The following is a 57671-nucleotide window of genomic DNA, read 5'->3' as shown; positions in this document are numbered from 1 at the left end:
AACGTGGTCAGGACATGGGACTGTCCTTTGAGGATATTCTTACAACCGTAACGGACTATACCGCTCTGGTTCTTGCCTCGGCAGTGAAGCGGTTTGTTTCGTTTCAGCCGGATGAGATTTATGTCAGCGGAGGCGGGTATCAGAACCGGTACCTGCGGGATCGGCTGGAAAAGCGATTTTCCCATGCGGTTCTTTCCATGGAGGCATTGGGGGTTTCAGGAGACGCCAGGGAAGCGGTGGCTTTTGCGGTATTGGGGAATGAGATGCTGTCCGGAAATACAAATAATATTCCGGCTGCCACAGGGGCTTCCCGCCCCGTGGTGATGGGAAAGCTGGCCATGCCGTCCGGAACGTTTCCCTTACAGTAAGTGGGAAAAAGGAGATGGCATATGAAAAAGCTCCTGTGTCTGATTCGTCGATGCATGCCGGGATATAGACGGGAACGGTTACTTTTCGTTTTGCTCACAACGATCGTCGCCATAAGCGAGATGTTGACTCTCAGCATGACCGGGTCCATCAGTGAAGCAGCGAAATCCATCGATTTGCCGGCATCTGAGGGGGAAACATGGAAGAGAGCATCCTGATTCCAAAAATGTTATAAAATGTAGTTTTCCTTTTCCTGTCTCATGGAATGTGTTATATTATATAGTGTGACTGTTATATTGATATAGCACGGGACAAGGAGGGGGAACAAATGACGGACATTCAGGAATTGGGCAATGGCAATTATGAGGCGCAGGATGATTTGGGAATTCATGAGATACAGCAGCAGGATATGGAACGCAGCAAGCCGCATCCATACGAAGAAAAAGAGGAGAGTGATGCGAATCATCGGGATATCATAAAAGATCCTGCTGATCCAAATGAAGGAATAAATGAAGCCGAAAAGAATACAAACATATCCCACTACAGGGCTCCAACCAGAAATGTGGTTACGGGAATGGCTTATTTGCTTGGCGTAAAAGATGATATGATGAGTACGGTATATAAACCGGATTGCCCGGATCTGCTGGAATCCCTGCAAAGGAATGGGGAAGCCAAAACCATACGGCTGCTGAGTATGATCCGGACATCCATGCTGCGGAATTATAAGCAAATCGATATGAATCTCAGAATGAATCTGATCAATATTGAATCCATGCCGGAATATATCAATCCAGAGGATGTACAGTGGCTGCGGGCAAACGGGATTGAAATCTATCAGGCAAATTCTTCTGTCAATCAATATCTTCCTGTTTTGAATAAGCTGATATATGACCGGATCGATCATTGCAGAAATCTGTTTCCGGATTGGGTGGAGTGGAAGTTCCTGCGTGCGCTGTTTCTCATGCCAGGTTGTTATGCCAGTACATCCAGAGTGAAGACCAGTGAGCGGATTGCCCTGAAAACACCTCTGGATCGGGCAAAAATTAAATATTGGAACAACTCCATATTCTATCCGTTTCAGGTGTATATCGACTGGCCGGCGGGTCAGATGGAGGACAATGGAAACATCCTGTATAACGACCAGAAGTTTCTGACCTTATTATATGGCACACGAAATATTGAATTTTCGGAGCGGGGGTATGTACAGGATGCCGCTCCGGAAACAAAAAACAATATATATGGATTTATCGGCAACAGCCGGAAAGTTGTCCTGATTGTGGACTGTGAAAACTCGGATGTGTATAAACTATATGCCACACTTCACAACCTGAACGAAGAATATATCCGTAAAATTACAAAGATTATACTATATGATGATTCCCATACGACACCTGCCTGGAATATGCTTTCAAAATATGTTTCCGTACCGGTGGAGCATGTTTATGTCGCCCGCGTCGCGGAAAGAAAAAGTCTGGTGGATATCCGGATGACAGCCGGTTCCTGTCAGGAGTATTATGAAAATGGGGTGGATTCGTTTATTCTGGCGACTTCCGATTCGGATTGCTGGGGAATTGTGTCTTCCCTGCCCGACGCGGATTTCCTTGTTTTGATTGAATACAGCAAATGCGGACAGGCCATCCGGGATGCCATGTCGGAACGTCAGATTTACTACTGCGCTCTGGATGATTTCAGCAAGGGGAATATTGACCGGTTTAAGTCTGCTGTTTTTCAGTCCCGGCTTCAGGAGAGAATTGACCGGTTCAATTCCCAGGGTATCTGGAGAGATTTTGATCCGGATGCTCTGGTGGAAGATATTTTTGCAGAATGTCGTTTTTCGGGGACGGAAAAGCAAATTGCAAGGAATAAGGGGATTTATTACAACCGATATCTGAAAAACGGGCTGCGATTGGTGATCACGACAGATAAAAAGAAGAATCGGCGGTTTATCCTCGCACTGAACGAATCCTGATTCGGATATCGGGCGGGGAAAGGAAAGAAGGAAACCGGCGTCAGTGGAGCGGATCCCGGGCGCCGGCTTTTTATCTGTCTGCATCAAAAAAGCGCAGGAAGGCGGGCAATAATGCGTGAAATGTAAAGGAAAGCAACTCCCGGACAAAATAACAAATAGACAAAACCTTACGAAAGCCATATGATTTTTTTAGTAAGGTATCAATAGCCTGTCTGTTCATCCGTAAGGGAATAAAGTGGAAAGTGGTTCACGTTGGGGGATCCATGTCTGCTTTCCATACCATATGGTCAGGCTGTTTGGAAACGAAAAATGAGGAGGGCTTATTAAATGAAATGGTTGAAGCGGATTTTGTCCGTGACGTTGGCGATGGTGCTGACAGTCGGGATATTGGCTGGCTGCAGCGGGGAAAAGAAAGGGGCTGACAACGGAAAAAATGGGCAGGAGGTCGCGTCAGATGATGCATCCGGGAACAAGGGAAAGGATAAGGAAGGCAGCAAGAAAAAGTCCGTGCCGGATTATTTGAACAAATCCGGATTCCCCATTGCAAAGGAGCCGATTACTTTAACGGCAATGGTTTCCCAGCATGTTTCGCAGCCGGCTTGGAAAGAGATGCTGTGCTGGCAGGAATATGAGAAAATGACCGGGATCAAGATGGAATGGCAGGAAGTTTCCTCAGAGCTGACGGAAAAAAGGAATCTTGTACTGACATCCGGAAAATACCCGGATTTGTTTTATCGGGCCAGTGTACCGGATACTGAGCTCCTGAAATACGGGTCTCAGGGCGTTTTTATTTCATTGAATGACCTGATCGAACAATATGCTCCCAATTACAAGAAAATGATGGAGGATAATCCGGCTGCCGAAAAAGCAGCCTATGCGGTGGACGGAAACGCATACAGCTTTGTGCAGTATACGGACTCCGACCCGGTTCAGATCAACCCGAAACTGTTTCTGAACAAGGAATGGCTGGCAAAGGTCGGAAAAGAAATGCCGACGACCACAGAGGAACTGTATGACGTCCTGAAGGCATTCAAGGAAGGCGATCCCAACGGGAATGGCAAGGCAGATGAGATTCCATGGTCTGCAAACAGCCTGGATCTGATCCTGAATTCCCTGTATGGTGCTTTTGGATTGCGAAACCGGGGCACCGATCACGGATATGTAGATATGAATGAAGAAACCGGAGAATTGAGATTCATCCCGGTTCAGCCGGAATACAAGGAAATGCTTCAATATCTGAACAAGCTTTATAAAGAAGGCCTGATTGATCAGGAAATCTTCACTATGGATGTGCCGCAGCTGGTGGCAAAAGGAGATCAAAATCAGGTTGGCGCGTTTTCCTTTACCAATACGGAGCAGATCGGACATACCGGAGAAAAGAGTTTTGAAGGACTGCATGAAGCTCTGGAAGGACCACATGGAGACAAGCTGTGGGCAAAAAGAGGCAGCGTAGGGGCCAGAGGAGCTTTCGTCATCACGGATAAATGCAAGTATCCGGAGGCAGCGGTAAGATGGATCGATTATTTCTACAGCGAAGAGGGAGGAAAGCTGCCGTTTCTGGGAGTGGAAGGAAAATCCTATGAAAAAAAGCCGGATGGATCCTATGAATTTCTGGATGAGATTGTAAACGATATTCCGGAAGGATCTTCCTTTGATCAGGTGATTTCAAAATATGTTACCTATACCGGCGGCGGCATTCCTGCCCTGCAGAGAACAGAATACTTCAAAGGCGGGGAAACTCATCCGGTGGCGCTGAAAGCTGCTGAAGACATGGCTCCCTATACCCCCAAGGAAATGTGGAACAAATTCAACTATACCCTGGAGGAAATCGATCGAAAGGCAGCATTGGAAAGTGATATCAATGGATATATCAGCCAAATGTATCCGCAGTTTATCCAGGGAAAAGTATCCTTTAAGAAATGGGACAGCTATGTGGATCAGATCAAAAAAATGGGACTGGATGAATACATGGATATCTACACCAAAGGATATAAACGTTATTCCAGGTGAGTTTGGACAGAAGCGGAATACAGCCGGGCCATCATCGGCTGTATTCTCATCCTTCTGGTTTTACGATGCGGAAAAGAAACTGATAAATAATTACGGAGGGTGAGAGATGCTGCAGACGCCGATGAAGAAACAGAAAAAAAACAAGCTCGGAACGAAGAACCGTATCATTCCCGGAACGGTGTCAAAGAATTGGGATTTGTATTTATTGTCTCTTCCGGTAGTGATATACTTCCTTATTTTTCATTACTGGCCCATGTATGGGGTACAGATTGCTTTCAAGGACTTTTTTGCCACCAAAGGGATCTGGGGAAGTCCGTTTGTGGGCCTGAAACATTTTAACCGGTTTTTCAACAGTTATCATTTTGAATCTTTAATTAAGAATACCCTGGGCATCAGTATTTATTCCCTTTTGATAGGATTTCCCTTTCCGATTTTTTTGGCTCTGATGATGAACGAAGTGCAGAACAAGTCATTCAAGAAGACGGTACAAACCGTTACGTATGCCCCTCATTTTCTGTCTACGGTGGTACTGGTGGGGATGATGACCTCCATGCTGTCTCCCAAAACAGGGATTATAAACAAATTTTTGAATCAACTGGGCATTTCTTCTGTCTATTTTATGGGAGAGCCTTCCTGGTTTCGCAGTCTTTATGTCTGGTCCGGTGTATGGCAGAATGTGGGCTGGGACTCTGTTATTTATATGGCGGCATTGTCAGGAGTTGACCCAAGTTTATATGAAGCTGCAATTGTAGACGGCGCTTCAAAGTGGCAGCGGATCTGGCATATTACCATTCCCGGAATCCTTCCTACGGCAATTGTACTGCTGATTATGAATACCGGAAAAGTAATGAGTGTCGGATATGAAAAGGTGTTTCTGATGCAAAATGGATTGAACCTCACTGTTTCGGAAGTTATTTCCACTTATGTTTATAAAGCCGGGCTGATACAAGCGCAGTACAGTTTTTCCACAGCAGTGAACTTGTTCAATTCCATTATCAATTTAATCTTATTGGTTGCGGTCAACAGGATATCCAAGAAGACAACAGAAACCAGTTTGTGGTAAGGAGGGACAGAAATGAAAACCAGTGTGAGGGAAAGCAGGAGCGATATTATATTCAATGTTATCAATGGTTTGCTTCTAATGGTTATCCTGGTGATTGCCCTGTATCCTTTAGTTTATGTTGTAAGCGCATCGTTCAGTGATACCATGGCTGTCATGAAAGGGGAGGTTGTCCTGCTGCCGAAATCCCCTTCCCTGAGTGCGTACAAGGCAGTGTTTGCCAATGAGGATATTATGACGGGATATAAGAACACCATACTCTATACGGTGGTCGGTACCGTGATCAACCTGATCATGACCATTGCGGGGGCCTACCCCATTTCCAGGAAGGATTTCCGCGGGAGAAAGGCCCTGACTTTGTTTTATACCTTCACCATGTTTTTTGGCGGAGGATTGATACCAACCTATCTGGTAAACAGCCAGCTGGGCCTGGTCAATAATTTCTGGGTCATGATTTTACCGGGGGCAGTCAGCGTATGGAATATGTTTATTATGAGGACTTTTTTTCAGAACAGTATACCGGTGGAACTGCAGGAGGCTGCGTTTATTGACGGCTGTTCCAACATTGGCATTCTGCTCCGGATTGTGCTTCCCCTTTCCGCTCCGGTGATTGCGGTCATGGTGATGTATTACGGAGTCGGACATTGGAATGCCTATTTCAATGCGATGATTTATTTTCAGGACAGGGGAAAATTCCCCCTGCAGCTGATACTGAGGGAAATTCTGATTAAGAGCGATATGAATGACATGACGGGAGAAGGGGCATCTCTGGTGGATCAGCAAATGCTGTCCGAGGGAATCAAATACGCCGTAATCGTGGTGGCCAGTGTCCCTGTGCTGCTGTTGTATCCCTTTTTACAGAAGTATTTTGTAAAAGGCGTCATGGTGGGGGCCATAAAAGGATAAAAATCCCAAAAAGCTGGACGGGAGCCCTCCATTACGGTACACTATAGACAGTCCATATGGATTCGATAGGAGACGGCGATGGATTTTGGAGGCAGGGGTGGTCAGAATGGGGGATGTAAAAGGCAGCAAACATTCCAGGAGATACTTTTCTTATTTTTATAAGTATTTCCTGTCCTATGTTTTGTTCCTGATATTGGTTCTGTCCATTTTGGGCGCAGCAGTGCAGCGAAACTTCAAATTGACGATGCAAAGGGAAGTAAGGCGATCCAACCGTACTTCCGTGGTTCAGATCCGGGATCTGATGGATACCAGACTGCAGGAAATGGAACGCATTGCGCTGAATATCAGTTACAACGATAATCTCAGGCACTATAAAATCAGCGACGACAATTATGAGTCGAAGCAGGCAGTCAAAGAACTGAAGAAGTATAAATCCAGCAGCGGATTCATTTACGACATTGCCATGTATTACAATTATGGCACTTCGGAATCCTCTTCGGGAAATCGGATCTATACGTCTACGGCAAGCGCTGCTCCGGAGACGTTTTTCAATATCCTCTATCATTACGAGGACAGGGGCGTGGATGATTTTCTGGACATGGTGAAGTCCCTGGATACTCCGAAAATGTATTCCGCCCGTCCCGTCTGGATCAATCGCTCCTATAAAAATGAGCTGGCGGCTTATGTCTATCCTTTGCCGGTCAATGCCGTCCGGCCCTATCTGGACGTTGTCTTTTTCATTGAGAATAATACGCTCTCAGATATGCTCAAAAATGCTTTGGGAGAGTACAGCGGATATGTGTATGTCCTGGACCGGCAGGGAAATCCTGTTTTTTGCCATACAGAGGAACAGCCGGCACTGGACCGGAAGATCATTATGGAACAAATGAAGGATATTCTGGCCAAACAGAATGTAGATGATATGGAACTGGATGGAAGCAGCTATTCCGCAGCAGGAATTACTTCCGAATACAACGGCTGGTCCTATGTTGTGCTGCGAAAAACCGATCAGCTGATACATGATGTAAATGCCGGCAAAAGGGTATTCCAATATGTGACGGCTTTTGTTCTGCTGTCCGGCCTGATTATCGCTTATTTTCTGGCTCATGGGCAGTATAAACCGGTACGGAAATTAATGGATGTCATACCGAACCAGGAAAATAAATACGCGAAGCAGTCTTACTCCAACGAATTTGAATATATGACGAAAACCATTATGGGGGTCTCCACGGAAAACAGAAATCTTTCGACGCAGTTGAGGAGTAAAACGGCATTGATTCGGGATCAATTCATAATGAAGCTGTTGAACGGGAAAAGGACGGATTCCAGAGAACAGGACAGCATGCAGGAAATGTACGGGGTTTCCTTTGATTATCCCTATTTTCTGGTTCTGGAATTTCTGCCGGATGAGAACAGCCGGACAGGCGATGATAAGTTGGAAGAAGAAAATCACAGGGAGATCCGGGATCTGGCGAATTTCAACCTGAAAAACGTCGCAGAGGAATTGTCGGAGGAAATCGGCCGTGGGTTCGGCGTTGAAACGGTGGACGGCAGAGGTGTGATGCTGCTGCTGAATCTGAAAAATGGATATGCCATGGATCGGTATATCAGTGATCTTGCCTTTCGGGTCAAAGATTTTTTTCTGAAGTATTTTGGATTTACCCTGACAGTAGGGGTAGGAAATATTTATGACAGCATGGATCGGATTCATGAATCCTGTCTGGAAGCCAACCGGGCGGTTTATTATCGGTTGATCAAAGGATATGGGAATGTTATTTTTTATGAAAATATAAGGGAAAAGCAAAAGGAAAAGTATCAGTATCCCACCATACTGGAGCAAAAACTGGTGATTGCCATAAAAGGAGGGAAAAGCGGGGAAGCGAAAACGATTCTGCTGGAAATCCGGGAGCATATCCTGAATCATTCCTCCTCCATTGAAGCGGTTCAATGTATCTGTTTTGGAATCATCAATACGATTATGAAGGTAGTGGATGATTTGAACCTGGATGCCGTCCTGTTTTCTGCGAAGGAAGAAGAGGATATTTTTTACCGGCCGTTTGATACTGTGGATGGTCTGATGGATCGCATGATCGGCTTCTGCAGTACAATCTGCAGTTATATTCAGCAGCAAAAGGAAAGTAAAAACTTTGAGCTGCAGAAGCAGATCATGGATATGGTTACCAGAGAATATCGGGACAGTGCCCTGTCGCTGGATACCATTGCCTGCAGATTCCATATGTCTCCTTCCTATATCAGCCGGTATTTCAAGGATCAGACCGGGTATTCCCTGATGCATTATGTGGATCGGCTTCGGATGACGGAAGTGAAAAGATTGTTGAAGGAAACAAACGATCCGCTGGCGGATATCATCCGTCAGGTGGGATACGTAGACAAGTCCAGCTTCTACAGGAAGTTCAAAAAGAAGGAAGGCGTGACTCCCGCGCAATACCGCAGCATTATTCAAAAGGGACAAACCGGGGTAAATATCATATAGGTATCCGGAGGTACTCCAATATTCTCTTCCAACGGCGTTTTAAGGAAGGTGGAAGGGGGTATATTAAAGAAGGAAACAAAAGAAAGGGGAGTTGTTAAATTGCCAAGTTTTGCAAACCCGTTTACTGCAAATGTGGAACGAAAAATGTCAAAAGAAGAATTGATTCAGGCGGTTCGGTTGGATATCGGCGGCGAGCTGGAGGCAATCTATCTGTATGATGCGCATGTCCAGGCTACGGATGATCCTGCCGCAAAGGCAGTACTGAGCGATATCCGGGATGAAGAAAGAGCACATGTCGGAGAGCTGATGACTCTGATGCGTATCCTGGATCCCGGGGAAGCGGATCTTTTCCTGGATGGTCAGAAGGAAGTCCAGGAGATGATGGAAGAGCTCAATGGCGGAACCGCCGATCCGTCGGCCGGCAGCTCGGAAGCGGCTGACTCGGAGAAACCTTCGCTAACAGTGGGAAGTCTGAAGGATCAGAAATAGGAGGTGTAGTGATATGGATACGGATTTTTTACTGAGGGGTGATGCCCCGTTTGCCTCAGATCTATGGGAGAAAATCGACCAACAGGTTGTCGGGGTTGCCAGGGATCAGCTGGTCGGCAGAAGATTTCTTCCCATATACGGCCCGCTGGGTGCCGGCATCCAGGGGATTCATCTGGACAAGCTGGACTTTAACGAAGAGACCTGTGCCGATCTGCTCGGGGATCAGGAACCGGTCCTGGCAAAGGCTCAGGATCGGACTCTGGCTGCGATTCCCATGCTTTACAAGGATTTCCTGATATCCTGGAGGGATGTGGAAACCGAAAAACAGACCGGAGTACCTGTGGATTTGAGCGCAGCCGCCGCCGCGGCAAATGCACTGTCCAAAAAGGAAGATGACATGATTTTCAACGGCTGTCCGGAGTTTGGCTGCCCGGGGCTGCTGAATGCGGAGGAGCGGCAGATGGTTTCCAGGAGTAACTGGTCGGAAGGAGACAATCCGTTCCTGGATGTGGCAGCGGGAGTGGAGAAACTGACTTCCGAGGGCATCTTTGAGCCATATGCCCTGATCGCCGGAACGGATCTTTATCTGCAGATGCAGAGGCTCCAGCAAGGTACCGGCGTTCTGCTGATTGACCGGATCCGGGAACTGGTCGGCGGTAAAGTGTATCAATCTCCTGTGATCGGGAAAGGCAAGGCGGTGTTGGTTGCCTGCTCTCCTCATTATATGGATCTGGCCATCGGACAGGATATCATCACCGGCTATATCGGACCGGAGAAGATGAATCATACCTTCCGTGTTTTTGAGACGGCTCTGTTCCGTTTGAAAAGAGACAAGGCAGTGGTGACTTTTGAATAAGTCCGTCACAGGATCTCTTGAAAATCCCTTGAAATAAGATGGCCAAAAAATTCATAAAAGGCTCGCAGATACACCTGCAGCGGTTGTATCTGCGAGCCTTTTCTGTTTTGATTCCTTTTTAACAAATTCTTAGACTTTTTAAGATCATCTTATAACTTTTTCCAGCAGATTGATGATATAATTGTGGCAAGGAAAAGGATTACAAAATGACAGATGATTTGAATGATTTATCTGGACTGGATGGATTTCGGTCCATATCGCAGCTGTCCGGGGAGGCAGCAGCAGAATGGAGGAGAGAATTTGAGAAGGAAGGATGCTATGAAAGCGGCCTGGATCGCGGTCATCTTCTGGCTGATGATCGGATCCCTGTTTTTCCTGCCTGCTGTTTGCCTGGCAAAGGGCACGGATATGACGCCGAAAAAGGATACGGCAGCGGGGAATTCCGCAGGGAACGGGGGTCCGGTCATGAAGGCAGAGGTGGGATTTGATGGAACGTATCGGATAGGCTGCTGGACGCCGGTTCGGATTTTTCTGGAAAATTCAGGGGCCGATCTGGAAGGCACCCTGGAAGTGCCGATCACCGGGGAATCCGGCAAAAAAACAGCTTACGGGGTTCCCGTTCGCCTGCCCCATGCCTCTTCCCAGGAATATACGATTTATGTAAAGATGCAAAAATTGAACCGCTCCCTGGATATTCGCCTGATGGACGACAAGGAGAAAGTTGTGAAAGAGGGAAAGGCGGAGAAGCTGAACCCGGTATCCGCAGATCACTATTTTCTCGGGCTGGTGACCGGGGATGAGCCTTCCCTGGGATATTGGAAGGAAAGGTCGGAAGGGGATTTGCTGCTGGCCAATTATCAGCCGGTTTCCCTGACTGCGGAAAACTTTCCGGATCATCGGGAAGTTTTGGACAGCTTCTCCATCCTGATTCTGAATCAGGTGAATACCGGTTCCTTTCGGCCGGAGCAGATCCGTGCCCTGAATGCCTGGATTCAGAGCGGAGGAATTCTCATTATCGGGACGGGTGGAAACGGCAGCCGCACCCTGGCTGGTCTGACGGAGGAGATTGTTCCGGCGGCAGCCGGAGACGTGACGGAGCAGGATGCCGCGGCGGAACTGGAGAAGGTATCCGGTAAACCCATCCGCGGATCGTCTGCCCTGGATGTGATGGATGTACGGATCGAAGGCGGTACGGTGGCAGTAAGCCGGAATGCCGGATCTGACTCCGCCCCGGAGGATGCCGATCAGGCCGGAGGTCTGGTATGGATGCACCGGAAGGGCTCCGGGGTCATGTATACCGCAGCGTTTGATCTGGGGACCGAGCCTGTTCTCAGCTGGGCCGGGAATAAAATATTCTGGGAAAAACTTCTGGAACGCAGCCTTCCGGAGCAATCCATCCAATTGTTGCAGGATCCGAATCAAAGCATTGGGGAAGGAAGCGGAATGGAGGAGATCCTGGGGAATATCGAAGCAATGCATCTGCCCTCCGTCACTTCGGTTCTGCCAATATTTCTGTTGTATCTGGTCCTGATCGGGCCCGTCAACTATATGATTCTGAAAAGGGCAGACAGGCGGGAGTGGTCCTGGTTTACCATACCGGTACTGTCCGTGGTTTTTGCCCTGGCGATTTACGGGCTGGGGTACCGCTCCAAGGGCGGCGAGTTGATTCTGAACACCATTTCCGTCGTGGAATTGAATGACGATTCAGGAGGCGGGGATCGGACCGACTATATGGGAGTGTTCCTTCCCCGGCGGGGGGACTATCGGGTTGATGTGGACCGGGAAGTCTTTCTTTCCGCAAACGGGGGGGAAAATGACGATTCGTTTCCCCATGCCGGGAATGCAGCCCCGGATGTTCACATGATCCAGGGGAAACCATCCCGTATTTTGTTCCGTAACAGCAGCGTATGGAACATGAAGACCTTCCGGGCAGATCCCCGCCGGGTGGATTATGGTTCTCTTCATGCCGATCTCCGCTATGAAGCGGGAAAGATTGTCGGAACCGTGCAAAACAATACGCTTTATCCGCTGGAGGATTTTGTCCTGTACAACGCTTCGTTCCATGGAAAGGCAGGCAACATTGCTTCCGGAGAAACAAAAAAAGTGGAGATCATGCTTCCCACAAAAGGCGTGGCGGCAGCTCCCGGGGATTATCAGTCCATGCTGGACAGTCTTTATCCGGAATGGTCAGGAGGAAGAAGGGCCAGCCGGAGAGACAGGAATCGATACCGTATTCTGCAGAACCTTTTTGCCGATGATGGCATGCAAAAATCTTCCCCGAAGCAAACAGGGGATTCCTGCCGCTTGCAATGCTTTGCCTTTTACGGAAAGGATCCGGACGAAGCCATCAAAATCAATGGACGGAAACCGGATGTTATCATGGGGGAAGGCGTCCTGCTGGGATCTGTGGGCTTTGAAGCGGAGCAGGACGGCCATGTGAGCCTTCCTCCGGGGATGCTGAACGGAAGATTGGAGCAGGAACAGTCCAGGGGTGCCGGCATATATGGAAATCCAACCGCTGTGAGCATTGACGATCCCCATGGGTATGCTGTTTTTTCCATGGACCTGTCCCGATACCGGGACCGGAAAGATCTGGAGGGCAAAATCGGTTTGGGCGTTCTCTCCGGCAGGAGCAGGGTCATGATATTTGATTTGTCGAAGAAGGATTACGTCAGGATGGAAGACGGAGTCCTTTCACTGGATGGGAGCAGCCTGAGCCGCTATGTGGATGAAAGCGGCATGGTTCGTTTGAAGGTTCAGCCTGTTACGGATGAACCTGTGGAGTTCACATTGCCGACGGTGACTCTGGAAGGAGGGCTGCAGGATGCTGAAAATTGAGAATCTGGTAAAGACATATGGCCGCTTTACGGCAGTGGATCATCTGAATCTGGAACTTACGCAGGGAAATATTTACGGATTCGTAGGCCCCAATGGTGCCGGTAAGACCACCACCATGCGGATTGCAGCCACACTGATGAAAGCAGATTCCGGTACGGTACGGGTGGATGGAATCAATGCAGCGGAGCATCCGGTGGAAGTACGAGGGAAACTGGGCTATATGCCGGACTTCTTCGGCGTTTATGATAATCTGAAGGTCAGTGAATATATGGATTTCTACGGAAGCTGCTACGGCCTTTCCCGGCAGGAGAGGATGATGCGGACGGGGGAACTGCTTGAACTGGTGGAACTTCAGAAGAAAAAGGAGAATTATGTGGATTCCCTTTCCCGGGGCATGAAGCAGAGACTTTGTCTGGCACGGAGCCTCATTCATAATCCCGGCCTGCTGATTTTGGATGAACCTGCCTCAGGGATGGATCCCCGGGCAAGAATTGAGATGAAAGGCATTCTGCGGACGCTGAAGGAAATGGGGAAAACCATTTTGATCAGTTCCCATATTCTGCCTGAGCTGTCGGAGCTGTGTACCCATATCGGAATTATTGAAAAGGGTAAAATGGTTTATTCCGGTGAAGTGGGGGATATCATGCGCAGGATCATCGGAAAGACATGGCTGAAAATAGAGGTGCTTTCCGATGTGGAAAAAGCGGTGCGGATTTTACGGGAGCAGCCTTCCACGGGAGAAATGCAGGTGGAGGGGCAGACCCTGGAGGTCGGTTTTTCCGGCAGGGAGGAAGATCTGGCGGAGCTGCTCCGTATTCTGATCGCAGGAGAGGTTTCCGTTGTATCCTATACCAGGGAGGAAGGCAGCCTGGAGGAAGTATTCATGGAGGTGACAAAAGGCTATGAAGATGACTCTGAAGTGGAATAATCCGGTGCTGTCCAGTGAGTTGAAAACCCGGATGAGAGGGTGGAAAACGGCTCTGGGGATCATTTCCTATCTGGGATCGCTCCTGCTCATTGGTTTCCTGTATTACCTTACCTTTGTACGGCAGTCCCTGATAGGGGATATTTCCGTCAACGCGCGTCAAAGCGTGGGGACATCCATCTATACCATGCTGGCGGTGGTGCAGTTTGTTCTGATTCTGCTGATTACACCTGCCCAGACAGCCGGCAGCATCAGCGGCGAAAGGGAAAAGCAGACACTGGATATGCTGCTTGCCACCCAGATGTCCCCGTTTCGGATTATTTTCGGGAAACTGCTGTCCTCCATGTCCTATATGATCCTTTTGATTTTTACCTCTCTTCCGTTGTTCAGCTTGGTCTTTCTGTTTGGAGGAGTGACGCCGGGGGATATGGCAAAGCTGTTTCTGTTTTATATCATTACCGTGTTTGCCATAGGCAGCATCGGGATTTTCTTTTCCGCCCTGTTGAAACGAACGGTTCTGTCGACGGTTCTGTCTTATCTTTCTATGTTTTTGCTGGGGCTGGTCAGCGTCATTCTGGGATTCTATCTGTTCGGCCGGCAGCAAACCGGGCCCAATCCGCCGCCGGCGTCCATTCCTTATGTCCTCTATGTGAACCCGGCAGTGGGTCTGGCAGATATCCTCCTGGGACAGCTCCATGGCGGGCTGCTTGCCTTATTTGGCTCGGGCAATGTCCGGGCAGTCCAGGGGCCGGATTTCTGGATGGGCAATTCCATTGTCATGCTGGTCACTGCCCTGTGTTTGCTGCTGATCAGTATGTATCTTATCAATCCCATCCGCCATTGTCCGGGAAAGCGGCATAACATAAAAAGCTGACTCGTGCGCAAGAAAATCTGCATTGATGCAAAGGATAAAATTTGCATTACACGGTTTTATCAAAATCTTTGACTGTTACAGTCATTTCCAAAGCCGGAAGACAGGGAATCTAAGGACTGTATTATGCCAGGGACAGTTGAGGAAGCAGGTATGTTCATGCCTGCTTTTTCTTTTGTAGTTTATAAGCTTGTTACCTTTCGCGTTGAATACCGGGAAGCAGCGGGTATTGACAGTCTACATACATAGTATTATTATAATAATAACAAGTTAATAGTAACATACTCATATTAACATAATGGTATTAAGAGAAGCGAGGTGTATTTTATGAAAAAGGATGAGCTGAGAAATGCCGATGGGCTGACGGAACAGGAATTTCTGGGTCAATACGATGTCCGTCTTTACAAAAGGCCATCGGTTTCCGTTGATATTCTGCTGTTTACCGTGGTGGACGGCCCGCAGCTGAACTACCGGAAGCTTCCGCAGAAGGAGCTGAAAGTTCTGATGGTCCGGCGCGGGAACCATCCGTATATTGGCAAATGGGCGCTGCCGGGAGGATTCATGTCCGTGGAGGAGAGTCTGGATCAGGCTGCCTACCGCGAGCTGAAAGAAGAAGTGAATGTCAGTGACATTTACATGGAGCAGCTCTATACCTGGGGGGATGTTGGGCGGGACCCGCGTACCCGGGTCATCAGCTGTTCCTATATGTCCCTGGCAGACAGCTCCCGGATGGAAATAAAAGCCGGCGGAGGTGCCTGGGACGCGCAGTGGTTCACGTTAAGCCATGAAACGGAAGAGGAGAGGAAAACAACGATTCCCGGCGGATATCTTTTTGAAAACCGGGTAAGGGTAACGCTTTCCGGCAAGGAAGATACCCTTTATGGAGTAATCGGTACGAAGAAGCGGGTGGTGGGAAGATCCAAAACCGTGAAGCGCCGTATTCTTAAGAATGAAGGAATCGCCTTTGACCATGCCTTTGTCGTTCAATACGGCATTGAACGATTGCGTAATAAAATTGAGTATACGGACATTGCATTCAATCTCATGCCCACGTATTTTACCCTGACGGAGCTGCAGCAGGTCTATGAAGTGATTCTGGGAAAGGAGCTCCTGAAGGCAAATTTCCGGCGCAAAATTGCGGACCGGGTTATTGAAACCGATCGGGAGACAAAGAATGAAGGGCACAGGCCGTCAAAATTATATACATTCAACACGAACTGGGGGTGCTTTGAAGTATGATGGAAAATGAAAATGATCTTTCATTTGTGGACGGAATTGAAACGCTCAAAAGCCAGCGGGATGCTGTTGTGCTGGCTCATAACTATCAGCCGCCTGAAATACAGGAAATTGCGGATTTGGTGGGGGATTCCTTTGCTCTCAGCAAGGAGGCTGCGAACCTGCGGCAAAACGTTATTGTCTTTTGCGGGGTTTACTTTATGGCAGAGAGCGCCAAAATTCTCTCCCCACAGAAAACCGTTCTTCTTCCGGCAAAAGATGCAGGCTGTCCGCTGGCGGAGTCCATTACGGCAGAGCAGCTGCGCAGGGCCAGGGCAGAGCATCCGGACGCAGCAGCGGTGAGCTATATCAACACCAGTGCGGCGGTGAAGGCGGAAAGCGACATCTGCTGTACCTCGTCCAATGCGGTTCGGGTGGTGCAGTCGGTTCCGGAAAAGGAAGTCCTGTTTGTACCGGATCGGAATCTGGCATCCTATGTGGCCGAACAGGTTCCGGAGAAAAGAATTCTTGCCTGGGGCGGGGAATGTATCGTTCATTCGCGTACCACAGCGGAGCAGGTCCGGCAGATGCGGCCGGCGCATCCGGATGCCCTGCTGCTGGTTCATCCTGAAGTTCCGGCGGAGGTCCGGCGGTTGGCGGATTTTACAGGAAGTACTGCACAGCTGCTGGATTATGTGGAGGAATCCGATCGGAAGGATTTTATTATCGGTACGGAAATGGGAGTTCTGGAAGAAATGCGTTTTCGGAGACCGGACGCACATTTTACCATGCTGGCAGGGAACCTTTTGTGCGTGAACATGAAGAAGACCTCACTGAAAAAAGTCCGCGATGTTCTGCTGCATATGGATAATGAGGTAATGGTACCGGAGCCTGTCCGGAAAAAGGCCTTTCTCAGCCTGAACCGGATGCTGCATGTTTGAGAAAGTTTTTGGAGAAAGGGAGGACCGATTTTGTCGGAATATCTGATCGATTTTGACACGGCCGATATGCAACGGCTGCATTTTGATACGGTGATTGTGGGAGGCGGGATTGCGGGACTCACCTGTGCCCTGCATCTTCCGCGTTCCATGAAAACCGTTGTGCTCTGCAAGGGGAAATGGGCAGACTGTGATTCCTTTCTTGCCCAGGGAGGAATCGCAGCCAGTATCGGCAGGGACGACCGGGAGCTGCATATCCGGGACACGATACGTGCCGGGTGCGGGATCAATGATATGCAGGCGGTTCGCATTCTGGTGAAGGAATCCGAATTGGCGATACGAAGCCTGGCAGATCTGGGCGTACCGTTTGACCGGGGGCCGGACGGTGCTTTTCTTCGTTCCCTGGAAGGAGGTCATTCCGTGAAGCGCATCCTTCACGTTCACGGGGATGCGACGGGAAAAGGCATCATGGATGTGCTGACGGCGGATTGCGCTGACAGGGAAAATATCCGGATGATGGAACATACCTTTGCCCTGGATCTGATCACCGATCAGGGCAGATGTATCGGGTTGCTGGCTGAAAACGGGGGAAAGCTGATTTTCCTGACCGCCGCTCACTTTGTGCTGGCCACGGGAGGCATCGGACAGCTTTATCCCATCAGCACCAATTCCCTGACGCTGACCGGGGATGGGATTGCCATGGCGTATCGTGCCGGTGCCCGGACCACTTCCATGGAGTTTGTCCAGTTCCATCCGACTGCACTTTATACGGCTCAAAAACCGGAGCGGGCGTTTCTGATATCGGAGGCAGTGCGCGGGGAAGGTGCCATCCTGTTGAATTCCAATGGGGAGAGGTTTATGCCTCTTTATGATGAAAGGCTGGAACTGGCGCCCCGGGATATCGTGGCAAGGGCCATTTATGATCAGATGATCCGGACAGACAGCCCCTGTGTTTATCTGGATATTACAGGAAAGGGCCGGAACTTTCTTGCAGCACGGTTTCCAACCATTTACGCGGAATGCAAAAAGAATGGAATCGATATGGCCGTGGACCGGATTCCGGTAGCTCCATGCGAACATTATTTTATGGGCGGGATTCAGACGGATACCAACGGACGGACCAGTCTTGCCGGGTTGTATGCAGTGGGAGAGTGCGCTTCCACCGGTGTCCACGGAGCCAACCGGCTGGCAAGCAATTCCCTTTTGGAAGCTGTGGTCTTTGGAAGCCGGGCGGCCGATGCTATTGCAGGGTGTTCGGAGAAAACGGTACAGGCGAAAAATTATCGGTATGACGGGGAGCGAAAGCATGTACTGTCGGAAGAGAAGGTTTTGCGGGAACAGCTGCGCAGCCGGATGCAGGTCGATGCCGGCATCCTCCGCAACGGAAGAAATCTTCGTTCTGCGCTGGAAGTCGTGGAGGATATGCAGAACCGGTGCTTTTCTTCCCGTCTTGTGGTGCGGAGGGAATGGGAGACTGCGGATATGTATGAGACCGCCGGCCTGATTCTGCATGCGGCGGCGGAGAACCGGCACAGCATTGGCAGCCATTTTATTGCGGATGAAAAAGAAAAACAATAGGGAGGAAGATTGCTATGTTGAATGAACTGGCTTTGGATGATTTTTTGGCATCGGCCCTGAAGGAGGACATCGGCTGCGGAGATGTGACGACAGATAGTCTGATCCGCCCTTCCCAGCAGTCGGAATGCGGGCTTTATGCAAAGGAGGACGGAGTGCTGGCCGGCATGGAGGTTGCCGCCCGGGCATTTCATCTGCTGAATGCCGGAATTCTTTTTCAAGCAGAACGGACCGATGGAAGTACTGTTGCCCCGGGAGACCGGATTGCCGGAATCAGGGGGAATGCCCGTGCCATATTGAAGGGGGAAAGGGTGGCGCTCAATATTCTGCAGCGTATGAGCGGAATTGCCACGAAAACGCGGCGTATGTGCGAACTTATCCGGGAGTATCCGGCCCGGATCACCGATACCCGCAAGACGCTTCCGGGGTTCCGCATGCTTGATAAATATGCTGTTATCGTGGGCGGAGGCACGAATCACAGAATGAACTTATCTGATCTGGTGCTTATCAAGGACAATCATATTGCTGCAGTAGGCTCGATTGCCGAAGCAGTGGCCCTTGCGAAAAAGAAGGCTCCTTTCCCGGTGAAGGTGGAAGTGGAAGTGGAGAACCAGCGGCAGCTGGCGGAAGCCATTCAGGCTGGGGCAGATATTGTAATGCTGGACAATATGGGATGCGATGAAATGAGAAAGGCAGTTGCCTTTACAAATCATCGTGTGACACTGGAAGCTTCCGGAAATGTGGAGGAAAACAGCGTTGTTGCCATTGCGTCAACCGGTGTGGACTATATTTCGTGCGGTGCCCTCACCCATTCGGTCCGGGCATTGGATATCAGCCTGAAATTTGACTGCTGAAATAAAAATAGGAATTTGGTTTCCAGGTGCTTTCAAAAAGGCAAAGGGCAAAGTGTAGAAAGTGTTGTATAGGATGGCCGGCTCATCCTAATCTGTGGATCATATCTTGTAGGATTCATTCTGATACATACAGCGATACTGTCCGGGTGTTATCCCCATAAGGCTCTTAAACCGGCGGCTGAAATTGGGAACATCCAGATATCCGACATTGTGAATGATGTCCTTAATTGGCTTCTGCGTTTCTACAAGCTGCCGCTTTACTTCGTTGATTCGCAGCAGGGATATATATTGAGGGAAGCCCATTCCTACGTCTCCTTTAAGGATTGTGCTGATTCTGGATTTTGTCAGATTCAAGGAATCAGCGATCAGGTCAAGTGAAAAATCTTCGCGGGTATAATTTTTTGTGATAAAGCTGAGGACATCGTTTTTCTTTTTAATGCTGTCCAATTCCTGGCGTCTATAAATCTGGCAGCATAGATTCGCAGCCAGTTCATTACTGGAAGAGCGAAACGCATCCAGATTATCATAGGTAACAAGCGCTGTCCAGTTATTCTTACGATAGGAAATTTTGTTTTCATGCGCAGCATGCAGCAAAATGCCCGAAAGCTCATTGCAGAAAAGTCGTACCAGAATAAAGGATTTTGCATTGTTTTCGATATAATCAATTAGAAAATTCAACGCAGAAAGAGCGATATCGGTATCCCCATGAGATATGGCTGTGGTCAGCATGGACTTTTCCGTTGACGGCAATCGGATATCTCCTGTCTGAATAGGTTGCTCCGCATGGTAAAAACAGAGATACGGATCTTCCGTATTGCTTGCAGTTTCCATTGCTGCGTCGGCCTCGTAGGAGGAACGTCGGGCGTCGAGCGGATTGGTATAGGGGATACCGACTCCGATATGAAAGGAAGGCGGACCCTGCTGTTGAATAAACCGGCAAAGAAGATTTGCCAGTTCTTTGCAAAATCCTTCTGCGTCGTCGTCACAGTCAAAATGAAACAGACAGCAAAGTCCCGGGTGAAGTAAGAATTCCGTACAGAGACAGTCGGTATTCGGAGCTTTAAAGTTATTTAAATCATCCAGCAGCTGATCCGTTATCCGGCGTGAATCCGGAAGATCGGACAAAACCAGCTGCATCACGACCCAATACCTGCGGCTGACATCCATGCCAAAACAGCGGGCATAATATTTGATTTCCTCTATGTTTCGGAACTTGCCGGAGATCAGCCGCAGGACAAACTGCTTGGAAAGCAGTTGATTCTGCTGGCTTAATTGCTGCATGAGACTGCGGCTGTGTTCCCGGGAGGTATTGAATGCATTCCGGATGGATTCCAATTCATTTATATGGGTCTGATCCGTGCCAAGAACATCCTGTGCAAGATTTCGGATAGGCTGATAAGTATTTCTCACGCCAAGAACAGCCATTAGGATGCAGCAGAGAATCAACAGGACGATCAACAGGAGCAGTACTGTCTGGTTTGGGAAAATATCCTGGTAAAATTCCTGCCTTGACATGACACTGATAACGGTCAGATCACCGTCGATGCTGTATCGCAATACCACTTTGTCAGAGTCGGGCGCGGAGATCAATCCGATTCCCTTATATTGGCGGAGCAATTTGGCGGAAAGGGCAGGTTGCTTTGTATTGAGGACAACTTCCAGTGTGTTATTGAGGACACATATTTCGCCGGTGGAATTTCCAAAATAGCCATCAAATTTCCTCATGAGGATATCTTCATCTATCAGGAAAAACACATCCGCATAAGGGGAGATGTCTGAACCGGGAATCGGACAAATAACGGCGATCAAGGCGCTTGCATTGTCTTTGGAGGGAATCCGGCAGATACAGGAAGCAACGGAGGTATTCAGCCGGGAGAAGAAAGATGCCTGGGTGAAATCAAACAAATCATAGTCGGACTGCATTTGCTCATAGCTTCTTTTTCCTTTCGTGCTATATAATCCGGATTGGCCGCGCACATAATAAAATGCTTTGCTCTCCATATTTGCCCGTTTTTCCAGGTCGTTCAGCTTTTCCAAAACCAGGCTTTCCTCTTCTGAGATCGCCGGGCTTTCCCCGGGATTCACTTCAGGCAGTTCCAAACGCGCTTCGGCAGCCTGACTCTTAAACCGTTCAAAGATATAGCCCAGTTGTGTACACGCTTGCTGAAAGGAATACAATCGCATCTGATCGATATCATTTCTGTTGGAGTTCAGATTGTATGTAAGAATAAACACGCCGAACAACGTGACAGGCAGAAGAAACGCCAAAAAGGATTTCCAGTAATGAAATACAGAATTTCTTTTCCTCTTATCCACATGCAGCAAGCAAAGCCCTCCGTTCCTCTTCGTTTAGCCGATGATTTGAAATGCTTTCACCATTTCAATTAAAGATTCTTCTCTCTGCCCGTAGAAAAAAATGTGATGTAATGGGTTGGCATTGCGCGTACTTTTTCTATAACTTAGTATAGTGTGTGGGAAAGAAGCTGTCAACTCAACGGGAAGGCATATACAAGTTCCCTGGACGACAGATGCTTCCCAAATACCGGGAAATGCCTCAGGCTCAATGAAAGTACGGAAGAACAAACCTGTCAGGTCCAGCGGAAACACATCCGGTTTGCGAAAACACATTCTGTCTGCCGGGGCATGAACGGTATATTTGTCTGCAGAACATATCGGGTCAGGCAAAACAAATTGAATTCCGGCGGTCCATCGTAATATAATCGCAATGGTCAGCAATGGTCCGTCAGTGTAGACATGTTTCACAACTTAAGTTATTCTCTTTAAGTTATTCTCTTAAGTTATTCTATTGCATTGATATCCTGCGCACAGGTATCTCACACGAACGAAGGGGGTTTTTTCTTGGCAAGGCACGGTACAGGTGAAAATGCGGTCGCCAGTTATTGTCCGCCCGCAGCCAGGCAGAATGTGTTTCAAAAGGTAAAAAGGGATTTTATTGCGAATAAAGGTCTTTATTGGATGGCGCTACCGGTGGTCCTCTGGTATATTCTCTTCCAATACGCCCCGCTGCCCGGGCTGGCGATTGCCTTTCAGGATTACAACATGTTTAAGGGGTTTTCCGGAAGCGAATGGGTCGGGTTTGAAAATTTTCTTCGCTTTTTCAAAAGCCCCAACTGTTGGCGTGTTGTTCGTAATACCTTTTCGATCAGTATGCTGTCCGTTCTCTTCTCGTTTCCGACGCCTATACTGTTTGCGTTGATGGTCAATGAGTTGTCGGCCAGATGGTATAAAAAGACAGCCCAGACCATCAGCTATATGCCCCATTTTATTTCAATGGTGGTTGTTTGCGGGATGATTTCTGATTTTTGCCGGAGCAACGGTCTGTTCAATGATGTCCGCATGCTGTTTGGCGCGGCGGAACGTATGGATCTCCTCTCCGATCCGGATCTGTTCTACACGATCTTTATCGGAAGCGGCATCTGGCAAGGCATAGGTTGGAGCAGCATTATTTATTTGGCGACATTATCTTCCATTGATCCCAATCTTTACGAAGCCGCTTATATCGACGGAGCGGGGCGGTTTCAGCGGATCTGGCACATCACCCTTCCGGGAATTATCCCGGTCATTGCCATTCAGTTGATCATGCGGCTGGGCAGTGTCCTCAGTGTCGGATTTGAAAAGGTTATCCTTCTGTATAATCCTCTGACAATGGAAAAGGCAGATGTCATTTCCAGCTATGTCTACCGCGCCGGCTTACAAAATGCCAATTACAGTTACGGAACGGCGGTTGGGCTATTTAACTCTGTGGTCAACATCGCGTCCCTGATCCTGTTCAACAGTCTTTCACGAAAATTAACCGAAGCCAGTCTCTGGTAACACAAAGGAGGGAGCAGTTTGAAAATGAAGAGCAAAACGGCAGGAGATCTTGTGTTTGACATCGTCAATTATTTGTTGGTTGGGATTCTGAGTCTGTTGTTTCTTTACCCGGTGTGGTATGTTCTGATGGCATCTTTCAGCAATCCCGCGAAGTTGATGGTGCATACGGGGGCATTGCTGCTTCCGAACGGTTTTAGTCTGGAGGGGTATGAAGCGGTATTTAAAAACAAGAATATCGTGACCGGTTATACCAATACCCTGTTCTATGTCGGCGCCGGGACTGTTTTCAGCATGTTTATTACCACGCTGGGCGCCTATGTAACTTCCCGGCGGAATTTATACCTGCGAAAGTTTCTTCTCCCTTTTTTCGTTTTGACCATGTACGTCAACGCAGGGATGATCCCTGACTTTCTGCTGGTTAAGACTCTGGGCCTGTATAACAGCCGCCTGGCGCTGATCCTTCCCGCTGCCATCGGCACATGGAATCTTGTTGTCATGCGGACGTCTTTCCTGCAGGTACCTGCCAGTCTGGAGGAATCGGCAAAAATCGACGGAGCGAATCACTGGACCATTCTGTGGAGGATTATTTTCCCGGTCACCAAGGCGACCTTTGCGGTCATTGCCCTCTATTATCTGGTAGGCAAATGGAACAGCTGGTTCCATGCGATGATCTATTTAAAGGATCGATCCAAATATCCGCTGCAGCTTTTTCTCCAGGAAATTCTGGTGGCAAATTCCCCGACAGGTCTCGGAGGGGAAGGCGGTGCGGGGAACGATTTCTACCGCCTGGACCAGATCATAAAATATTGTACGATCATTGTTTCCACGGTTCCGATTCTGTGCGTATATCCCTTTGCTCAGCGCTATTTTATTACAGGGGTAATGATGGGCTCGCTCAAGGAATGAGCGGGAAAATGAAGGCTATTGCTGCCATAAGGCAGTGAAATAAAGCAAAAAAGGAGAGTTATCATGAAAAAAAAGTATCGAATCCTGTCGCTCATCGCAGTGACAGCACTGTTGGGAGGCTGTGGAAAAGGCGCGACGCCGTCGTCCCCGCCTGCCTCGGACCAGCCGGAAAGCACTCCGGCCGAAAGTTCTGAGGTGGAAAAGGAACTGTACCCGGCTGTTACCGACGGCTCCGTAACCCTGGAATACTGGATGCCGATCGCAGCCCCCGCGTTACAGGTAATCGACAGCTATGCGGAAAATACCGCATATAAAAAAGCAGAGGAAGTAACGGGTGTCAAGATCAAGTTTACCCATCCGGCGGTAGGAAAAGCGAAGGAGCAGTTTAATGTACTGATGAGCGGCGGCGATCTGCCGGATATGATTCAGTATGCGTCCTATTACAACGGCGGTGTTTACAAAGGATACGAGGATGGCGCCTATGTTGACCTGACGCCATATCTGAAAGAATGCGCGCCGGATTATCTCGCCTTAATCAATGAAGACGAGGATATCCACCGCGAGATCTATAAAGACGATAAGGTCATCACCTTTAACCGAATCGATACGGAAATTGATATTCCGTATTACCGTCCCATGGTCCGTCAGGACTGGCTCCGGGAATTCAACATGGACATACCGAAAACGCTGGATGACTATGAAGCATACTTTCAAGCCATTCAGGAGAAGAAACCGGATGCCGCGCCGTTTTTTTTCACTATCGGTACGGGGGGGGATCGCAATCTCTGGATGGGCATGTACGATATGATGGGAGATTGGTATGTGGATAACGGAGTTGTCAAGCATTATTATGACAATGAGAACTTCAAAGCGTTCCTGACTCAAATGCATGATTGGTATGATAAGGGTTATTTAACCAAGGATTTTGCCTCCCTGAAGGCGGAAGAAGTCAATACCCTGTTCGACAGCGGGAAGCTGGGCTGCTACAGCCAGTCCGTAGACAACCAATACAGCCGGGCGCAGCAATTGCAGGATTTTGAGTTCACTTCCTGTCCGAATCCGCGTTTAACGGAGGATCAACAACTCCATAACGGTCCTTCCCAGAATCGTGCCACATCGGGTTACGACACAGCCATCAGTTCCAACTGCAAAAATGTGGAAGCGGCGGTCAAATTCCTGAATTATGGCTATTCCGAAGAAGGAATGATGACCTATAACTACGGTGTGGAAGGCGAAGCCTGGAATATGGTGGATGGCGAACCACAGTATACCGACCTGATGCTGGACAATCCGGATGGTCTGACGCTTTCTCAGGTTGCCTATGTACATCGCATCCATTTTGGTCCCAAAGCGGTCATCCCCGATACCAAATGTCTGCCCGGCGTCATCAAGGATGCGGACAGCCTGGCCTTCCGTAAACTGTGGAGCGATGACGATAAAGTAGACAGCATCTATTCCATGCCGGAATTGCAGCTGACACCGGAGGAAACGAAGGAGCGGTCGGAGATTATTACCGAGGTATCCTCATACGTTTCGGAAATGATGCTTCAATTTATTACCGGAGCGAAGCCGCTGGATCAGTATGATGAATACCTTCAGGGGCTGAAAGACAGGAGCTTTGACAGAGCGAAGGAAATCACACAGATCGCTTATGATCGTTATATGAAAAACTGACAGCAGCGGTCTCTATATCCCGGCGGTTGGATTGGGAAGAAACAGCCGGGATTCTGCGTAAGTGTTTTCCAATGGATAAAGGAGTATAACCATGACACAAAAAATCAGCTTTTACCGGTCCGAAGATAACTGGGTCCTGAAAAGCGGTGAAACAACGGTTCTCACCGTTCTTCCACGGGAGGATTGTGAGGATCGCTTCACCGTGCTGGAGACAGGCGCATGGTTGTGGGAGCGTCATACTTCCGCACCGACAAGTGAGATGCGCATGGAATTTGATACGGATGCTCCCGCCACGTTCACCATGATTCCGGCAGTCAGCTACAACGGAAACGGATGGGGGGACAGTCCGGAATATTTGGGTGACCGCGACGGAGGCATTCCATGGACATTTGCCTGGCATCGCTGTACAATTCCCGCCTGTACCTATTCGGAATGGGGCGAGTGGTCGGCCGCGCTGATGGCGGAGGAGAATGACGCGGTCAGCTGCTCGCAATGGCGCGAAGGCGAGCACACCCGACATGCTTTGATCTGGCCGGAACAGGAGGGGCCCCGGGTTTTGATGCGCCATTATTGGGAGGAAGCTTATTCGGGCGCAATGAAATCCCGCTGCGATTTTCAGGCGGTGATTCATGTCCATCAGGGCGGTAAACCCAGAATGCGATATCCTGCCCTGCTGGATTTTGCGTGGAGGCATTACGCTCATTCTTTGCGTCCTTCCATGCCTTCCAGGGATCTGTACCGATTTGGCGTTGCTTATTTCAAAAGCCTCTGGACCGGGGCCAAAAACGGTTTCTGTGCGTTTAACCGCGGCTTGCAATGGTATCCGTCCACCTGTTATTATGCAAAGCGTGACGAAATCCAATATGAAATCGGTTGGGTCGGACAGAATGCGTCCATCAGCTGCGCACTTTTGTGGGAGTATCTTCGTAACGGAGACAAAGATGCCAGGGACAAGGCGATTACCGCCCTGGACAGTTGGGTAAAATTTGCCCGCCTGCCAAACGGCCTGATGCTGATTAAATTTGATAAGGCCCCGCAGGAGACGGCGGACGGTCTTGCCACAGACGGTGAACCGGAGGAACGGGCCGACACTTCGTATATGCCGGAAGCCGCAATGTACCGTAATGGGATCCGGGAATTTCACATCGATGCCTGTAACCTCGGCGGAGCGGCTCAGGGTTTTTTTGAAGCGGAGGAACTGACGCGCCGGGCGGGGATTTCCCGCCCGGAATATCGGGAAACGGCAATGGGGATCTGTAATTTTGTCCGTGACGCGCAAAAGCCGAACGGATCCTTTGCAAAAAGCTGGAATCGCCGGGGGGAAATCACTCGGGAAGGCGGCACAGTCGGTTGCTTCCTGATCCCGCCGTTGCTTACGGCTTATCGGTTGACCGGCGACGCTTCTTATCTGGAAAGCGCCCGGCGCGGATTCGATTTCTATTACAGGGAATTGGATGAAAGGGGCTTTACCACGGCCGGCGCCCTGGATACTTACTGTATAGATAAAGAATCCTCCAGCCCTTTGCTTGCGGCTGCCCTGGCCCTTTATCGCCAGACAAAGGAAAACGCTTATCTTGAGAAGGCGGAAAATGTCGCCTGGTACCTCAGTACATGGATGATGCATTACAAGGTTCATTATCCAGGAAACACTGTTTTAGGTGAAATGAATTATGACACATTCGGCATGACGGCGGTTTCCGCTGCTCACAACGCAATCGACCAATATGCATTGCATGATGTTCTTTCTTTTCTGGAACTGGCGAAATATACAGGGAATATCCAGTGGAAGGAACGGGCGATGGCGTTTTGGTGCAGCACGACACAGCTGGTTTCGGACGGAACGCTTTGCATCGCGGGGCGGGTCCGGCCGGCCGGGTCCCAGGATGAAGCGGTCTTCCACACTCGCTGGGGCAGAAAGACCCTGACTCCGTTCCAGCCGTCACAATGGCTCGTAGCCTGGCCCTGCGCATTTCGTATGGAGATCCTGCGCACCTTGAATGATTGGTCGGAGCTTGATCGAGGCATGAAAATGGAATGACATGGAAAGCGATTACCGTCACAAGGAAAGAAGGAGAACGATGAACAACGGAAAGAACATTCTCATTACAGGCGCTTCACGAGGAATCGGCGCAGCTTTGGCAAAAGCGTTCGCCCGGGAGGGATACGCCTTTGTGGGGGTAAACTATTTCAGCGACGAACCGGGAGCGCAGACTGTTGCGGAGGAGATACGTGGGGCAGGCGCAGACGCGGCGCTCTATCAGGCAGATGTCAGCAGCAGTGCGGACTGCCGGCGGATGCTGGATTCTTTTATCGGAGACACCGGAAGAATCGATGTTTTGATCAATAACGCCGGCGGCGCCCAGGATATTCCGGCTGGCGGATTTGATGAAATGACGGTGGAATACTGGGACCGTCAGATCCGTCTGAATCTCAGCTCCGCCGCTTATTGCGCACGGTTCGCAGTGAAGGATATGATCGATAAACAGGCAAAGGGCAGGATTATCAATATCAGTTCTGTCCATAGCCAGGTTACCTGGGTAAAACGAAAGGCACTGCCTTATTGTGCGGGCAAAGCCGGCATGAATATGTTCACCAAGGCACTGGGTGTTGAGGTTGCAAAATACGGTATTCGTGTCAACGGGATTGCACCGGGCTTTATTCAGACCAAGCTCACCACCCGCTATACCGCTGAGCAAATCGCCGCTTTTCAGAGGAAAATCCCGGCAGGTGTATTGGGACAGCCGTCTGATATTGTCCCCGTCGCACTGTTGCTGGCGGATGAAGAGAAATCACGTTTTATCGTTGGTCAGACTTTTGTGGTGGACGGCGGGCAGTCCATTGACGGGGCAATCGATAGCATGATGTATGACTTTTAGATGTATGACTTTAAAGGAGGGGTTCCATGAATCACACACATTTACGGAGTCAGTGGGAATTCGGTGAAGCCTCCGAATGCCGCCGGGGACTGATGCGGGGTATGGGGTATTCGGAAGAAGAATTAAAGAGGCCGATAATTGGAATTGTGAACTCCTGGAACGAGTTCAATCCGGGACATGTTCATCTGCGTGAGCTGGCGGAACGGGTCAAGAGCGGAGTCCGGGAAGCGGGAGGTCTTCCGCTGGAGGTTATGACAACCGGTATCTGTGACGGAATGTGCCTGAAAGATCCCCGATATATTGAGATTCCCAGCCGTAATTCCATTGCGGATCAGGTGGAAATCACGGTGGAAGGCAATTTTTTTGACGGCATGGTTATGCTCAGTACCTGCGATTCCATCGTTCCGGGACATCTGATGGCGGCTGCCCGTCTGGACATTCCCACTATCCTTGTGGCCGGCGGTTATATGCCGTTGGGCCAGGTACGTGGGAAAGAGGTATTGCATATCCACGCACAGGATAAGGTCGGCGCCGTTCAGTCGGGGAAAATGGATCCATCGGAGTATGAAGAACTGATCGCGGGGTCATGGGGCATCTGCGGCGCCTGTACTTCTATGACCACCGCCAACAGTATGTGCATGATGGCAGAAGCCCTGGGGATGACATTGCCTGGAAACTCCACGATGTCGGCGGTCAGCTCCCAATTGCGCTGCTTGTCCTATCAAGCTGGAAAGCGGATCGTGGAGCTGGTCGGGGAAGGCGTCACCGCCCGGCAGATTATGACGAAAGAAGCGTTTCTCAATGCCATTAAGGTGGATATGGCGGTTGCCGGCTCTTCCAATTTGATCCTTCATATTCCGGCCATTGCAAACGAGGCAGGCTACGATCTTCCGTGGTGGAAAACCTTTGACGAGGCATCCAATGAGATTCCGCTGTTGTCCAATCTGGCTCCGGGAGGGTCTTACAGCTTGAAGGATCTGGATCTGGCGGGCGGGCTGCAGGCACTTTTGCACGAGCTGATGCCGCGTCTGGACGGGAACTGCAAAACGGTAAACGGATCTACACTGAAAGAAAATGCAGCAAAGTCCGGGAGATACAACGACGACGTCATTCGTTCTCTGGACAATCCGGTGTCACTGGAGCCCGGAATCGGTGTTCTGACAGGTAACCTTGCGCCGGAAGGTTCGATTCTCAAGATCGCCGCCGTTCCGCCGGAGCTCTGGCATTTCAGTGGAAAAGCCAGGGTGTTCAACTCTTTGCAGGAAGGGCTCACCATGCTGCGGGCAGGGAAGATATCCCCCGGTGATGCAATCGTTCTCCGATACATGGGGTTGAAAGGAAGATTTGGTACGACGGCCTTTCCGTTTCAGGAAGAGCTGAAGGGCTATCCGGAATTATATCACAGTTGCGCCATTCTGACCGACGGACGTTTTTCCGGAGGAACCTCGGGACTGAGCATCGGTTATATCTCGCCGGAAGCCGCATTGGGCGGACCTTTGGCGGCGGTTCGGAACGGTGATGAGATTCACATCGATGTGGCAAAACGATCTGTGACCGTGGAAATATCGGATGCGGAGCGGGAAAGCCGCCTGAAGAATATTCACTGGAAGCATGATTCTTCGAAATATCCCAGGTATCTCAACTTGTTTGTGGAAAACGTAGGTTCCATGGCCAAGGGCGGCATATGGGAAAGGTGAATGATGAAAATCAGTGAGTGTATTCCCACGGATATTCTGATTATCGGCGGTGGGCTTTCCGGGCTGACCGCAGCCTGGGCAACAGGAAGTAAAAAGAAAGTCATGGTCCTCCTTGACGGCGCCGGTGCCTCGCCTTATGTACATGGTTTCAGCCTGCCGGCGGGAGAAGGGGATTCACCGGAGCTGCTTTTCAGGGATACCCGGGAAAGCGGGCGGTTTCAGGGGAAGGAATCTCTGGAAAAACATCTGGCATTCGAAAGCCTGGAAGTTCCTCCATTGCTTCGGGAACTTGACATATCATTGGACCGGAATCCGGACGGAAGCCTTGCCTTGCTGCGCCCGCTGGGCGCAAGTGTCCCGCGTGTAGCCAGTGCCGGAAACCATACCGGTGCGGTGGTGTTGGCCAAACTGCGAAAGCGGCTGATTGCCCGTGGGAACACTTCCTTATTAACAGGCTTTCGTGCATTACGTCTGCTTCACGGCCCGGCGGGTGTAGCCGGTGCATTGGTTTTTGACCGGCAGCAGAACCGGTTCCTGCATTTTGCTGCGGATACGGTGATTCTGGCTTGCGGCGGCTTTTGCGGCATTTACCCGTTTTCGACCAACACATCGGATATTGGCGGGGATGGCATTGCTATGGCATCTATGGCAGGCGCTGCGTTATGTGATCTGGAATTTATTCAGTTTGAACCCTGCGTGGCGCTTTCCCCGAACAAGATACGGGGAAAAGGATTGATCACTACGATGTTTTTTGAAGGAGCCTGTCTCCGAAATCACCGCTACGAACGATTCCTGGCGGAAAATCCGGAAGGAGAACGACTGAATAAGGATGTTCTCTGCAGGAAAATTGTCCGTGAAATCAAACGGGGCGGTGGAACGCCAAATGGCGGAGTGTGGTTCGACGCGACATCCGTAGGCAGAGAACGGCTGGTGAAAACATACCCGGCCTATGTGGAACGGTATGCAGCCTGCGGCATTGATTTGGCCGCACAGCCGGTGGAGGTTGCGCCGGCCCCCCATACATCGCTGGGAGGAGTCGAGATCGATGAAAACTGTGCCACTTCTCTTCCCGGACTGCTTGCCTGTGGAGAAATAGCCGGCGGCGTTCACGGTGCAAATCGCATCGGCGGGAATGCCGGGTTGGAGACTTTTGTTTTCGGCATGACTGCAGGATATGCCGCATCGTCTGCAGAGCCACGGATTTCAGAATTTATGCCTGAGGAAGAATCGCTGCCGCTGGTGCCTTGCGAATTACGGCATAGAATGCGTAATATGATGATGCGTGAGCTGGAACAGAATCTGGGTATCTTTCGGTGCAGGAAAGGGCTGCGGCATGCGCTGCAAACTTTGCAGGAACTTATGATGAACTTTTCTGCAGCAGACAACGGTACACCAAAGGAGTATTATGAGACGCTCCGCCTGCAAAACGATCTGTATACAGCTGTGCTTTTGACTCAGGCGGCGCTGGAACGAAAGGACAGCTGCGGATGCCACATCCGGACAGATCACAGCGATAGGGAGGAATCGGAATAGATGGATAAAGTATTTGTGAAAAAAAACCGTTTTGTGGACTCGGTCAGTTTGATGTCAATCGGAGATAGGGTGAAGCAGCTGGGCGGAATCCATGCGGCGGAGGTTCAGATGGGCACACCGGTAAACAGGGAAATGCTGGAGGGGCTCGGGTTCGAGCTCCCAAAAGATATGACTGCCAATGATCTGGTAATTGCCGTGCGCGCAGATTCGGAAATGAAAATGGACGAGGCGCTTCAATTGATTCGGGATATCCTTGACCATAAATCGAATTCGGACGCCGGGGTAACCTACCACACGCTGAAGGAAATCGATCTGGAGGAGGACCCTTTTGATTTGGTGCAGATTTCTCTGCCGGGAGAGTATGCGGTGGCAGAAGCGGAAGAAGCTCTGGAGAAAGGGCTGGATGTGTTTATTTTCAGCGACAATGTACCGTTGGAAGACGAATTGGCTCTCAAAAGGCTGGGTGTTGAAAAAGGCTGTCTGGTTATGGGGCCGGATTGCGGTGTCGGACTGATCGGCGGTGTGGCGCTGGCAGCGGGGAGCATTGTCGCCGGCGGTCCTATCGGTATTGTTGGGGCTTCCGGCAGCGGTGCACAGGAAGTCGCCTGTATCATCGAAAAATGTGGTTATGGAGTTTCCTCCATCATCGGCACCGGGGGCCGCGATCTGTATCCCCAGATCGGCGGTATTACCATGTTGCAGGGAATGAAAAGGCTGGAAGCGGATCCGGAGACCAAAGTGATTGTGCTTGTTTCCAAATTGGCTGATTTGGCCGTTATGAATAAAGTTTTGACAGCGGCAGACGCTCTGAGCAAACCGGTGACGGCTGTTTTTTTGGGAAGCGACGGGACTTTGTTTGCGAATCACAGGGCCCACGGTGTGTTCAGCCTGGAGGATGCGGCGCTGGAAGCGGTCCGCCTGTTGGGAAAGGAACCGCCGGCCTTCGGTCTTTCCGACGAAGAGATCAATCGCCTGGCGGAAAAGGAGCTTTCCCTGCTCGGCTCGGAGCAGCGATATTTTCGCGGTTTATACTGCGGAGGTACCTTTACCGAAGAGGGGTTAATCTATTTCAGCAGCCACAATTCCGGAGTTCCTATCTTCACCAATCTGGAGAACCGATACGCCAAAAAGCTCCCCGATCACCGGGTGAGCAGGGAAAACACGATTCTGGACCTGGGCGCCGAGGATTTCACGGCAGAGGCTCCCCATCCGGTTTTCGAACCGGCGCTGCGCCTGAAACGATTTTATCAGGAACTGGAAGATCCGGAAACGGCAGTTATCCTTTTGGATTTTATTACCGGCCCCGGTGTCCATCCGGATCCGATCACGCCGTTCGTTCATGCCTATGAAGATGCAGTGCTTGCCAGGGGAAAAAGTCTGACGGTCATTTCGAGTATCTGTGGTTCCCGTGAAGACCCTCAGAATGTGGCGGAGAAGACGGAGCTATTGCGTAAAGCCGGTATCCTGGTGATGCCGAGCAACTACCAGAGTTCGCGCCTTGCAAGCGCCATGATGACGAAACTTGCGGAAAGGAGATAACAGTATGAAAGAAACGTCGGAACAGCGGTCCTGCCGAAAAAGACCCCGTGTCATCAATATCGGACTCTCCTTCTTCTATGAAGCGCTTGTTGCGCAGAAAGTCAAGACGGTCCAGCTGGAATGGAGACCTCCGGTCCGGCAGAGTGCGGAAATCAAATCGTTGTTGGATGATCTGCTTTAAAGAAAGGAAAATGGAATGATGGAAATTCGTGAAAAAATCAATGCCGCAAATGAAAAGGCGGTCTCGTGTATCGTGGATTCGGATCCGGTGTGGATCGATATCTTGCCGGCCGGTCAGGTGGTGGACGGTCTGGAGGATCATATGATCCTTCATTCCGGACCGCCGGTTGCGTATGAGGATATGTGCCTGCTGCACAAGCGGGGTATGGTCAGCGGCGTACTTTTTGAGGGATGGGCCGATACAGAGAAGGAAGCCGTTGATTTGATTCAATCCGGAGCGATCCGGACGGACAGTGCGCTCAATCACAACACAGTGGGCGCCGGAACCGGTATTATCACAAAATCCGTCGCTATGATTGTGGTGGAGGACCGTGCAAACGGCACACGGGCAGCAACCTTTCCGGCAGAGGGCCCCTTTCAGGGCGGTTTCTGCGGTTGGGGGCTTTTCAGCCGCGATATAGCGGAAAACCTTCGTCATATGCGCGAGGATCTCTTCCCGGTGATCCGCGAGATGATCCGCCGGCGCGGCGGGCTGCCGTTAAAGCCAATTCTTGCCGAAAGCATGCAGATGGGAGATGAGAATCATACCCGGCAGACAGCGGCCGACCTGCTGTTTCTGAAACAGATCGTACTGGATATGCTGAAGACCAATGTGTCAAGGGAGAAGCTATATGCGGCGATGGAATATATCGTGAACACACCGCGTTTCTTCCACTGCTTTGGCCAGGGCGCGGCACGCAGCGCCCTGTTGGCGGCAAGCGGAATCCCATATTCAACTATGGTTACTGCCGTCTGCGGCAATGCGCTGGAATTCGGGATCAAGGTGGCGGGATTGGGAGAACGCTGGTTTACCGCTCCCGCCCCTATGATGAAGGGACGCTATACCTCCAGCCAGTATACGGAAAAGGACCAGCTGCCATGGATCGGCGACAGTTGCGTGGTGGAATGCTACGGTATGGGGGGCCTGGCAGCAGCTGCCAGCCCTATCGTATGTAGCCTGCGTGGGTTGAAGATGAAGGATGCGATTGCGCAGACACGTGAAATGAGTGAAATCTGCATCGGCAAAAACCATAATTTCATGATTCCGAACCTGGATTTTGAATTTCTTCCGGTTGGCATTGACATCCGCAAAGTGTTGAAAACCGGTATTGCCCCCGAAATTCACGGCGGTATGTTTACTCATGACGGCGGACTGATTGGGGCGGGCAGTGCCCGGGTTCCGATGCTGTGCTTTGAAAAAGCGCTGAAAGCTTTTGCGGAAACTTATCCGGAATGAGGGGATCACGATGAACTGCCAAAAACTTCTGCTGTTGAATCTGGGCACCACCAGTTTTAAGTTTCAATACTATGATTATTCCACAGGGGAAACCGCTATTGCCGGCGGAATGGTGGAAGGGCTCGGCGGCAGCGGGTCCTGCCGCATCGTATGGCCGGAAGGCGAGACATATTCTGCCTGTTCCTGCCAAACCTGTACCGACGCTTTTGAACTTTGCGGCGGGATATTGCGGGAAAAAGGCGTCCTGAAAGAGATACAGGATCTGGATGCCGTCGGGTACAAAGCGGTCCACGGCGGACCGCTCAGCGGAACCAGGCTGGTGGATGACGAGCTCCTGCAGACCATGGAAGATTTTGTTCCGCTGGCGCCGGCCCATAATCCGGTGTATCTGGAATTGATGCGGAGCTTGCGGCGGAGGTATCCGTCGCTCACGCAGGCGGTGCGATTTGAAACCTCATTTCATGCTACCATTCCGGAGTACCGGTCTGCCTACGGCGTTCCGTACCGGTGGGGGGAAGAGCTGGGCATCCGACGTTACGGCTTTCACGGCTCAAGTCATGAATACATTGCCGGACGGATGCGAGAGCTGGATCCGGATGCAAAGCGTATCATTTCCATTCATCTGGGAGGATCTTCCTCCCTCTGTGCAATCCGGGACGGGAAAAGCATAGCTTCCAGTATGGGGGCCACCCCGCAGACGGGGCTGTTCCAGAACAATCGCGTCGGCGATTTTGATGTTTGCTGTATCCCGAGGCTTGTGCAGGAATACGGCAGCGTGGATGCGGTGATGAAAATCCTGTGTACGCAGAGCGGTTTGCTCGGATTGAGCGGGGTCAGCAACGATCTCAGAGAGGTATTGGCGGCCCGTGCCGAAGGCAACCGGCATGCGGAACTGGCAGTGCGTGCGTTTGCGGACAATATAGTGGGTTTCGTCGGTATGTTTGCGGCTTACCTGGGAGGACTGGATGCCATCGCTTTTACCGGAGGCATCGGCCAAAACTGCCGGCAGCTGCGGGAGATCGTTTGCGAGAACCTTGGGATGTTTCGGGCAAGGATCATGCCGGATATGGATTATCCGGGTTACGACTGTCGAATCAGCACACGGGAAAGCGGAATTGCTGTCTGGGTGATCCGGACCAATGAGGAACAGGTTTTAGCAAGTCATATTCGCAGCTTGCTGTTGTCGCTATGAAATCAGTGCTGGAAATGCGGCTGACAGAGGACTTCATGGCAAGACCGCAGCTTAGCGGCTATGTCCATTCCAAGTTTAACCGCACGATGAATTTGGCATTTCCCGGACGGCTGATCACGGTGATAACGGCAAAGGTACCTGGCATGCCTGACAGTATCCGGGTTTGTGATGCGACGTTTCGCATATTGAATACCCTGCCGGAGGGAATGAAATTCGTGAAGTCAGGAAATCAGATTCTGTTTGCAGGCGGCAAAGGGATGCAGCTGTTTTTAGATGAAGCGATTTTATGCCCGGATACGATACCGGGAACCGGGAGTTCTGCATTCCCGCGCCGGCAGCTGATGGATGCGATGAAAGATTTTCTCTTGTTCAATGGTTTCTTGCGTCTGACTCCTTTCTTACGGCAAAAGGTTTTCAGGCAGCTTATAAACTTTTGCCGGGCACTTTTTTGCGGATCGGCGGCAGAGGCACTCCTGGCCTGTTGCGGCCTGGGCTGCGGCTTGACGCCTTGCTCGGATGATGCACTGGTGGGAATCATGGCTGCCTGTCAGGCCGGTCTTTTGCCCGGAGCTGTACTGCCCGATCCCCATGGCCTATGGGATTTGCTTTCCGGCCGGACGACGGATGTCAGCCGGAAATACCTGTGCTGTGCGGCGGAAGGAAGATTTTCTGCACCGTTGATCGCACTTTTCGATAAAACCTCCGGGGAGACGCTGCGCCAACGAGTTGGCGCAGTCGCAGCGGTCGGGTCCACTTCCGGCCGGGATACTCTTTTCGGGATTGCTCTTGCCTTACGGACAGGGCAGGTAAAAAACTCTTTCCCTGATTTGATGAGCGGCTCCTGTGGGGAGGTCTTTACCGGTTGATTTTGAGGTATCTGAAAGGCTTGTAACCGGAAGCAAATCTGTTGGAACCTTACAAAGACGATGATAGTAAGATGGATGATAATTGGAGGATGGATAATGATTGGTTTTGAAGAGATCGTGCCGGGGATTAAGCTGCTTCGAACGCCCTTTGGGGACTATTGGAGCGGTGTCGTACTGGTATGCGGCCGGAACGCCGAAGATACCGTACTGATTGACAGCGGAGCGAATCGGGAAGTCGTGGATGATTGCATTCTTCCGGCGCTGGAAGCGGAAAAAATCCGGCCGGAGCAAATCGGATGGCTTACCTGCACCCACTGCCATGGGGATCATGTCGGCGGGCATTACCGCATAAAGGAGCTGACCGGAATTCGGACAGCGGTATATGAGGGCTCTGCCGATAAAATCCGTAACCCATTAAAATACAATAAACTGATCCGGAGCGTTTTTCCCGAAGACAGCCCGGAGCCGGCCAAAGTTCTTCTCGGTGTGGAGCCGGATCGGCTGATGAAAGAAGGGGAGCTTTTAGCGGGGCGCTTGCGTTTGATCCATACGCCGGGACACGATGAGGATACGGTTTGCTGGCTGGACGAAAAGACAAATACACTGATCAGCGGAGATTCCGTGCAGGGCAGCGGTGCGGCAGGGGCCGGCCTTGCGTTTTATCAGGATCTCAACGCCTATCGCGGCAGTTTAAAACGCCTGGCAGCGCTGCAAGCCGAAAATCTGCTGGCGGCGCATTCCTATTCCCCTCAGGGGGCGTCGGCAACGGGAAAGGAAGCCGTGCAGGATTATCTGCAGACCAGCATGGCGGTGACAGAACGCTATGACAACTATCTTTCCCGCCGGCTTACGGAAACCCCCGGAATGGATCAGAGAACATTGGCACGCGGATTGATTCGCGAGGAAGGCCGTCCGGAGCCGGAATATCTTTTTCTGGAACGGTTTACCGTCCGGACGCATCTTGAAGCCTTGAAGACGAAATCGAAAGGAGGAGTATCATGAATCGTGACGTAATCCGTTCTTTTCGACGCAAAATTCAAAAAGAGGCGGTTCTGGGGCCCTTTATGAAGACAGGAGATCCGGCGTTTGTGGAAGTCGCCGGATACGCGGGCTATGATTTTGCCATCCTGGATATGGAGCACGGTCCGGAAAGCCTGCAGGGAATGCAGAACAATATTCGTGCCGCGCAACTGACCGGAATGCTTCCTGTCGTGCGGGTTTCTTCCCTTTCGGAGGTTGCGATTTCCCAGGCGCTTGATATCGGCGCGGCCGGAGTACAGATTCCGCAGATTACATCGGCCCGGGAAGCGCGGGAAGCTGTTCGGGCGGCCAGGTATTTTCCGGAAGGAGAGCGTGGGGTTTGCCGTTTTGTTCGGGCAGCCTGTTATTCCGCCACGGAACCCGCGGCTTATTTTCAAGAGGCCAATCAGGCATTGGTCGTTATCCAGCTGGAAGGGCAGCAGGCGATGGAAAATCTGGATGAAATCCTGGATGTGGAAGGAGTCGATATTGTGTTCATCGGACCCTACGACCTTTCCCAGAGCCTTGGGATACCCGGTGAGATCACCCATCCCAGGGTGCTGGACCAAATGAGGGAGATCGTCTCCCGTGCCGCGGAAAAGGGCGCCATTGTGGGAACCTTTACCGATAGTATCGATATGATGAAGCTTTGGGTCGATTCCGGCATACGTTATCTGTCCTATTCTGTGGATGTCGGAATCTTCAAGGATGCCTGCTCCGGAATCCGCGCGCAATTCGATGCGCGATACACAGAAAAATGTAACAGAAAATATAACGGATAAATACTTATTCATCACTGTTTATACCGCCGATAATAGCGGTGAAATGGAGGTCGGTATGATCTATCAACTACATAATGAATCTCTTTCGATAAGGGTTTCCACCGCAGGCGCGGAACTTCAAAGTATATACAGTCGCAAGCTGGACAGGGAATATCTATGGCAGGCAGCTCCCGAGGCCTGGGGAAACCATTCGCTGCTGCTCTTTCCAGCAACCGGACGTATATCCCGCAGCCGGGTGTTTGTCCGCGGAAAGGAATATCCGCTTCCTATGCATGGATTTGCAAAAGACATGGATTTTACACTGGTGAAACAAACGGATCAGATATTGGTACTGGAATTAACAGACACAGAGGAGACACTGCGGATGTTTCCCTATCCATTTTCCCTTCAAGTGGAATTTTCTCTGAAGGGGGACACAGTCTTCCAACGCTTTTCCGTCCGAAACACTGGTCCGGGAGACATGTTTTTCAGCCTGGGGGCGCATCCCGGCTTTTACTGTCCCATTGTTCTGGGCGAGTCTGCCGGGGATTATCTGCTGGTGTTTGACCGTCCGCAGACAGTGGACAAAATTATTCTGGAACCCCATACGCGTCTTTGTACAACCGCACGGGAGCCGATGTTAAAAGATTCCTCCGAGCTACCGCTTTTTGAAGGCTTTTTTAACGGAGGTCCCATTCTTTCCGAGGGCTATGACGCTGATTGGATTGAGATTCGGTCGAGAAAATCCGGTCATCGCATTCGAATCGGAATTAAGGACTTCCCTTATATAACCTTCTGGGGCGTTGCCCATCAAATGAGTCTGATCTGTATCGAGCCATGGTGCGGGCTGTCGGATTTTGTTGGTACAGATCATATATGGGAAAAGAAACCGGCCGGCAACAGGCTTTCCCCTGGCACTGTATTTTATCGGGAATTATTTTTTCAGCCCGGTCGACAAACCGAAGTGACAACCGGCAGATAAATTGAACAGGAGGAGAGCAAAACATGATGAAAACCTTGAAACCGATGTTCCTTGGGTTTGTTATTTTGTTGACGCTCATAATGGGCTGCTTTCGGATTCCGGTATCCGCAACGGAACCGGATGCGACCGTTTCAATCGTTTATCTGAGTGATGAGGGCAATGACACCAACACCGGCAAATCTGAGGCTCAGGCTTTTCGTACGATGACCAAAGCAATTGAGAGCTTAGGAGACTCCGGAGGGACTGTTTGTATAGGCGAGGAGTTCACATTTACCGATACGGAGTATACTGAGATGGCACATTCCGGCAGGGTTACCATAACCGGCGGGACATTGACTTTTCCGGAAAAGTACCTTTATAGACTCGGAGGGAATACGCTGTTTGAAGATGTAACCATTCGGCATAACGGGCAAATGACATTTGCGGCAGGCTTCCACCCGATTGAATTCGGAGAGAGGGTCGAAACGGTCAATACGGGAAGCACTGATACGGGGATTTATATAGCCGGCGGCTTTTATGAACCGGAAAAGATCTCTGTAACCGATCTTGATTCCCAAATCACGATCCGTAGCGGATCATATTACGCGTTATGTGGATTTTCACGAAAGATGAAATCGGGAACGAAATCACAGACCTATACCGGGATATCCCATATTCTCATTGAGGGCGGGGAGATCCGGGAGGTATACGGAGCGGCACTCGAAAACCATTATTGCGCCAACACGGAAATTACTGTGAATGGCGGCAGGATCGGCACGATCTTTACTGCCGGTGACAAAACCCGTCGAATCAACGGTGACGCTGATATCTTCTTAAAAGGCGGCAGTGTTGATATGGTAGACATTAACAATGTTGTCGGCCATGCCAGGCTTTTCCTGGACGGCGGAACTCTCGGCGCAGCTTGCAGGTCCTATGGAAGTGCTGCGATCGAAAGCCTATGCGCCAATTCAATCCTGACGCTTCAATACAATTCGATTCTTTATTCCGAGGCACAGGCACAGGAACTTGGCAAAGATTTTGACGATATCATTCCCTTTGGCTGTGTGTATGTCAAAAACAACGCCACAGGCGACGGTCTTTCCGAAGCAACGCCGACCGGCTCGTTGTCAGACGCGTTTTCTCTTCTTTCACAGGGAGGCGGCAGTATCCTGATCCTTGGAGAATATCCGGTTCCCATTCATTTTCAGGAACCGGCGCACAACAGCAGGATCGTATTATCCGGCGAAGAAAACAGCGTGCTTCTCTTTGAAAAGGATACTGTTTACCGTGCAAACGGACCTTTGGCGATGGAAAGCATTATGCTGAAAAATGCGGGTGACAATACCAATGGCAGCAAAAGCGGTGAGCGGACACTTTATTACAATTCGCTGAAATATTCAGAAGAGCAAATCGATGGATATCGTCCGTTCTTTGATCGGGTTGAAGGCAGCCGTGTTGTTTTTGTTACAGATGACGGCACGGGGACGGGTTCCTCTCCGACAGATGCCGTAAATAATCTGGGAAGTGCGATCCAGGCATTGGATAATAGGGATGGTACCGTTGTCATCTGCGGACAGCTTTCCATCACGGATGAGGTGAAGCTTCCGGCACATAGAGGAACCGTTACCGTTACCAGTGTCTTTGCCGGTATAGACTACCGCCAGACAAACTCTGCACAGATCAATTTAGGCGCAGATCTGGCACTCGGCGGGCCAAGCCGCTTTGCCGATGTTACCCTTGAAATGCGCGCATCCTCCCGCAGTATATACTGCAACGGCAACAGTACCGTTTTTGATACCGGCATTCGGGTCGAAAAGCAGGTCGGCGTTTCCAATTACCTTTCCATCAACGGTGGTGGATTTGAGCGCGCCGTGGAAAATGACAGCTATTCGCTGATCATCAACAGCGGGAGGTATCACATCGTCCGCGGTGGGAACGCCGACCCGCTGTGGAGCAGTCACGGAGGGTATCGTGCCTCGCAACGGAATGCCAATGTAACCGTTGAGGTGAACGGCGGCGAATACTTCGGATATTTCTGTCTGACAGGTGACGGCGAAGTTAGCGGCAACTTTGATCTGACCGCCAACAGCGGTGATTTCCATGCCGGAATCTATGGAACCAGCAACAACTGCAAATCATTTTCAGGGCATCTTTCCGCTACCTTGAATAACGGAATCTTTCGTTCTGCGATCGCTCCGGCAACATCGGCTTTACCGGAGTTGAGCGGAACCTGGGAGCTGGCTCTGAACGGTGGCAACTATCAGCGCGTGACCGACGTAAAGGGCACAAAAAATTTTGAGGGAAACATGAAATCAACGCTGAATACCAGTTCGGCTATTGATATTTCCGCAGTGGAAACCGGAACGACTGCCTTTCAAAACTATCTCCGCTCCGGTGCGGACCCCTGGCTGTTTCTTCACGACGGATATTACTACCTGACGATTACAGGCAGTACGCAGATCAGTGTATTCAAGGCAATGAATTTTGAGGATCTGGCCACCGCGCCTCCGATTGTAGTCTTTAAGCCCGAGCCAGGACATGAATATTCCAGGAATTTGTGGTCGCCGGAGATCCATTACTTTTCGGAGGCGGAAGCCGGTGCTGAGAATGCCGGATGGTATCTATATATTGCCTGCGATGACGGTGATAATAATAACCATCGGTTATATGCACTCAAATCTCTAAGCGGCACACCTGAAGGACCATATGGAAATCCGGAAACGGGAGAGATAAATGTACCGGTTAAGGTAAAAAACCCGGATGATCCGGAATTTAACACAGGATGGTGCGCCGGGCAGACTGTTCTTCGCTGCAAAGGCAGGAATTATGCCATGTGGGTGGATGAAGTATGGGAGGAGCCGGTAAACGGTGAACAACGGCGCTATCAGGTGGAATACCTCTGTGAAATGAGTACACCTTGGATTCTGAAAGGTCAGAAGGCCATGATCTGTCAGCCGACACTGGATTGGGAAAAGCAAGGAGCGACCACCAGCGGAAATAAAATCTATCCGGAGGTTGTAGAGGGCGGCACGGCCGTCTATGGCCCCAACGGGGAGGGTTTATATCATTTATTCCGGAAGCGGTTACTGGACCACATTCTATTCTCTTGGTCAGCTTAAATTGGTTGGGGACGATCCCCTTTCCTATGATAGCTGGGAAAAAAGTCCGGAGCCCATTTTTTCGAAGTCTGATGAGGTGAACGGCTGCGGACATGCGTCTTACACGACATCTCCGGACGGAAAGAGTCTTTGGATTTGCTACCATGCTTACACTGGGACCAACACACAGAGCGGCAGGTTTGTCTTTGTCGAACCGTATACAGTGGGGAGCGAGGGCGTCATTGTTGGGAACGGAAGCGGTCATCCACAGCCGATTTCAACCGAGATGACAATCGATGTTAATCCGATGCCGCTTGCAGAGAAAATCAGTGGCTGGGACGAGTCAACGGAAACACCGGGATCGCCGGAGCCGCTTCCCGACGGTGTATTTGCCACGGAAAGCATATCTCTGAAAGGCAGTTCCCAAATTATCGGGAACATCGGAACGAATGCCGTGGAAGCGGGCAGTGTGGATTTTTCCTGGTCGGCTGAAATAGAAGGGGATCTGTGGATCGGTCCGGACGGGGATTGGACGAAAGTCGTGACCGGCGCGAGACCCGATCCCGCGGAAAATGTAACAGGGGAAATCAAACCTCTTCCTTTGGCGAAAGAATATCTGCTGCCGCAGTTTCCGGGGTTCCCCGCTCTGGAGGGAAAAGAAGATCTTGTAGCCGGGTGGCAGTCGGAAGACTCCTGTGTTATCAACGAAAGCGGCGCCTATGGCAATATTGATGTTACAAATGAATTAACCATAAACGTCGGCGACGAGGATATCGAAGTCGTTGCAGACAATCTGTCGGTTACCGGTAGCGGACGCATCCTGGTCAACCGGACCGGAAGCGGCAGGCTGATCCTGTATGTTATTGATGGATTCGAGCTGGCTAATAACGGGAAAATCAACCCCGATGGGAGTTATGACGATGTCTTTCTGTACTATGCAGGCGGGGAGGCCCTTGACTTCGGCGGCAGCACGGTATGGAACGGTTCTTTGTTTGCTGAGAAGGCGGATGTGACCCTTGGCGGCTCGGGAGGCATGACGGGTCCTATCGTAACAGGCGGCAATACAGTCAATCTGTCAGGTAATGGGCAGATAGACGCCGGAGTGTTTTATGCTCCGAATGCGGTATTAAAGGTTACCGGCAGCGGCAGTATCCGCGGAGTGGTCATATCGCGGAATCTGGAGCTCTCCGGTTCCGCCCGGATCCAGTATATTGATTCCATGGATCGGTTTTGAGAGCTGTTTTCACTTCGGAAACCGAGATGTAAACGAAATCACCTTATACATGCCGCTTTACAACGACTTAAGTCGCCTGACACTCGGCCTTTCAAAGGATGCGAAGCTTTCTGCGCATCCGGGCTATGCCGTAAGCAAGCCGGTAGTGTATTATGGCTCTTCCATTCCCCAGGGGGCCGCCGCTTCTCGGCCTGGCATGAGCTATGAAGGCATCATCTCCCGCCGGCTGAATGGGGATTTCATCAATCTTGGTTTTGCGGGAAACGCTAAGGGGGTGGAAAAGCAAGGAGCGACTACCGGCAGCTGGGAGACCTCAGCGATTTTTAATATGCTTAGCTACGCTAAAACAGCGAAACTAATTCTGGATGCAAATATGTTGACAAAATAATAGTATTTGACTATAATATACATGATAAGAACCATTCATTTAATAATGTTTACTAAAATATTGGATGTTTTCCTATCAAGTCAAAGTGTTAAGGAATTTTGGATCAGAGTTCGTATGGTACCGCTGTCAGATCACTTTTCCTTCCCCGCTTCTTTGCGGACAGAGGCAGAAAGGCAGCTCGGTTTCAGCAGGCCTCCAGGCAGAGTTTTGCGGAGAAGATTAAAATAAATATTCATGCCAGTCACAGAATGGGGCGTTGTCCATGTAAAGTATCTGTGAAGTTGTTTCTCTGGAAAAGCTGATATCCTGTGATTGAGAATGCAGAGATGCTCAGAATTATGAGAGGGAGGATATTTATGAAAAAGAAGATTGCAGTATTGCTTGTGGCAGTGCTGGCGGTGGGAATGCTTGCCGGATGCGGCAGCAGCGGCGGGAAAAGTAAGAAAACAGGATCCAAAAAAGCAGGAAAAACGGATGCCGGTATTGGTGTATTCTATTACACATACTCGGATACCTATATTGCCTCCGTACGTTCTGTGCTGGACAAGCGCCTGGATGATCTGGGCGTTTCCTACCAGGATTACGATGCCAACAGCAATCAGACCACTCAGAATGAACAGATTGATACAGCAATTCAGACCGGTGCCACCATGTTGATCGTGAATATTGTAACTTCGGGTTCGGTAGATGCCTCTTCCCAGATTGTGGATAAGGCCAAATCGGCAGGAATTCCCGTGGTATTCTTTAATCGTGCCGTCGAAGACGACAAAACAGAAGGACAGGTTCTTGGCAGTTATGAGAAATGCGCGTTTGTCGGAACAGATGCTCCTGAGGCCGGACATATGCAGGGCAAACTGATTGGTGATTATATTGTCAAGAACTTTGACACATTGGATCTCAATAAGGACGGCAAGATTTCCTATGCCATGTTCATGGGTCAGCTTGGCAATGCGGAAGCCATCTATCGTACCCAATATGCGGTGGAAGATGCGGATGGCATCTTAAAAGAAGCAGGGAAACCGGAGCTGGAATACTTTGACCCATCCAACACAGACAAGTATCAGGTGGATCAGGACGGGAACTGGAGTGCCACAGCATCCAATAACTATATGACGACAAATCTTTCACAGTACAATGAAGGCAATAACAACATGATTGAATTGGTAATCTGCAATAATGACGGTATGGCAGAAGGCGCAATTTCCGCCCTGAACGATAAGGGATACAACCTTGGAGGCGACAGTGAGGGAAAGACTATCCCGGTGTTCGGCGTAGATGCCACAGATGCCGCAAAGCAGCTTATCAAGGACGGAAAGATGACAGGGACCATCAAACAGGACGCAGAGGGTATGGCGGAAGCGATTGCGAAGCTGGCCGGCAACGCTGCGGATGACAAGGATCTGATGGATGGGACCGATTCCTATAATATATCCGAAAAGGTAAGCAACAAGATCTATATTCCTTACGGAGAATATACCGGAGAATAAAGAATGCAGGATGAGGAGGGCGGAGGCCGGATTGGCCGACCGCCTTACTCGTCGTTGCGGAAGACAGGACAGGAGGACAGATATGGAGCAGGATGTTTTACTGCAGATGACAGATATCTGTAAGGAATTTCCGGGTGTAAAAGCATTGGACCATGTGTCCCTGACCGTGAAGAAAGGTACCGTGCATGCCCTGATTGGGGAGAATGGTGCCGGGAAATCCACACTGATGAAATGCCTTTTCGGGATTTATGAAAAGGACAGCGGGACGATTCAACTGGAAGGAAAGGAAATCAATTTTAAAAATGCCAGGGAAGCTTTGGATCATGGAGTGGCCATGGTGCATCAGGAGCTGAATCAGGCATTGAAGCGCAACGTTATGGATAATCTCTGGCTGGGGCGTTATCCGAAAATAGGCGGCGTGATAGTTCATCAGAAAAAAATGGTTCGGGATACAAAGAAAATTTTCGATGATCTGGGCATTCCCATGGATCCTTTTCGAATTATGGGAGATATGCCGGTATCACAGAGACAGATGGTGGAAATCGCGAAAGCTGTTTCTGCAGATGCAAAAATCATCGTATTCGATGAGCCTACCTCTTCCCTGACCGAACAGGAAGTGGAGCATTTGTTCCAAATCATTGGGTTGCTGAAAAAGAAAGGCTGCGGGATTATCTACATTTCTCACAAAATGGCGGAAATCAAAAAAATAGCGGATGAAATTACCATTATGCGGGATGGCATGTGGGTTGCCACTGAGTCGGCAGATCAGATGGAAGAAGCGGATATGATCCGTCTGATGGTTGGACGGGAATTGAAAAATCAGTTTCCTCCCAAAACAAACCATCCCGGGAAAGTCACTTTGGAAGTGGAGCATCTGTCCGGAATGTACTCGATTCTGAAGGAAGTTTCTTTTCAGGCCAGAAGGGGTGAAATCCTGGGAATTGCAGGCCTGGACGGAAGCGGGCGCACGGAAACCCTGGAGGCAATTTTCGGGATTGCCACAAGAGAATCGGGGATCATTCGGCTGGATGGGAAAGAAGTCTCCAACAGAAATGCGCGGGATTCGATTAAAAATGGCTTTGCGATGCTGACGGAGGACCGACGCGAAACCGGCATTTTCGAAATCCTGAATGTCAGGGAAAATACCACCATTTCCAGTTTGAACCGGCATAAGAAATTTGGATTTTACTTAAGTGAGAGATCCATGAGGGCAGATACCCAGAAGTCCATTGATGCAATGCGTACGAAAACCCCGTCCCAGGAGACAAAGGTCCGTGCATTGTCCGGTGGGAACCAGCAGAAGGTGATATTGGGAAGGTGGCTTCTGACGGAATCAGAGGTTCTCCTTTTGGATGAGCCAACGCGGGGAATTGATGTGGGAGCAAAATATGAGATTTATCAGTTGATTATTGATATGGCAAAGGAAGGGAAAATAGTGATTGTGGTTTCTTCCGAAATGCCGGAGCTTCTTGGTATCTGCGATCGCATTCTTGTGATGTCCGGTGGCAGGCTTGCAGGAGAGGTTTCAGCCAAAGAAGCAACACAGGAACGGATTATGGGTTATGCTGCCAGATATGCATAGAAGGGGGCTTTTCGGATGAAAAAAATTGCGGATGTCAAAGCGCGTTATGCGGACTACAAAGTATTGGACAGGAAGGGCAAAACGGCATTCTGGAAGGAGGCCGTCGTTCATAATGCCATTTATGTGTTGATACTTCTGGCGGTTATTTATACGTATACGAGGAATCACCGATTCCTGAGCGTTTCCTCCATTGTAAATATTATTTCCCTGTCTGCGGCAAACATTCCGATTGCCTGTGGGATTGCCGGGACGATTGTACTGACGGGTACAGACCTTTCCGCAGGGCGTGTTGTGGGCCTGACTGCCTGTATCTCCGCTTCCTTGCTGCAGGCGGCCACGTATTCAACGAAGATTTTTCCCAATTTGCCGGTTTTGCCGATTCCGCTGGTTCTTCTGATCATTGTCCTGGTTGGCGGAATCATCGGTTGGATCAATGGATTTTTCGTATCGAAATTTCATCTCCATCCGTTTATCGTTACCCTGGCGACCCAGCTGATTGTGTATGGCATTCTGCTGATGTATATGACGATTAACGGGAATAACGGCCAGCCGCTGTCCGGCCTGGACCAGTCCTTCAAGGACTTTGTAACAGGCAGCGTAGTAAGCGTGGCAGGGGTACCCATCCCGAATTATGTCTGGTACGCATGTGTCGTTGTGGCGTTTATGTGGTTCATGTGGAACAAGACAACTTTTGGCAAGAATATGTTTGCCGTGGGATCCAATCCGGAAGCAGCAAACGTGTCCGGGGTCAATGTGGCGAGGACCATGATTCAGGTTCATACTCTGGCAGGCTGCCTGTATGGAATTACAGGATTCATTGAATCCGCGCGAATCAGTTCCAACCAGGCGAACACGGGTCTGAACTACGAACTGGATGCCATCGCTGCCTGTGTCATCGGCGGGGTATCCTTTGTAGGCGGTACCGGCAAAATCAGCGGAGTGGTTATGGGAGTGTTTATCCTGAGGATCATCTTCGTTGCACTGAATTTCCTGTCCATTAACCAGAATATGCAGTATGTGATCAAAGGCCTGATCATTCTGATCGCCTGTGCCATTGATATGAAAAAGTATCTGGTCAGAAAATAGCAGTTTTACGTGAAGCGGACCTTGCCCGGATCCAATGGATTCTGATATACTGAAACGGGGGGAGAAGAAGAGAAGACAGGGAATCCTTCATAACAATAAATGGGAAGGGGTGCACAATGCGGGCTGTTGATATTATTCAGAGGAAGCGGGAGGGGAAATCCCTGACGACAGGAGAGATCCGTTACTTTATCCGGGGCTGTGTGGAAGGGGAGATCCCGGACTATCAGGTGTCCGCGTGGCTGATGGCTGTTTGCATCAACGGCATGGACAACAGGGAAACGACAGATCTGACCATGGCAATGGTAGATTCCGGGGAAAAGGTGGACTTATCCGGTGTAAAAGGTGTAAAAGTCGACAAGCACAGTACGGGAGGGGTGGGCGACACGACCACATTGATCGTCGCTCCTCTGGTGGCAGCCTGCGGAGTGCCGGTAGCCAAGATGTCCGGGCGGGGTCTGGGATTTACCGGCGGCACCCTGGACAAGCTGGAGTCGATTCCGGGTTTCCGGGTCTCTCTGTCCATGGGAGAGTTTCTGCAATCCGTGCAGTCGGTTGGCCTGGCAGTCATCGGCCAGAGCCGGAATCTTGTTCCGGCAGATCAGTTACTGTATGCACTGAGGGATGTTACCGGAACAGTGGAGAGCATTCCTCTGATTGCAAGCAGCATTATGAGCAAAAAAATTGCCGCCGGCACCGATGCCATTGTGCTGGATGTCAAGACAGGCAGCGGCGCCTTTATGCAGTCTGTGGAAGATTCTTTTGCACTGGCGGAGGAGATGGTGAAAATCGGTACCCGGGCAGGCAGGAAAACTACAGCTGTTGTAACGGATATGGATCAACCTCTTGGCATGGCTGTCGGCAATGCGCTGGAAGTCCGGGAAGCCGTGGAAGTCCTGCAGGGCCGGCAGAAGGGGCCACTGCGGGAAGTATCCCTGTATCTGGCGGCTACTATGCTGATGACAGCAAATGGGTGCGACACCCTGAAGGATGGACGCCGCAAGGCGGAGGAAGCTCTGGTATCCGGCCGCGGACTGGCCAGGCTGGGCGATATGATTCGCCGGCAGCATGGAGACGCAGGAGTTCTTGAGGATTTCAGCCGGCTTCCCCGCGCAAACCGGATCCTGCCGATAAAAGCGGAGAAGGAAGGCTGCATCACTTCCGTGGATACCCGGGAAATCGGGCGGTGCGCTTTGCTTCTGGGTGCGGGAAGATCCCGGAAAGGGGACAGGATTGATCCCGGTGTTGGCCTGGTTCTGCACAGGAGGATCGGAGACCGGATCCGTCCCGGCGATCTTCTGGCAGAGTTTTATGTGAACCGGGAGGAAGAATTGCAGGAAGCAGTGGAAAACTTCCGGAAAGCGGTTCGGATCGGTACGGACAAACCAACGCCCAGGCCCTTGATTCTGGGCTCGGTCACGGCATCCGGCGTAGATCATACGCCTGTTTATGCAGAATGAGATATGCGCCGCATGAGGGCGCTCATATCCCAGTCAGAATAATGTGGACATCCGCATGGACCGTAACCCCCACGTCCGGGTAGATGGAATTCCAGTCCGAGCCCATCCGTTCCCAGTAAGCCGGTTCCCCGGCCTGTAGGATGCGGTCAAACTGGAAGACGTCTGCTTTGAATTTTTCCTGCATGGATTCAATTGTTTCCGTGCAGAGATCCTGAATTTCCTTTTCGTATTCTGCTTCCAGGCTTTTGAGAAAGGGCTCGCTCAGCTTTTCGTGGGTGTGTAGATTAATGTCTTCTGAGTAATCCCCCTCCACCTTGATGTCAATACGAAAGCTTACCTGGTCTCCGTTTACAATGGGAGTGATTTCAGCTTTTTCATTGGTTATTTCCATAGCGACCCGTCCTTCTTCTCCCTTCGGTGTATCAACGGTGATTACGCCGCCTTCATAGGTATTCCGTATCAGGTTGATGGCTTCCACCTCCATCTCCGTTGCCCATCCTGCCATTCTTCCGTTATGGAAGACCGCTCCGCCGCTTGCCTTGTTTTCATCTTTTGTGGAAATTACTTTTGCCAGAACAAAGTCATGGCCGTCATGCAAAGCGCATATCACATCTCCCATATTGGTATGGTATACCATTCGGGAATCTCTACTGGAATTATCAAAGATACCGGACAAATAAACGGAAGAATACTTATCAATTCTGGGGACAACATCCAAAATGCTTTTGGCCTCTCCCGGGCAGATCAGTACCTTGATTCCCCGCCTCATTTCCGGTTCCCTCATAAACATATCCAGAATATTGATCAGCCCTTTTCTGGCCACTTCTTCCGAAAGGATGAGGACCTGAAGGTGTTCATAATAGAGGGACAGGCCGGTGCGGGATGCCATTTCACGATTTATGCTGAAAAAGGAATTGCCAATTTGCGTAATTTCCCAGGATTGTGAACCTTCAGCAGATTGAATGCCAGGCCCTTCCGGCATATCCGCATTTGCAAGTATGGGCAGCTGTATGGTCATGGCATAACCCGGTTCCCCTGTGTGGAGCTGCATTTTCTCCAGCTTTTCCTCTTCCTGGGGAGAAGCCTGATTCGGGCCGGTGGATTCCGATGATTGGGGATCGGGAGGATAGGAATCGATGGCCAACCCCAGTACATAGCCTCTGGTATCGATGTCCTTTTGATCCCAGCACCCCGTAAGCAGCAGGGCCCCAATCAGAAAAAGCAACAGGGAGGAACGCTTCAGGGAATGTCTCATGCTCTTGTCTCCCTTCTCTTCTTTATATAACCCATGGCCGTGATGAAGGGAAAGATCAGCAGTCCAAAAATACGGCTTGATTTTTTTATTTTGGAAAAAAACGATATGGCCTCTGTTCCGCTTCGGATGAAGAGGGCAATCCCAATCAACAACAGGGCGATTCCCCAAATGACGTAATTTTGGTGTTTGGTTTTCATATGTAGCAATTCTAAAAAATTTCTTTTTGTACGGAAGAGGAGCAGAGCAACCGATACGAAGACGATATTGATCCACAATATGGCGGCAAAGGACTCCGCTCTTTCCAGAAAAGTGCCTGGGATTTCAATGGATTTCGCCAGTGTCAGGGTAGGATACGTCAGATAACCAATGTCCGTTGGCCCAAATACCATGATGGTAATAAGTGTTAAAGCAATGTACAGGAAGATTGGAATTCCCAGGCCAGCAAGGTACCACTTAAAAGTTCCCTTCGTTTTTTGGGTATAGCAATAGAAATAGGCTATGGTGCCATATCCGGTAAACTGCTGATATCCTGTCAGGATTCCCTTCACCACATTCCCTGTGTTTTTGTACAGAATGGGCTTTAAGTTGCTGAGGTGAATCTGATTCATCGGCATCAGGAGAATGCCCAATATGGTAACAGCACAGAGTGGGAAAATAATATCCATAATTCCTCCAATGGCGAAAACACCTTTGCAGACTGCATATCCGGCCGCCAGAAGGATCAGAACAACAATCGGGAGCATCGGTGTTGCGCTCAGCAGGAACATTTTCAGTGCCTGCGCAAAAATTCTCAGGGACATGCCAAGATACAGCACATCATACACAATAAAGGGAAGCAGGATAATCCTGCCGAAGAAGTCCCCGAATATATGCAGTAGGATCTGCGGCAAATCCATTTCCGGATACAGATGTGCCAGATAGTAGCAGACACTGCCCAATATCATGGCTGTCATACCTCCCAGTATCAGGGATATCCAGGCGTCCTGTCCGGCAACGTCAACCATGTCCCGCTGGACGATCAGAATGTCGATTCCCAGGATTCCGCATGCGGTCAGTGTCATAACCTGAGGGGGCATCAGCCTTTCTTCTTTCATGAAATCTCTTTCTCCTTTTTCCGGGAATGGCTCCTTTCGGTATCTTCCGGATTCAGGAATTCAGGACGCTTTTTCAGGTCCTTGAACGGTGCACGGATCACCGTGTCTTTCCAATCCTGGAAGCGATAAGGGGTAATGGGGCTCAGGTATCGGATGCCGAAGTTTTTCAGGGAAGAGAGATACGTCAGCAGCAGAAGCATCCCTATGGCGATCCCGAAACTTCCCAGGGTTGTGGCAAGTATCATAAAGGGCACCCGGAGGATCCGGGAGGCCAGGCCGAGGCTGTAATCCGGGATGGCAAAGGAGGTGACCGCAGTAACAGAAATCACAATGACCATGATGGGGCTGACGATGCCTGCCTGAACTGCGGACTGACCGATCACCAGTCCTCCTACGATGGAAACGGTCTGGCCCACTGCCTTGGGCAGCCGTATGCTTGCTTCCTGAAGGAGCTCCAGGACAGCTTCCATTAACAATGCTTCAATGAAAGCGGAAAAGGGCACCCCCGTGCGGGTGGAAGCAATGGACAGCACCAGTCTTGTGGGCAGCATCCCGGGGTTATAGGCGGTGATGGCAATGTATATAGCGGGAAAAAGGGAAGAAAGAAACAACCCGACATATCTGGAAATCCGGATAAGCGAGGATACCAACCAGCTTTCACAATAATCGTCCGGACTTTGCATCAGTATGGGCAGGGTGACCGGAACCAGTATGGCATTGGGAGAGCCGTCCGTCAGGACCGCAACTCTTCCTTCACTCAATGAAACGACCAGCTTGTCCGGCCGTTCGGTGATCTGAACCTGAGGAAAGATGGAGTCGGGCCGGTCTGTCACCAGAGTTCCGATCTGAAAAGCAGACTGTCCCATATCCAGATCAACAGAGCTCAGCCTTTTCCGGAGATCCTCCACGATATCCGGATCGGCGATTCCCTTGATATAGACAAGGACAGACTCGGATTTGGAGCGCCTGCCGATTTTATACTCTTCAAGCATCAGATTCGGATCCCGGATCCGTTTCCGGATCAATCCAAGATTGATTTTCAGGGTCTCCACGAATGCTTCCTGCGGACCTTTTACCGAAGGTTCCACAGTGGGTACGGCAAACGGTTTCCCGTTTAATTCCCTGGTGTTTACAATCAACCCTTTTGCGTACCCCTGAATGCACAGAAAGGTGTCCCCGGACATAACAGCCAAAACAATTTCATCAAAGGTTTCCGCTTCCTGAACGCTGCCGATGCTGAGCATGGAATCCTTTACGGATTGGAAATTCACTTCCGTATCCGAATCAATTACCGCTGTCGACTGCAGAATCAGCGGTTTGAGCAGATGGCTCATAATCATTTCCTCATTGACCAGATCCGCAATGTAGAGAATGGCAGCCTGATACTTTGTTCCTCCGATTTGGAACTCCCGTGATTTAATGTCGAAGGTGTTGTTCATGGAGTTCTTCAACCGCGTAATATTATCCTCCACAATTTCTGAGAGTCGGAACGGCTTCAGATGATCCGTGTCTCCCTTGATTCCAAATTTCTTATCTTTTTTCCTATCTTTCTTTTCCAATCGTCGCTTCAGCAGTTTTACCATATTTCTTTCATCCTTTTTTCATGCGGCTCCGGCCGTTCCATGATTTTTCCCGTTAAAACGATCTATTTTTATTATTATGGCCCATTTTCATCATAATGATGACAAAAAACCAGAATATAGGCATAGGCATGGTATTTTTTTCAGGCCATTGATATAATAATGGAAAAGATCAGTGTGGGGGCAGACGGATGAGGAGAGGAAGCAGGGAGATCTGGGTTAAAAGGCCGATATTATGGGGGCTGGCCGCCTATATCGCCGGACTTGTTTTTTCGGTTTATTTCCGGGTGGAAGCCTTGTATTGCTTGCTGGGGATGACAGGGGCTGCTCTGCTGGCTCTGGTGTTCCGGAGAAAAGCTGTCTTTCCGCTTCTGCTCAGTCTGGTTTTGATCTTTGGCTGTCTTCGTGGAGCACTGTTTTTCGGAACAAGGAATCCACTGGCTCCCTATGTCGGAAAGAGAATCACGATACAGGGTACAGTGACCGGAGATCCGCAGATCGAATCGGATCGGGCCGTTTACGTTCTGGATGTTGAAGCGGTGCAGACAGGCAGGACGATCCATATCGCAGGGGGAAAGGTGCGGGTTGGGCACTATGCGGGATTTTCAGATGGCGGATTGTCCCGTTCGAAGTCCGCTTCGCAGGCGCAGACTTCCCCATCCGGCCACGTTCCTGCCGTCTCTCAGGATCCCTCTTTCTCAGTCGATTCTCCGGATTCTTCCTCAGCCGGTTCGTCAGGTTCTTTTCCCGATCCAGGCAAAGGAAGTTTTTCCGAAGCTTTTCAAGCGGGGGATGTGCTGCGGGTTACGGCAACCCTGAAAGAGCCCACCGGGCCCAGGAACCCCAGGGGCTTTGATTATAAAGGCTATCTGGCGAGAAGAGGCATTTACAGCATGATGAACGCTTCCGGCCGGAATGTTGTTTTTCTCAAAAAAGTCAGATCCTTTTCTGTAAGCGGCATGCTAGCCCGGTTTCGCCGCCAGGCGGATATTTCGCTGGATCGTACTGTTGGGGGACAGGAAGGGGCCCTTCTGAAAGCTCTGTTGCTGGGGCAGCGCTGGACCATTGAGCCGGGAACGGTGGATGCATTTCAGCGGACCGGTCTGGCACACGTTCTTTCCATTTCCGGATTGCATATCGGATATATCGTGATGCTGCTGCACTTTCTGTTCTCCCGGTTTCCCCTTCAAAGGTGGACGCCCCTGATTTTTGAGGCGACGATTCTCCTGCTGTACTGTCTGCTGGTGGGAGCTGCTCCATCCGTGATGCGTGCGGTTGTGATGGCAGTGATTTATTCCGTCGGAAAAACCATGGGCAGGAAATCGGATACGATCAACAGTGCCGGAGTGGCGGCGTTCTTGATTCTGCTGATCCGGCCAATGGACATTCTGGAAGTCGGTTTTCAGCTGTCCTTTCTGGCAGTCGGTTCCATTGCCCTGTTATATCGGCCAATTCAGGAAAGACTGCGCTTTCTGCCGTCCAAAGTGTCTTCCCTGATTGCAGTCACCTTATCGGCCCAGCTGGGTACCTTTCCCCTGACGGTTTATTGCTTCAACACCCTGACGCCGTGGTCGGTCCTGACCAATTTGGTTCTGGTTCCCGCACTGGGGGCAGTTACCATGGGAGGATTTTTGATTCTGCCTGTGGGAATGATTTTTCCGGCAGCAGCAAAAATTGCGGCGGTTCCGCTCCGGGTTCTCTGCCGCCTGGTTCTGGCGGTGACCGATCTTGCTGCAAAGCTGCCTTTTGCGTCGATACCGGCTGTGTCTCCGTCCATACCGGCGATTCTGGTTTATTATCTGGTGTTGCTGACCCTGTCCAGGGAAAGGCCCGCTTTTATCCGAAGGCCTTATGTGGTGTGTACCGTACTGATTGGTACCTTGGTGGCCGGCCCCTTCCTCGTTGAAGTCCGGAAGCCAAAGGATCTGGAAGTAACGTTTGTGGATGTGGGGCAGGGAGACTGTACGCTGATTCGGACTCCCGACGGGAAAACCATACTGATGGACGGTGGCGGCAAGGAGGACAGGAATGTGGGGGAGGATACGGTCCTTCCCTTTCTGCTGAAAAACGGCGTTTCTTCCCTGGATCTTGTCATTATGTCCCATTGTCATTATGATCATATCGGAGGGTTGCTTCCGGTGCTGGAACAACTGCCGGTGGATGCCTTTATGGAATATCCGCCGGGCCAGGCAGAGCCGGCGTACCTGGAGCTGAAGGAAACGGTCCGGCGAAAGGGCATTGATGTTCTGACGGCGAAGCGGGGACAGACCTGGAGGATCGGCAGGGAAGTAAAGCTCCATATTCTGTATCCGGAGGATCGTGTGGTGAAATCGCTGGCCCATGGCAATGAGAATAATTATTCCCTGGTGATTCTTCTGGAATACCAGGATACATCGGTCCTTTTTACAGGGGATATGGAGGATCGTGTGGAGTATTATCTGGCTGGAAGGATCCGGCAGGAAAATGTGGATATTCTCAAGGTGCCTCATCATGGCAGCCGGACTTCCAGTACGGAGTCGTTTCTGGACGCCATTTCCCCGAAAGCCGGCGTGATACAGGTTGGAATCAATCTGTTTGGCCATCCGAGTCCCCAGACACTGGACAGGCTGGAGCAGAGGGGAGCCCGGGTTTATCGGAACGATGAACAGGGGGCGGTGATGATGCATTACCGGGATAAGCATTGGAGGATCCGTACCATGCTGCAAAGCCCGTAACGGATTTTGGGAGACGAGTCACCAATACCGGATATGTTATGTATGATAAGTATAGATGTATCTTTGATATTCCCTTTGAAAAGCAGGTTTTTCGGTAGAACCATTGCAATATTTGTGTTAGAATAGTTTTTGTTGAATAAAATCGAATTTTTGAGAATAGAGCAGCAGGATGAGAATGACAACGGTTTGGAAAGGATGATTCGATAGATGAAGAGATATGAGGATCAGCAGTGGAAGGAAAGCATGGGAATTACCCTGGACTTCAATAACATGATGTCCGGGATGATAGGAGAGGAGCAGGGCATTTCCGGAAGCAGCATGGAAGCGATGTCCGATTCCCTTGCGTCTGCCGCCAAAGCCATGGAAACAAAGCGTGCAGAAGGCAGGATGGATTGGAGGGATCTTCCCTATAATCAGAAGGAAACGGTGGAGGATATCAAGCGTACCGCATCCCGGATCCGGGATCGGTTTGATGCCTTTGTGGTTCTGGGGATCGGTGGTTCTGCCCTGGGTCCCATTGCAGTACAGCGGGCACTGAATCATGCCCATTACAATGAATTGCCCCGGGAGAAGCGGGATGGATATCCCCGGTTTTATGTGGAGGACAATGTGGATCCGGAAAAAATGCAGGCTTTGCTTGATGTGATCGATCTTACGAAAACCACATTCAATGTCATCACCAAATCGGGCAGTACATCGGAGACCATGTCCCAGTTCCTGATTATAAAGGACATGCTTCAGCAAAAGCTTGGTGATCGATACCGGGAGCATCTGATTGCCACGACAGATCGGGAAAACGGCAATCTCATCCGGATCGCAAAAGAAGAAGGGCTGAAAACCTTTTATATTCCCAGGGGAGTGGGCGGCCGGTTTTCCGAGATGTCTCCCGTGGGCCTGCTTTCCGCGGCAGTGTGCGGCATTGACATTGAGGAGATGCTGGCTGGTGCAGCCTACATGGATGAGATCTGCCAGGATGAAAGTGCCTGTGAAAACCCTGCTTATATGGCGGCAACCC

General features: G+C 50.4%; 45 protein-coding genes (2 of these 45 cut by a window edge). 40 read left to right on the top strand and 5 right to left on the bottom strand.

All coding sequences use genetic code 11. The features are described 5' to 3' along the window. The 16 genes from QBE55_13900 to nadC all read left to right on the top strand — a co-directional run. Positions 1-368, top strand: the final stretch of a protein-coding gene (locus QBE55_13900) for an anhydro-N-acetylmuramic acid kinase (GenBank protein ID WZL78576.1). It extends 823 nt beyond the left edge of the window; only the last 368 of its 1191 coding nucleotides appear in the window; the start codon falls outside the window, past its left edge; it ends in the stop codon at positions 366-368. A 21-nt stretch (positions 369-389) separates the two neighbouring features. Continuing rightward, a complete protein-coding gene (locus QBE55_13895; GenBank protein WZL78575.1) occupies positions 390-584 on the top strand; it encodes a hypothetical protein in 195 nt (64 codons plus the stop codon). A gap of 110 nt (positions 585-694) precedes the next feature. Continuing rightward, positions 695-2335, top strand: a complete 1641-nt coding sequence (locus QBE55_13890) for a hypothetical protein (protein ID WZL78574.1) — start codon at positions 695-697, stop codon at positions 2333-2335. A gap of 327 nt (positions 2336-2662) precedes the next feature. Continuing rightward, positions 2663-4345 (top strand): extracellular solute-binding protein, encoded by a 1683-nt coding sequence (locus tag QBE55_13885; protein ID WZL78573.1) that lies wholly within the window; start codon positions 2663-2665, stop codon positions 4343-4345. A gap of 106 nt (positions 4346-4451) precedes the next feature. Further along, entirely contained in the window at positions 4452-5408 is a 957-nt protein-coding gene (locus tag QBE55_13880; GenBank protein WZL78572.1) for an ABC transporter permease subunit, read from the top strand. A gap of 12 nt (positions 5409-5420) precedes the next feature. Next, on the top strand, positions 5421-6311 hold the full coding sequence (locus tag QBE55_13875; protein WZL78571.1) for a carbohydrate ABC transporter permease: 891 nt from the start codon (positions 5421-5423) through the stop codon (positions 6309-6311). Positions 6312-6417: 106 nt separating this feature from the next. Beyond that, a complete protein-coding gene (locus QBE55_13870; GenBank protein WZL78570.1) occupies positions 6418-8805 on the top strand; it encodes an AraC family transcriptional regulator in 2388 nt (795 codons plus the stop codon). Positions 8806-8904: 99 nt separating this feature from the next. Beyond that, on the top strand, positions 8905-9294 hold the full coding sequence (locus QBE55_13865) for a ubiquinone biosynthesis protein COQ7 (GenBank protein ID WZL78569.1): 390 nt from the start codon (positions 8905-8907) through the stop codon (positions 9292-9294). 13 nt (positions 9295-9307) lie between these two features. After that, positions 9308-10150, top strand: coding sequence for a family 1 encapsulin nanocompartment shell protein (locus tag QBE55_13860; protein WZL78568.1), 843 nt, complete (start codon positions 9308-9310; stop codon positions 10148-10150). Positions 10151-10450: 300 nt separating this feature from the next. Next, on the top strand, positions 10451-12988 hold the full coding sequence (locus QBE55_13855; protein WZL78567.1) for a hypothetical protein: 2538 nt from the start codon (positions 10451-10453) through the stop codon (positions 12986-12988). Further along, complete coding sequence (locus tag QBE55_13850) at positions 12975-13916, top strand: ABC transporter ATP-binding protein (GenBank protein ID WZL78566.1); 942 nt, start codon at positions 12975-12977, stop codon at positions 13914-13916. Before QBE55_13855 ends, QBE55_13850 begins: the two co-directional genes overlap by 14 nt. Continuing rightward, complete coding sequence (locus QBE55_13845; protein ID WZL78565.1) at positions 13891-14787, top strand: ABC transporter permease; 897 nt, start codon at positions 13891-13893, stop codon at positions 14785-14787. Before QBE55_13850 ends, QBE55_13845 begins: the two co-directional genes overlap by 26 nt. A gap of 324 nt (positions 14788-15111) precedes the next feature. Next, on the top strand, positions 15112-16023 hold the full coding sequence (locus tag QBE55_13840) for an NUDIX domain-containing protein (GenBank protein ID WZL78564.1): 912 nt from the start codon (positions 15112-15114) through the stop codon (positions 16021-16023). Then, positions 16023-16940, top strand: a complete 918-nt coding sequence (nadA, locus tag QBE55_13835; protein ID WZL79957.1) for a quinolinate synthase NadA — start codon at positions 16023-16025, stop codon at positions 16938-16940. The genes QBE55_13840 and nadA overlap by 1 nt, the downstream gene beginning before the upstream one ends. A gap of 30 nt (positions 16941-16970) precedes the next feature. Further along, positions 16971-18515 (top strand): L-aspartate oxidase, encoded by a 1545-nt coding sequence (gene nadB, locus QBE55_13830; GenBank protein ID WZL78563.1) that lies wholly within the window; start codon positions 16971-16973, stop codon positions 18513-18515. Between the two features lie 14 nt (positions 18516-18529). After that, on the top strand, positions 18530-19366 hold the full coding sequence (gene nadC, locus QBE55_13825) for a carboxylating nicotinate-nucleotide diphosphorylase (protein ID WZL78562.1): 837 nt from the start codon (positions 18530-18532) through the stop codon (positions 19364-19366). A gap of 99 nt (positions 19367-19465) precedes the next feature. On the opposite strand, the gene QBE55_13820 is transcribed toward nadC, so the two are convergent. Together QBE55_13820 and QBE55_13815 are read right to left on the bottom strand one after the other, a co-directional pair. After that, positions 19466-21682, bottom strand: coding sequence for a helix-turn-helix domain-containing protein (locus QBE55_13820; GenBank protein WZL79956.1), 2217 nt, complete (start codon positions 21680-21682; stop codon positions 19466-19468). Between the two features lie 33 nt (positions 21683-21715). After that, on the bottom strand, positions 21716-22129 hold the full coding sequence (locus QBE55_13815) for a hypothetical protein (GenBank protein ID WZL78561.1): 414 nt from the start codon (positions 22127-22129) through the stop codon (positions 21716-21718). A gap of 96 nt (positions 22130-22225) precedes the next feature. Between QBE55_13815 and QBE55_13810 the strand changes: the two genes are divergently transcribed. The 22 genes from QBE55_13810 (at position 22226) to QBE55_13705 (ending at position 50013) form a co-directional block, all read left to right on the top strand. Then, positions 22226-23200 carry an ABC transporter permease subunit gene (locus tag QBE55_13810; GenBank protein WZL78560.1) on the top strand — a complete coding sequence of 325 codons (975 nt, stop codon included), beginning with the start codon at positions 22226-22228 and terminating at the stop codon, positions 23198-23200. A gap of 24 nt (positions 23201-23224) precedes the next feature. Continuing rightward, positions 23225-24106 (top strand): carbohydrate ABC transporter permease, encoded by an 882-nt coding sequence (locus QBE55_13805; GenBank protein WZL79955.1) that lies wholly within the window; start codon positions 23225-23227, stop codon positions 24104-24106. Between the two features lie 63 nt (positions 24107-24169). Continuing rightward, on the top strand, positions 24170-25780 hold the full coding sequence (locus QBE55_13800; protein ID WZL78559.1) for an extracellular solute-binding protein: 1611 nt from the start codon (positions 24170-24172) through the stop codon (positions 25778-25780). A 91-nt stretch (positions 25781-25871) separates the two neighbouring features. Then, complete coding sequence (locus tag QBE55_13795) at positions 25872-27818, top strand: hypothetical protein (protein ID WZL78558.1); 1947 nt, start codon at positions 25872-25874, stop codon at positions 27816-27818. Positions 27819-27858: 40 nt separating this feature from the next. Beyond that, positions 27859-28656 (top strand): SDR family NAD(P)-dependent oxidoreductase, encoded by a 798-nt coding sequence (locus QBE55_13790; protein ID WZL78557.1) that lies wholly within the window; start codon positions 27859-27861, stop codon positions 28654-28656. Between the two features lie 26 nt (positions 28657-28682). After that, positions 28683-30353, top strand: a complete 1671-nt coding sequence (ilvD, locus tag QBE55_13785) for a dihydroxy-acid dehydratase (protein WZL78556.1) — start codon at positions 28683-28685, stop codon at positions 30351-30353. After that, the gene (locus tag QBE55_13780) at positions 30354-31886 is read left to right on the top strand and encodes an FAD-binding protein (protein ID WZL78555.1); all 1533 of its coding nucleotides are present in this window, start codon (positions 30354-30356) and stop codon (positions 31884-31886) included. It abuts the gene before it with no gap. Further along, positions 31887-33425 (top strand): FdrA family protein, encoded by a 1539-nt coding sequence (locus QBE55_13775; GenBank protein WZL78554.1) that lies wholly within the window; start codon positions 31887-31889, stop codon positions 33423-33425. Positions 33426-33429: 4 nt separating this feature from the next. Then, positions 33430-33606 carry a hypothetical protein gene (locus tag QBE55_13770; protein ID WZL78553.1) on the top strand — a complete coding sequence of 59 codons (177 nt, stop codon included), beginning with the start codon at positions 33430-33432 and terminating at the stop codon, positions 33604-33606. Between the two features lie 15 nt (positions 33607-33621). Beyond that, a complete protein-coding gene (locus QBE55_13765) occupies positions 33622-34881 on the top strand; it encodes a DUF1116 domain-containing protein (protein WZL78552.1) in 1260 nt (419 codons plus the stop codon). Between the two features lie 10 nt (positions 34882-34891). Beyond that, complete coding sequence (locus tag QBE55_13760; GenBank protein WZL78551.1) at positions 34892-36073, top strand: acetate/propionate family kinase; 1182 nt, start codon at positions 34892-34894, stop codon at positions 36071-36073. Further along, on the top strand, positions 36070-36939 hold the full coding sequence (locus QBE55_13755; protein WZL78550.1) for a DUF2877 domain-containing protein: 870 nt from the start codon (positions 36070-36072) through the stop codon (positions 36937-36939). Before QBE55_13760 ends, QBE55_13755 begins: the two co-directional genes overlap by 4 nt. A gap of 96 nt (positions 36940-37035) precedes the next feature. Then, positions 37036-37941: an MBL fold metallo-hydrolase gene (locus tag QBE55_13750; GenBank protein ID WZL78549.1), complete on the top strand. Its 906-nt coding sequence runs from the start codon at positions 37036-37038 to the stop codon at positions 37939-37941. Further along, a complete protein-coding gene (locus tag QBE55_13745; GenBank protein WZL78548.1) occupies positions 37938-38741 on the top strand; it encodes an aldolase/citrate lyase family protein in 804 nt (267 codons plus the stop codon). The genes QBE55_13750 and QBE55_13745 overlap by 4 nt, the downstream gene beginning before the upstream one ends. Positions 38742-38796: 55 nt before the next feature. Then, positions 38797-39702, top strand: coding sequence for an aldose 1-epimerase family protein (locus QBE55_13740; GenBank protein ID WZL78547.1), 906 nt, complete (start codon positions 38797-38799; stop codon positions 39700-39702). Between the two features lie 23 nt (positions 39703-39725). After that, the gene (locus tag QBE55_13735; protein WZL78546.1) at positions 39726-42800 is read left to right on the top strand and encodes a hypothetical protein; all 3075 of its coding nucleotides are present in this window, start codon (positions 39726-39728) and stop codon (positions 42798-42800) included. Then, the gene (locus QBE55_13730) at positions 42721-44013 is read left to right on the top strand and encodes a family 43 glycosylhydrolase (GenBank protein ID WZL78545.1); all 1293 of its coding nucleotides are present in this window, start codon (positions 42721-42723) and stop codon (positions 44011-44013) included. Before QBE55_13735 ends, QBE55_13730 begins: the two co-directional genes overlap by 80 nt. Then, on the top strand, positions 43991-44401 hold the full coding sequence (locus QBE55_13725; GenBank protein WZL78544.1) for an SGNH/GDSL hydrolase family protein: 411 nt from the start codon (positions 43991-43993) through the stop codon (positions 44399-44401). Before QBE55_13730 ends, QBE55_13725 begins: the two co-directional genes overlap by 23 nt. Positions 44402-44757: 356 nt before the next feature. Further along, on the top strand, positions 44758-45888 hold the full coding sequence (locus QBE55_13720; GenBank protein WZL78543.1) for a galactose ABC transporter substrate-binding protein: 1131 nt from the start codon (positions 44758-44760) through the stop codon (positions 45886-45888). Between the two features lie 82 nt (positions 45889-45970). Then, a complete protein-coding gene (locus tag QBE55_13715) occupies positions 45971-47470 on the top strand; it encodes an ATP-binding cassette domain-containing protein (protein ID WZL78542.1) in 1500 nt (499 codons plus the stop codon). A gap of 15 nt (positions 47471-47485) precedes the next feature. Beyond that, positions 47486-48556: a beta-methylgalactoside transporter gene (locus tag QBE55_13710; protein WZL78541.1), complete on the top strand. Its 1071-nt coding sequence runs from the start codon at positions 47486-47488 to the stop codon at positions 48554-48556. Between the two features lie 116 nt (positions 48557-48672). Next, complete coding sequence (locus tag QBE55_13705) at positions 48673-50013, top strand: pyrimidine-nucleoside phosphorylase (GenBank protein ID WZL78540.1); 1341 nt, start codon at positions 48673-48675, stop codon at positions 50011-50013. 22 nt (positions 50014-50035) lie between these two features. On the opposite strand, the gene QBE55_13700 is transcribed toward QBE55_13705, so the two are convergent. From QBE55_13700 to QBE55_13690, 3 genes are read right to left on the bottom strand one after another with little or no spacing between them, the layout of a single operon-like run. After that, positions 50036-51268, bottom strand: a complete 1233-nt coding sequence (locus QBE55_13700; GenBank protein ID WZL78539.1) for a Ger(x)C family spore germination protein — start codon at positions 51266-51268, stop codon at positions 50036-50038. After that, on the bottom strand, positions 51265-52362 hold the full coding sequence (locus QBE55_13695) for an endospore germination permease (protein WZL78538.1): 1098 nt from the start codon (positions 52360-52362) through the stop codon (positions 51265-51267). Before QBE55_13695 ends, QBE55_13700 begins: the two co-directional genes overlap by 4 nt. After that, positions 52359-53945: a spore germination protein gene (locus tag QBE55_13690; protein ID WZL78537.1), complete on the bottom strand. Its 1587-nt coding sequence runs from the start codon at positions 53943-53945 to the stop codon at positions 52359-52361. Before QBE55_13690 ends, QBE55_13695 begins: the two co-directional genes overlap by 4 nt. 188 nt (positions 53946-54133) lie before the next feature. Here QBE55_13690 and QBE55_13685 point away from each other — a divergent pair, with 188 nt between their 5' ends. Further along, complete coding sequence (locus QBE55_13685; GenBank protein WZL78536.1) at positions 54134-56656, top strand: DNA internalization-related competence protein ComEC/Rec2; 2523 nt, start codon at positions 54134-54136, stop codon at positions 56654-56656. 207 nt (positions 56657-56863) lie between these two features. Further along, positions 56864-57671, top strand: the 5' portion of a protein-coding gene (locus QBE55_13680; protein ID WZL78535.1) for a glucose-6-phosphate isomerase. 665 nt of this gene lie beyond the right edge of the window; 808 of the gene's 1473 nt are visible here — the first part of the coding sequence; the start codon lies at positions 56864-56866; its stop codon lies off the right edge, out of view.

The sequence above is a fragment of the Eubacteriales bacterium mix99 genome, from assembly GCA_038396605.1.
In the GTDB taxonomy this organism is placed as follows: domain Bacteria; phylum Bacillota; class Clostridia; order Caldicoprobacterales; family DTU083; genus UBA4874.
This window is presented reverse-complemented; position numbering and strand designations above follow the sequence as displayed.

Bases quoted from the DNA above. Each gene is read 5' to 3' on its own strand.
- QBE55_13805 (WZL79955.1), top strand. From the start codon at position 23,225: ATGAAGAGCAAAACGGCAGGAGATCTTGTGTTTGACATCGTCAATTAT.
- QBE55_13685 (WZL78536.1), top strand. From the start codon at position 54,134: ATGAGGAGAGGAAGCAGGGAGATCTGGGTTAAAAGGCCGATATTATGG.
- QBE55_13700 (WZL78539.1), bottom strand. From the start codon at position 51,268: ATGAGACATTCCCTGAAGCGTTCCTCCCTGTTGCTTTTTCTGATTGGG.
- QBE55_13840 (WZL78564.1), top strand. From the start codon at position 15,112: ATGAAAAAGGATGAGCTGAGAAATGCCGATGGGCTGACGGAACAGGAA.
- QBE55_13780 (WZL78555.1), top strand. From the start codon at position 30,354: ATGATGAAAATCAGTGAGTGTATTCCCACGGATATTCTGATTATCGGC.
- QBE55_13890 (WZL78574.1), top strand. From the start codon at position 695: ATGACGGACATTCAGGAATTGGGCAATGGCAATTATGAGGCGCAGGAT.
- QBE55_13710 (WZL78541.1), top strand. From the start codon at position 47,486: ATGAAAAAAATTGCGGATGTCAAAGCGCGTTATGCGGACTACAAAGTA.
- QBE55_13715 (WZL78542.1), top strand. From the start codon at position 45,971: ATGGAGCAGGATGTTTTACTGCAGATGACAGATATCTGTAAGGAATTT.
- QBE55_13860 (WZL78568.1), top strand. From the start codon at position 9,308: ATGGATACGGATTTTTTACTGAGGGGTGATGCCCCGTTTGCCTCAGAT.
- QBE55_13750 (WZL78549.1), top strand. From the start codon at position 37,036: ATGATTGGTTTTGAAGAGATCGTGCCGGGGATTAAGCTGCTTCGAACG.
- QBE55_13745 (WZL78548.1), top strand. From the start codon at position 37,938: ATGAATCGTGACGTAATCCGTTCTTTTCGACGCAAAATTCAAAAAGAG.
- nadC (WZL78562.1), top strand. From the start codon at position 18,530: ATGTTGAATGAACTGGCTTTGGATGATTTTTTGGCATCGGCCCTGAAG.
- QBE55_13695 (WZL78538.1), bottom strand. From the start codon at position 52,362: ATGAAAGAAGAAAGGCTGATGCCCCCTCAGGTTATGACACTGACCGCA.
- QBE55_13740 (WZL78547.1), top strand. From the start codon at position 38,797: ATGATCTATCAACTACATAATGAATCTCTTTCGATAAGGGTTTCCACC.
- QBE55_13895 (WZL78575.1), top strand. From the start codon at position 390: ATGAAAAAGCTCCTGTGTCTGATTCGTCGATGCATGCCGGGATATAGA.
- QBE55_13690 (WZL78537.1), bottom strand. From the start codon at position 53,945: ATGGTAAAACTGCTGAAGCGACGATTGGAAAAGAAAGATAGGAAAAAA.
- ilvD (WZL78556.1), top strand. From the start codon at position 28,683: ATGAATCACACACATTTACGGAGTCAGTGGGAATTCGGTGAAGCCTCC.
- QBE55_13705 (WZL78540.1), top strand. From the start codon at position 48,673: ATGCGGGCTGTTGATATTATTCAGAGGAAGCGGGAGGGGAAATCCCTG.
- QBE55_13775 (WZL78554.1), top strand. From the start codon at position 31,887: ATGGATAAAGTATTTGTGAAAAAAAACCGTTTTGTGGACTCGGTCAGT.
- QBE55_13735 (WZL78546.1), top strand. From the start codon at position 39,726: ATGATGAAAACCTTGAAACCGATGTTCCTTGGGTTTGTTATTTTGTTG.
- QBE55_13885 (WZL78573.1), top strand. From the start codon at position 2,663: ATGAAATGGTTGAAGCGGATTTTGTCCGTGACGTTGGCGATGGTGCTG.
- QBE55_13765 (WZL78552.1), top strand. From the start codon at position 33,622: ATGATGGAAATTCGTGAAAAAATCAATGCCGCAAATGAAAAGGCGGTC.
- QBE55_13795 (WZL78558.1), top strand. From the start codon at position 25,872: ATGACACAAAAAATCAGCTTTTACCGGTCCGAAGATAACTGGGTCCTG.
- nadA (WZL79957.1), top strand. From the start codon at position 16,023: ATGGAAAATGAAAATGATCTTTCATTTGTGGACGGAATTGAAACGCTC.
- QBE55_13755 (WZL78550.1), top strand. From the start codon at position 36,070: ATGAAATCAGTGCTGGAAATGCGGCTGACAGAGGACTTCATGGCAAGA.
- QBE55_13875 (WZL78571.1), top strand. From the start codon at position 5,421: ATGAAAACCAGTGTGAGGGAAAGCAGGAGCGATATTATATTCAATGTT.
- QBE55_13800 (WZL78559.1), top strand. From the start codon at position 24,170: ATGAAAAAAAAGTATCGAATCCTGTCGCTCATCGCAGTGACAGCACTG.
- QBE55_13845 (WZL78565.1), top strand. From the start codon at position 13,891: ATGAAGATGACTCTGAAGTGGAATAATCCGGTGCTGTCCAGTGAGTTG.
- QBE55_13770 (WZL78553.1), top strand. From the start codon at position 33,430: ATGAAAGAAACGTCGGAACAGCGGTCCTGCCGAAAAAGACCCCGTGTC.
- QBE55_13760 (WZL78551.1), top strand. From the start codon at position 34,892: ATGAACTGCCAAAAACTTCTGCTGTTGAATCTGGGCACCACCAGTTTT.
- QBE55_13850 (WZL78566.1), top strand. From the start codon at position 12,975: ATGCTGAAAATTGAGAATCTGGTAAAGACATATGGCCGCTTTACGGCA.
- QBE55_13730 (WZL78545.1), top strand. From the start codon at position 42,721: ATGGCCCCAACGGGGAGGGTTTATATCATTTATTCCGGAAGCGGTTAC.
- QBE55_13870 (WZL78570.1), top strand. From the start codon at position 6,418: ATGGGGGATGTAAAAGGCAGCAAACATTCCAGGAGATACTTTTCTTAT.
- QBE55_13880 (WZL78572.1), top strand. From the start codon at position 4,452: ATGCTGCAGACGCCGATGAAGAAACAGAAAAAAAACAAGCTCGGAACG.
- QBE55_13790 (WZL78557.1), top strand. From the start codon at position 27,859: ATGAACAACGGAAAGAACATTCTCATTACAGGCGCTTCACGAGGAATC.
- QBE55_13720 (WZL78543.1), top strand. From the start codon at position 44,758: ATGAAAAAGAAGATTGCAGTATTGCTTGTGGCAGTGCTGGCGGTGGGA.